A 55794-nucleotide genomic window follows, 5' to 3' on the forward strand; every position below is an offset into this window, starting at 1 on the left:
GCCGTCAGCAGCCGAACAGACCAGGATCGCGCCGTCCATCTGGGCAGCACCGGTGATCATGTTCTTGACGTAGTCAGCATGGCCCGGGCAATCGACGTGGGCGTAATGACGTTCGGTGGATTCGTATTCGACGTGCGCGGTCGAGATCGTGATGCCACGTGCCTTTTCTTCCGGCGCGGCGTCGATCGCGGAGTAGTCCTTGAACTCACCGCCAAAGCGCTCGGCACCGATCTTGGTCAGTGCGGCGGTCAGCGTGGTCTTGCCGTGGTCAACGTGACCGATGGTGCCGACATTGACGTGCGGCTTGGTGCGCTCGAACTTACCCTTGGCCATGGCTGCTTATCTCGAAATCGTCTGAATTGGTAGCACTTAGATGGTGCTCACGAAAGGAATCGAACCTTCGACCTCCTCCTTACCAAGGAGGTGCTCTACCGACTGAGCTACGTGAGCGAGTTTTGTATTATGGCACGAATTTGAATATATTCAAACTCATTCAATGGAGCGGGAGACGGGGATCGAACCCGCACCATCAGCTTGGAAGGCTGAGGTTCTACCATTGAACTACTCCCGCATCGGAAGCTCTTGCCACAACATGAAACTGGTGGAGGGAGGTGGATTCGAACCACCGAAGGCGTAAGCCAGCAGATTTACAGTCTGCCCCCGTTGGCCGCTTGGGTATCCCTCCTTACCACCCTGTCCCGTGGCGCCGAAGCGTTTTCGGTGTGGGGTGGAAGAGCCGTGAATTTTGGGGATAAACGGGGGTTCTGTCAACAACCTTTTTGAATTTTTTCACACGAATCTGCAATAGCCTTGCCGGGACAGGCTATTGGCCTGGCAACGGCAGGGTTTCGCTGGCGAAGATCGCCACGTGTGGCACGCCATCGACCCCAATCCAGCCGCGATACATGCCCTGGGTGTTGAACGGCGTCGCTGCGCGACCGTCGGCGGAGAGCACGATCGCCCCGCCATCGCCGCCGAGTGCGGGAATGCGTTCGTTGATCACGGCACGCCCGGCTTCCACCGGCCCCTGCTTGAGGTACTGCATGCGTGCGCAGATATCGTGCGCGGCCGCCGTGCGGATGTAGTACTCACCCCAGCCCGTGCCCGACACGGCGCATCCCGCATCGGCGTAGGTGCCCGCACCGATGATCGGTGAATCGCCGACGCGGCCGTAGCGTTTGTTGGTCATGCCACCCGTGGACGTGCCTGCGGCGAGTTTGCCGTCCTTGTCGAGTGCAACCGCGCCGACCGTGCCGAAGTGGCGCGCCGTTTCCAGATCCGCGTGCGCCTGCCCGCTGGCCTCTTCCTTCAGCGCTTTCTGCAGCTGCTGCCAGCGCTTGTCGGTGCGGAAGTAGGACGGATCCACCAGGGTGATGCCCTGGCTGGTGGCAAAGGCCTCGGCGCCCTGCCCGACCATCATCACGTGCGGGGAATGCTGCATCACCGCTTCGGCGAGCTGGATCGGGTTGCGCACACGCTGCACCCCGGCCACCGCGCCAGCCTTGAGCGTGGCGCCATCCATCAGTGACGCATCGAGTTCATTGCGGCCATCGTGGGTGAACACTGCACCCTTGCCTGCATTGAAGGTGGGATCGTCCTCAAGCACCGTGATCGCGGCGGTGACCGCGTCCAGCGCAGGCTTGCCGGCGGCCAGCGCGGCGTGGCCTCTCAACAAGGCCTGCTGCAAGGCAGCGCGCGCGGCCTTTTCCTCGGCTGGGGACAGATCCTTGCGCTCCACCCCTGCCCCGCCATGTATCACCAGTACAGGCTCGGCGGCGACAGCGGCCAGCGGGAGCGACAGGCACAGCGACAACACCACCACAGCAGAACGCGACATGGGCAGGCACTCTCAAGGGACGAGGCCTCATCATGGCACGCGCGGCGGGCCACCCACGCGCGCGGCCGTGCCCTCACAACACGCTCAACAGCATCCACGCATGGCGTGGATCTACCGGCGCAGCTGCAGGTGTCCCTTACGGATATCGGCCGTGACCTGGAAAGCGGCATCCTCCACTTGGAAGTCATCCAGATGGAGACGACTGGCCGCGCCCACCCCGGTCACCGGGATGGCGTGGAAATCCAGCGGTTGGCCGTCGCGCAGGCGATCGGCCGCGCGTTGCGGCATGACCAGCCAGGCATAGCCGCCAGCGCGGCTGAACACCCGGCCGGTGCCATCGGCCTCTACGCACAAGGCGGTGTCCTCATCCACCCCCAGGCCAACCATGTCCTGCAGCCCGCTGCGCTGGGCCGCCCGCGCCACGAACACGATCAGGCGGCCGAGCCGGTCGCGCTTCCCGAAATGGGTATCGGTGACCACGTTGGCCAGATACGGCATGGTCAGGAAATCGGTGTCCAGGGTGACCGCCGCGCCCATCGGATCGCGCAGGGCGCGGCGGGAGGTCACGCTGCCGCCGTCCAGGGCGCCGTAGCTGTAACCGCCCAGGATGGCCAGGCCGGCACTGGTGCCGGCGATCGGACGGCCTGCGCGGACGTGGGCGTTGAGCGCCTCGTTCACTGCCGTGCCCTTCCAGAAACGGATGTAGCGGGACTGGTCGCCGCCGGCGATGAAGATCGCATCGGCTGCAGCGATCACGCCCAGCACTGCCGGGTCGTCGGCGGCACGGCGGCTGTTGAACACCAGGGTCTGCACCGAGGCCACCCCGCCGATCTCCCGGTAAAGGCGGTCCTGAAGCTCATCGGCGCCGGAGGCGCGCAGGATCACCACACGGCCATGACCTGCACGATCCAACCACCATTGGAAGGCGGCCGGCACCCATTTGCCGCCGCCCATCAGCATCATTGCCGGCTCGGTGTGGCTGGCCCGCGGCGCGTCCAGGGCGCCGACCTCGTAATAGCGGTACCCGGGGTCATTCAGTGGCCGCGGATCCTGGGCATGGAGAGGGAGCGACGCCGCTGAGAGCAACAGCCACAGCAGAAGCGGGACCGGACGGAAACCCTTGTGCACATTGACCTCCCTGAACAAAAAGGGTGTGTAAGCGCTTTCACTCTTTGCCAGAGAAATTGGCAGTGGTCAACCCCGTAAAAAAGGCGTTAAATGCGCGCCGTCCATTCACGAAATGTGAATGGGGGACAGGCTTCCCCTGAGGCCGACACTTTCTTCTCGAGAATTCTCATGCGTAAACAGGCGATGGCGTGGTCGATCCAGCTGGCGTTGATGGGTGTGGCCGCAACTGCGGGTGCCCAGACGCCCGCCCCCGGGGTGCAGCAACTGGATACGGTGCAGGTCACCGGCTCGCGCATTCCGCGCGCGCAGGTGGAGGGGCCAGCCCCGGTCACCGTCATCACTGCCGAGCAGATCCAGGCCAGCGGCTTCACCAGCGTGCCGGACGTGCTGCGCTCGATGACCCAGAACGGCGGTGAGACCCAGAGCCAGCAGTCCTCCAGCGGCGCGGACTTCTCCCCCGGTGCGCAGCAGGTCGACCTGCGCGGCCTCGGCCCCAACCACACCCTGGTGCTGGTCAACGGCCGCCGCATCGCCGATTTCCCGATGCCCTTCCAGGGCCGCAGCAACTTCACCGACGTCTCCAACATCCCGATCGGGATGATCGAGCGCATCGAAGTGCTGACCGGCAGCGCCTCGGCGATCTATGGTTCTGACGCGATCGCCGGCGTGGTCAACTTCATCCTGAAGAAGCAGGTGGATGGCACCACGGTCGACATGCGCATGGGCACCACCAGCGAAGGCGGTGGTGAGTCCTTCGACATGAGCATCGCCAGTGGCTTCGACGCCGGCCGTTTCAGCGCGGTCTACAGCCTGGAGCTGCAGTCGCAGACCCCGCTGTGGGCCTATGAGCGTGGCCAGCAGGATTCCACGCTGGACGCGCCGACCGAGAGCGCCCGCGCCTTGCGCCGCGCCTACCTGCGCACCGACTACAACGACGACTACCTGGACCCGGGCCAGGCCACCTGCGATGCGCTGGCCGGCCAGAACAACGGCAGCACCCAGTACGCCGAGCGGGCGCGGTATGGCTTCTACTGCGGCAGCGACAAATCAATCGGTTACGGCACGATCCTGAGCAAGCGCCGCGGTGCCAACGGCTATGCCTCGCTGCGCTACGCCTTCGACAACGGCGCGGAATGGTTCGCCGATGTGCAGATGGGTTACCACGACCTGGCGCTGATGCGCGATGTCACCCAGTGGGGCCGCATGGCCGCCGACGGCAATGAGGACGGCTACTTCTACAACCAGGCCACCGACCAGGTGGAGTTCTGGCAGCGCCAGTTCTCCCCCGAGGAAATGGGCGGACTCAACAACGGCATGGTGCGCAGCACCCAGAAGACCTTCAGCGTGACCACCGGCTTCAAGGGCGCGCTCGGTGCGGACTGGGAATACGAGGCCTCGCTGAGCCACTCGCAGTACCAGTCCAGCATCCGCTGGCCGCAGATCATCGCCGCCAAGGCCAACGCGCTGTTCCTGGGCGAGCAGCTGGGCGAGTACACCGATGACGATGACAACGTGTTCCCGGTGTTCAATGCCGATCCAGCGCGGCTGTACCGGCCGCTGAGCCGCAGCGAGTACGATTCGATCGCCGCGCGCACCACCTATACGCCGAAGTCGCGCACGGAAACGGCCGCGTTGACCCTGACAAACGGCGAGTTGTTCGAGCTGCCGGGCGGCAAGGCCGGCTTTGCCGTGACGGCCGAGTTCGGCAATCAGTCCTATGCACTGAATCCGGACCCGCTGGCCACGCAGTACTACTACTACAGCTGGAAGGATTCGGACGGGCACGGCAGCCGCAACCGCTGGGCCACCGCCGCCGAACTGCGCCTGCCGCTGCATGACACCTTCAACGTCAGCCTGGCCGGCCGCTTCGACCAGTACCGTTATTCGGGCAACACGATCGGCAAGGCGACCTGGAGCGGCGGCCTGGAGTGGCGCCCGATCGATACGCTGCTGGTGCGCGGCTCCTACGGCACCGCGTTCCGCGCGCCGGACCTGCACTACGTGTATGCCGGCCCGGGCAATGATGAAACCAGCGCCAACGATTACTACACCTGCGCGGTGGACGGCGGCGATGACTGCTCGGATTACGAGGAGAACCTGATCCGTACCCGCGAGGGCAACCGCCAGCTGGATCCGGAGACCAGCACCTCGTGGAGCGCGGGCTTCGTGTGGTCGCCGGCAGCGGGCCTGGACCTGTCGGTGGACTGGTTCGACATCGACATGCGCGACCAGGTGCAGGACATGGATGTGAGCACCATCCTGCGCGACGAGGCGGCCTGCCGCCTGGGCGACGCGGACGCGGCGTCGCCGACCTGCGTGGATGCCATCAGCCGGGTTACCCGCACCAGCGACGGCCGCCTGTATGGCGTGCACGTGAGCCCGATCAACATCGCCCGCGAAACGACCCGCGGCATCGATGTGGGCCTGCGCTACCGCTTGAGCACCGGGATCGGTGACTTCATCCTCAGTGGCAACCACACCTGGGTGAAGACGCACGATTTCCAGCAGTTTGAAGGCGATGTGGTCGAGGACCAGTTCGCCATCAACAGCGGTTTCGACATTCCCCGCACCAAGACCAGTGCGAGCGTGACCTGGGAGAACGCGGCGTGGTCGGCGACGCTGTACGGTTCACGCCTGGGCAAGCTGCCGACCTACGACAGCTACGACCAGAGTTTCGATCCGGACAGCGGCGACAGCCCGTGGATCGGCGCGACCTACCGCTACAACGTTTCGCTGCAGTACCGCTTCGATGATCATTCGCGCCTGTCGCTGTCGGTGGTCAACATCGCCAACAAGCTGCCGCCGAAGGATGTGACGTATACGCCGTATCCGTACTACGACGTGTCCTGGTTCGACACCGTGGGCCGGACGATCAATCTGCAGTACACGCACAAGTTTGGCGGTACGGCGCTGTAAGCGCCGCTTCCGCTGGTCAGGTGGGATCAAGGACGGAGGCAGTGCCTCCGTCCTTTTTTTTGCTCTGCGGTCGCTGGTCGGCGTCACCCGTTGCCGGGTGCGCTGTCTTTGTTTTCCACATGCGGCGTGGAAAGCCATGGGGGTTTGGTGTGGACAAGTGCATGCAAGCCATGCAGCGCAGTGCTTTCAGGCTGTGGTGATTTTTTGTCCAGGCGTCCATCGCGGTTTTCCACACACACCGTGGAAAGCGATGGGGGTTTGCTGTGGACAACCCTGTGTGAGCGATGCACTGCAACGGTTTTCAGCGGTGGTCAGAAATTGTCCATCTCGCTTGCGGGCGGGTCAGATGGGTTGCCGGCCAGCGGCCGGCACTACCGCGCGCGGGTTTTCCACATGGTGCGTGGAGAGGCGTGGGGGTTTGTTGTGGACAAGTGAGGCGGAGGCATACCAGGCAAGTGTTTCGATGCCTGGTCATTTTTTATCCAGCCCATTTCTGGCGTGGAATGCACCCGCCACAAACGCAAACGCCCCGCTCAAGGCGGGGCGTTGCGGACCTCAACGTGCGACGGAATCAGACGTTGAAGCGGAAGTGCAGGATGTCGCCTTCCTGGACACGGTATTCCTTGCCTTCCAGGCGCAGACGGCCCGCTTCCTTGGCACCGGCTTCGCCCTTGTACTTGATGAAGTCGTCATACGCGATGGTTTCGGCGCGGATGAAGCCCTTCTCGAAGTCGGTGTGGATCACGGCAGCGGCCTGCGGGGCGGTGGCACCCTTGCGCACGGTCCAGGCGCGGACTTCCTTCACGCCAGCGGTGAAATAGGTCTGCAGACCCAGCAGCTGGTACGCGGCGTAGATCACGCGGTTCAAGCCCGGCTCGGACAGGCCCAGGTCGGCCAGGAAGGTATCGCGGTCTTCGTCGTCGAGCTGGGACAGCTCTTCTTCGATCGCGGCCGACACCGGCACCACCTGCGCGCCTTCCTCGGCGGCACGGGCGCGCACGGCGTCCAGGTGCGGGTTGTTCTCGAAGCCGTCTTCCAGCACGTTGGCGATGTACATCACCGGCTTGAGGGTCAGCAGGAACAGGTCACGGACCAGCGCCTTTTCTTCCTCGTCCAGGCCGGCCGTACGACCGGCCTTGCCGTCGGCCAGTGCGGCCTGCAGTTTGGCCAGCACCGGCTTGCGGGCCGCCGCTTCCTTGTCGCCACCCTTGGCAGCGCGCTCGGCGCGGTTCAGCGCCTTCTCGACGCTGTCCAGATCGGCCAGGGCCAGTTCGGTATCGATGGTGTCGATATCCGACAGCGGGTCGACCTTGTTGTTGACGTGGATGACGTCGGCATTCTCGAAGCAGCGCACCACGTGGGTGATCGCATCCACTTCGCGGATGTGGGCCAGGAACTTGTTGCCCAGGCCTTCACCACTGGCCGCGCCGGCGACGAGGCCGGCGATGTCGACGAACTCCACCGCGGTCGGGATGACCTTCTGCGGGTTGATGATGGCGGCCAGTTCGTTCAGGCGCGGATCCGGCACCGGCACGATGCCGACGTTCGGTTCGATCGTGCAGAACGGGAAGTTGGCCGCCGCGATGCCCGCCTTGGTCAGCGCATTGAACAGGGTCGATTTGCCGACGTTGGGCAGACCGACGATGCCGCATTTGATACCCATCTTTGACAACCTCTGGGGTGGTAGGTACCGACCGTTGGTCGGTACACCGTGGTTATTTCGGGGTGTGGAGGCGCTTCATCGCCTCACTGTAATCGCCGGATACCGCCAGCGGCAGCACGTCGATCGCATCTTCGATGGCATGACCGATCAGCACATCATCATCCTTGCTGGCACGCCCCAGCACCCACGGGACCACGCGGTCCTTGTGGCCGGGATGGCCGATGCCGATGCGCAGGCGGTGGAATCTGCCGTGGCCCAACAGACGGATGGTGTCGCGCAGGCCGTTCTGGCCGCCGTGGCCGCCATCGAACTTGAGCCGCGCCACGCCGGGCGGCAGATCCAGTTCGTCGTGCGCCAGCAGGGTTTCCTCCGGCTCGATCTTCCAGAAACGCTGTGCCGCGGTGACCGATTTGCCACTGAGGTTCATGAAGGTGGCAGGCTTGAGCAGCCATACCGGCTGGCCGGCGATGTCGACCTTGGCGGTCTCGCCGAACAACTTGCTGTCCACGCTCCAGCGCGCGCCGGCCTGTGCGACCAGGGCGTCAATGAAACGAAACCCGGCATTGTGCCGGGTCTGGGCGTGCTCGGGTCCGGGATTGCCCAGACCAACGATCAATCGCAATCCTGTCATTACTCTTCTTCGTCGGTACCAGCCCTGTGCCGGTACATACAGAAACGGCGCCTGCCCCGAAGGACAGGCGCCGCAATCACTTACTCTGCAGCCGGCGCTTCGTCGGCAGCTTCTTCCTTGCCGAGCTTGGCGGTGACGATCGCATCGTCATGGTCCTTGCCCTGGGCCAGGGCCGGGATCTCGACGCCCTTCGGCAGCTTGATGTCCGACAGGTAGATCACATCGCCAGCCTTCAGGTCGGCCAGGTCGACGTCGATCGATTCCGGCAGGTCCTTCGGCAGGCAGGTGACGGTCACTTCCTTCAGTTCGTGGGTGACCACGACGTCGGCAGCCTTGCCGGCAGCCGAGGTGTCTTCATTGATGAAGTGCAGCGGGACGTTGGCGGTCAGCGCTTCGTTCTCGTTCACGCGCAGGAAATCCAGATGGATGATCAGCTGCTTGAACGGGTGGCGCTGCATGTCACGCAGCAGCACCTTGGTGACCTGGCCGTCCAGGTTCAGGTCCAGGATGGACGAGTAGAACCACTCGTTCTGCTGTGCCAGCCAGATCTGGTTGTGGTCCAGGTTGATGTTGATCGGAGCGACGTCGCCGCCGTAGACGACGGCCGGGATCACGCCGGCGTGACGCAGGCGGCGGCTCGCACCCTTGCCCTGCACGTCACGAGCGGTGACCTTGATTTCATGATTCTTGGACATTGTTTTACTACCAGTTGATGCCTCGCCCTGCGGCGAAGCGGTGAGGAGACATCCGCGACCAGATGCCCCCGGAACCCGTCCGCCGTTGCCGGCGGTCGGAAAAATCAATCCACGTACAGCGAGCTGACCGACTCGCCGAAGGCGATGCGGCGCATCGTCTCGGCCAGCATTTCCGCCACGCTGAGCTGGCGGATCTTGCTGCACACCCGCGCCTCTTCACGCAGCGGGATGGTGTCGGTCACCACCAGCTCATCGAGCTGGGAGTTGTTGATGTTGTCCACCGCCGGGCCCGAGAGCACGGCGTGGGTGCAGTACGCGGCAACCTTGAGGGCGCCACGCGCCTTCAGGGCGGCAGCAGCCGCACACAGGGTGCCGGCGGTATCGACGATGTCATCGACCATCACGCAGGTCTTGCCCTCGACGTCACCGATGATGTTCATCACGGTGGAGACGTTGGCACGCGGGCGGCGCTTGTCGATGATCGCCAGATCGGCATCGTCCAGGCGCTTGGCGACGGCGCGCGCGCGCACCACACCGCCCACGTCCGGGGACACCACGATCAGGTTTTCCGTACCGTAGGCGCGCCAGATATCGGCGAGCAGCAGCGGCGAGGCGTACACATTGTCCACCGGCATGTCGAAGAAGCCCTGGATCTGATCGGCATGCAGATCCACCGTCAGTACCCGGTCAGCCCCGACAGCGCTGAACATCTTTGCGGCCACCTTGGCGGTGATCGGCACGCGCGAGGAGCGCATGCGGCGATCCTGGCGCGAGTAACCGAAATACGGCACCACGGCGGTGACACTGTTGACCGAGGCGCGCTTGAGCGCATCGATCAGGACCAGCAGTTCCATCAGGTTCTCGGCGCTGGGTGCGCACGTCGGCTGGATGACGAAGACGTCCTGCTTACGGACGTTTTCCTCGATCTCGACCTGCACTTCACCATCGGAGAAGCGCGACACCAATGCCTTGCCAGGCCGCACCCCCAGTTCCTTGCAGATGCTCTGCGCAAGGCGCTTGTTGGCGTTGCCGGAAAATACCAGCAGGTTGGGGTGTTCTTGCATCATGACGGTCTCGGGCGGGAGCGATTGGCGGAGAACTGGGCCGCCGGCACCCGAGGGTGTCTGCGGTGACAACACTGCGGCGTATTCACCGCGCCCGCGCAGACATGCGCATGGAGTCGCGGCAGATATCCGCTAGTGGCAGGGGCGGGAGGATTCGAACCTCCGAATGCCAGGATCAAAACCTGGTGCCTTGGGCCTCTTGGCGACGCCCCTGCATCAAAATCAGTAACGCTCGAGTACATCAAGCAGTGGCGAGCGCTCCACGCCCGCAGCCACCCATGCCCGCAGTTCCTTCGGCAATTGCGCCAGGCCCTGCTCTGCAGCAGCGCGCGTGGCGAACTCGACGAAACAACCGCTTCCCGACCCGGTGAGTCGTGCCCGGCCGATACTGCTCAACGCTGCGAGCACTGCCTCTACGGCAGGTTCGCGACGGCGCAGGACCGGCTCGAACGCATTCCCGAGCAAAGACCCGGAAGCGAAGTCCGCTATTTTCGCCACTGGGGCATCCCGCGTCAAATCCGGTGATGCGAAAAGTGCGGGCGTCGGCACGTGAACGCCCGGGTGGACCAGTACGAACCACGCCGGTGGCAGGGCGATCGGGGTGAGCAGTTCACCCACGCCTTCGGCCCAGGCGTTGTGCCCGCGCACGAAGACCGGCACGTCCGCACCGAGCTGCAGGCCCAGCGCGGCCAGCGCATCCACGTCCAAGCCGGCGCGCCACAGGCGGTTGAGCGCGACCAGTACGGTGGCGGCATCAGACGAACCGCCCCCGAAGCCACCACCCGCCGGGACGACTTTTTGGATGCCGATGTCGACACCTTGAGAGACGTTCGCCGCATTTTTCAACAGGTGTGCCGCGCGAATGGCCAGATCATCGGACTCGGCAACGCCGGCCACGGAGATGCCTTCACGCCTGATCCCGCCATCGTCGCGCACGCGCAGATGGATCCGATCGCCCCAGTCGAGCAGGCGGAACACGGTCTGGAGCTGATGGTAGCCATCCGGACGGCGGCCGGTGATGTGCAGAAACAGGTTCAGCTTGGCCGGGGCCGGCCAGGTCGACCCGCCGTCGAACGCATCCAGCGTACTCATGGGCCGGCCAGCACCCAGCTGTCGACCACCAGGCGGACCTTCGCGTCACCATTGACCGCTTCAATCCGGCGCGGGAGCACCGGACGACCGACGTCGGCCGGGTACCAATCCAGGTACTGGATCTCCCAGCCCATCTGCTGGAGGCGACGCGGGCGCCCCTCGCCGTCGCGCTCGATCAACTCGGCCGGGGCAGCATCGGCGACCAGACCGCGCACCCAGTCCGGCAGCTGGTTGACGGGGATGTCCCAGCCGGTGGCCTCCAGCAGGACCTGCTGGGCATCCTCGCCTTCGCGCGTGCCGCCTTCCAGGCCTTCCAGACGGCCGCCCTCGTGATGGCTGTCGCCGGTCAGCTTCCAGCTTTGCCGGGTGACCGGCGCGCTGAGCTCGACCACATAGCCGGCCGCCTGCTGCTGCCAGTCGATGCGGCCGCTGCCGCCATTGCGGCCTTTGCTGATCGCCACCCGACCCTGGAAGGACCAGGCCGGCTGCGCACGCACGGCCGCAACGCGCTCTGCCTCTGCCTGTTGCGCAGCGGCCGATACCGCGGTGACCACGGTCGGGGCGGACGGCGCTTTGCGCTCATCCAGCGACACACAGGCGGAGAGCGACAACGCCACGGCCGCGGCGAACGCGGCCTTCAGGGATAACAGATTCATACGCCGTATTTCTCGATCACGCGCTGCAGGGCGCGGTTGTCCGGGTCGAGCTTGCGGGCCTCTTCAAAGAAGTGGCGCGCCTCGTCCTTCTTGTTCAACACCCACAACACCTCGCCCACATGCGCGGCGATCTCCGCATCCTTGGCCAGGGTCCACGCGCGACGCAGCTGCACCAGTGCTTCTTCGTTGCGGCCCAGGCGATACAGCACCCAGCCGTAACTGTCGACGATGGCGGCGTTGTCCGGCTCGGCCACGCGCGCGCGGTCGATCAGCTCCAAGGCTTCCTGATAGCGCTGCGTGCGGTCGGCCAGGGTGTAGCCGAGCGCGTTGAGCGCGGCGATGTTTTCCGGATCGGTGACCAGCACCTTGCGCAGGTCGGCCTCGGCGCGCGGGATGTCGTCGCGGCGCTCCCAGGCCAGCGCGCGGGCATACAGCAGCGCGTTTTCATCCGGGTAGGCGGCCAGGCCACGGGCCAGCGCGTCCAGTTCGCCGGCATCGTCGTTGCCTCGCTGGCGCAGCTCTGCCTCCAACAGGTAGGCATCACGGCGGGCATCGTCATCGACGGTCGCATCGGACTGGATCGCGTGCACTTCGGCCAGCGCCTTGTCGGTGCGGCCCAGTTCGTTCTGTGCATTGGCCGCCCGCAGGCGCGACTCATCGCGCTCCGGGCCACCGGGCACGCTGTGGTACCAGTTGACCGCTTCCTCGTAGCGCTTGAGGTACTCGGCGATCTTGCCCAGCAGCAGGCGCTGGGCCGGATCCGGCTTGGTCGCCTTCCGGGAGAGTTCGGTATACAGGGCCAGCAGGCCGGGATCGTCTTTCTGCTTGGCCAGCAGCGAGGCCCGCATGCCATAGGTCTGCACATCCTGCGGGCCGACCGCCAACACGCGCTCGGCCGCGGCGGGCTGACCCATCAGGTCGTAGGAGATGGCCACCGCGTTGCGCAACTCGGGGTCCTGCGTCGTCTTGGGCTCCACGCCCTTCAACAGGGCCAGCGCCTCGTCGGTCTTGCCGGCCTGGTTGAGCTGGCTGGCATGCAGCAGGGCCACGCGCGGCTCATCCGGGAAGCGTTTGACCACCTCATCGACCATGCGCCGGGCCAGCTCGGGCTGTTCCATGCGCATCGCCAGGCGGCCGAACTCCTGCCAGACCTCCAGCCGGTCAGGGATGGCATTGGCATCCACCAGCTCGCCCAGCACTTGGGCGGGGACCTTGGGATCACTGCCACCGCTGATCAGGGCGCCGATCGCGAACTTCCACGCGGTCGGATCAGGATCCTTGAGCAGCGCCTGCAGCTCGGTGCGGGCGGCCTTCACCTTGTTCTGGCGCATGTCCAGCGCGGCGGTGCTGCTGCGCATGGCCAGTGAGCGCGGCGCACGCTGCTCCCACAGGGCCAGCGCGCGGGCGGCGCGCTTGTCATCGTTGGCCAGCATGGCGATCCGGGAGGCGCGCTCGGCCAGGCCGGCATCGCCTTCACTGGCCTCGGCCGCTTCCAGGTACCAGCGTGCGGCGTCGCCCAGTTTGCCTGCCTGCAGGGCGAATTCGCCCGCCATGACCGGGGCCAGGGGGACCGCCTCGGCCGCGCTGCTCTTGGCCTTCGCCGGGGCTGCCGGGGGGGCGGCCAGGGCGTTGGCGGTGAACAAAGACAGCAGCAGAACGCTGGAGATGCGAATCAATGCGGGCATCGGGGGCATCTGAGCCTTAAAATGACGACTTGAATGGCCAGCAGCTTATCGCAAGCAACTGAACAATGACCCTGTGGGTGCTCGGACTGAATCACCAGACCGCGCCAGTGGAACTGCGCGAACGCGCCTCCTTTGGCGGCGACGCCCTGCCCCAGGCATTGGCGTCGCTGCGCGATACCCCACAGGTGGCCGAGGCGGTCCTGCTCTCCACCTGCAACCGCACCGAGCTGTACGCGGTGGCCGAATCCGGTGATGCACTGGCGCAGTGGCTGGAGTCGCACGCTGGCACCTTGCATGGGTACCTCTACCAGCACGCCGACGCCGATGCGGTCCGCCACCTGTTCCGGGTCGCCACCGGACTGGACTCGATGGTGCTGGGCGAGCCGCAGATCCTGGGCCAGGTGAAAGATGCCTGGGCTCTCGCGCGCGATCACGGCCTGCTCGGCCAGCGCCTGGACCGGTTGTTCCAGCAGACCTTCTCGGTGGCCAAGCGCGCCCGCACCGATACCCGCGTGGGCGCCAATCCGGTCTCGGTGGCCTCCACCGCGGTGCGCCTGGCGCAGAACTCGTTCGCGCGACTGGAAGATTCCACCGTGCTGCTGGTCGGCGCCGGCGAAACCATCGAGCTGGCCGCGCGCCACCTCAGCGAGGGGCGCGTGCGCCGGTTGTTGATCGCCAACCGCACCCTTGCCCATGCGCAGGAGCTGGCCAGCCGCCACGGCGGTGTGGCCTTGCCGCTGAGCGAACTGGACCGTCATCTGGGTGAGGCCGACGTGGTGTTCTCGGCCACGGCAGCGCGTGAGCCGGTGATCACCCGTGCCCACGTGGCTGCCGCGCTGAAGAGCCGCAAACACAAACCGATGCTGCTGTTCGATCTGGCCGTGCCGCGTGATATCGAGGCCGGCGTGGGCGAACTGGCCGACGCCTTCCTGTACACCGTGGATGACCTGGAGCGCGCGGTCGAAGACAACCGCCGCAGCCGCCGGGAAGCCGCGGCCGAGGCCGAAGCGATCATCGAGCTGCAGGTTGCCCGCTTCGTGGAGACCCTGCAGGCCAGCGTGCACCAGGCGCCGCTGCGGCAGCTGCGCGCCTATGGCGAAGCAACCCGCGTGGAGATGCTGGAGAAGGCCCGCCAGCAGCTGGCCCACGGCAAATCACCCGAGGAAGTGCTCGAGCTGCTCGCGCACGGCCTGACCAACCGCCTGCTGCACCCGCCCACCGCCGCCCTGCGCGCGGCTGCGCTCAGCGGCGATACTGAACTCACCCGCGCCGCCGAGCGCCTGTTCCCGGCCAAGCCGGGGTACCAGCACCCTGCCGTGCGTACCGATGTAGCGAAGAACGATGACGCCGACCCTGCGCCGTAAGCTGGAAGCGCTGGCCGAGCGCCGCGAAGAACTTGAACGCCTGTTGTCCGACCCCGCCGTGGTGGGTGACAACGACCGGTTCCGCGCGCTGTCGCGCGAGTTCTCGCAGCTGGAGCCGGTCGCCAACGCACTGGCTGACGAAGCCCGTGCCAAGGCCGACCTCGCCGCCGCCGAAGCGATGCGCGAAGACCCGGACCTGCGCGAGCTGGCCGACGAGGAAATCACCGCCGCGCAGCAGCGCCTGCAGCAGCTGGACGAGGAACTGGCTCTGCTGCTGGTGCCGCGCGATCCGCGCGATGACGGCAACCTGTTCCTGGAAGTGCGCGCCGGCACCGGCGGTGACGAGGCGGCGATCTTCGCCGGCGATCTGTTCCGCATGTATGCCCGCTATGCCGAGCGCCAGGGCTGGAAAGTCGAAATCGAATCGGACAACCCCGGCGAACACGGCGGCTACAAGGAAGTCGTGGCGCGCGTGGTCGGCCGTGGCGCGTTCTCGCGGCTGAAGTTCGAATCGGGCACGCACCGCGTGCAGCGCGTGCCGGCGACCGAATCGCAGGGCCGCATCCATACCTCCGCCGCGACGGTGGCGATCATTCCCGAGGCGGACGACGTCGAGGACGTGGTGATCAACCCGGCCGACCTGCGCGTGGACACCTACCGCTCCTCCGGCGCGGGCGGCCAGCACGTCAACAAGACCGAATCGGCCATCCGCATCACCCACCTGCCCACTGGCGTGGTGGTGGAATGCCAGACCGAGCGCAGCCAGCACGCCAACCGCGACAAGGCAATGAAACGCCTCAAGGCGCAGCTGCTGGATACCGAGCGCAGCAAGCAGGCCGCCGCCCAGGCCGAAAGCCGCCGCCTTCAGGTCGGCAGTGGCGACCGCAGCCAGCGCATCCGCACCTACAGCTTCCCGCAGGGCCGGATCACCGACCACCGCGTGGAAGGCCTGACCCTGTATGACCTGCCCAACATCCTGACCGGCGATCTCGATGCGCTGGTGAGCCGCCTGACCCACGAACACCAGGCCGACGAGCTGGCCCGACTCGCGGAAGGCAGCTGAGCATGATCGCCGCGGGGCGGCCGCGATGAGTGGCGATCCACAGCGTCTGCAGCTGCGTCAGGCCGTGCAGCGGCAACCGGCCGATTTCATTGCGTGGGTGATGCTGGCGGATGCCGAGCTGGAAGCCGGCGATGTGCGCGCTGGCGAACAGGCCGCCACGCGCGCGCTGCAGCTGCGCGGCGACCATCCCGAGGCGCTGGCCCGGCTGGGGCGCGCGCGCTGGATGCAGGGCCGCCATGGCGAAGCCGCCACGCTGCTGCGCCAGGCGGCGGACCGCGCCCCACACCATCCCGGCATCACCCTGTGGCTCGGCCACGCACTGGAAGATGCCGGTCAGCCCGAAGCGGCCGCCGATGCGTATCGCCATGCGCACCGTCTGCTGCCGGGCGAACCCTACATCACCGCGCAGCTGCTCAACTGGCAGCGCCGCCTGTGCGACTGGCGCGATCTGGAGCGGCTGTCGGCGCAGGTCCGCCAGGCCGTCGCGCAGGGCCAGGCCGTGGTCGAGCCGTTCGCCTTCCTCAGCGAAGACAGCAGCGCCGCCGAGCAGCTGGCCTGTGCGCGGCAGCGTGCGGCGACGCTGGCCGAGGGCATCCCGCGGTTGCCGCCGGCCACGGTGCGCGCGCACGGCACGCTCAAGGTCGGTTTCCTTTCCAACGGCTTCGGCGCGCATCCGACCGGCCTGCTGACCGTCGCGCTGTTCGAGCAGCTGCGCGCGCTGGGCATGCTGGAACTGCATCTGTTCGCGCTCAACGCCGATGACGGCAGCAGCATCCGTGCGCGCCTGCAGCAGGCGGCGACCACACTGCACGATGTCAGCGCGCATCCACATCAGGTGATCGCACGCCGCATCCGCGATGCAGGCATCGATGTGCTGTTCGATCTGCGCGGCTGGGGCGGCGGCGGCACCCCGCAGGTACTGGCGATGCGCCCGGCCCCGGTGCAGGTCAACTGGCTGGCCTACCCGGGCACCTCCGGCGCGCCCTGGATCGATCATGTGCTGGCCGATGCCTTCGTGCTGCCCGAGGCGCTGGCACCGGCCTTCAGTGAGAACGCGCGGCGTCTGCCGCGCGCGTTCCAGCCCTCGGACAACACGCGTGCGCTGGAACCGGTGCCTTCGCGGGAGGACTGCGGCCTGCCTGCGCAGGGCGTGGTGCTGTGCTGCTTCAACAACAGCTACAAGCTCAACCCGCGCAGCATGCAGCGGCTGTTCGCGGTGCTGCAGGGCGTACCCGGCAGCGTGCTGTGGCTGCTGTCCGGCCCGGGCAATGCCGATGCGCGGCTGCGCAGCGCGGCACGCCAGGCACAGCTGGATCCGGCGCGCCTGGTGTTCATGCCGCGCCTGCCCCACCCGGAGTACCTGGCGCGTTATCAGCACGCCGATCTGTTCTTGGACACGCACCCGTACAACGCCCACACCACCGCCTCCGATGCACTGTGGGCCGGTTGCCCGGTGCTGACCTGCCCCGGCGCGACGTTCGCCTCGCGCGTGGCGGGCAGCCTCAACCATCATCTGGGCATGCACGACTTCAACGTGCCCGATGACGCGGCGTTCGTGGCCACCGCCGTTCGGCTCGGCAACGATCCGGCCGCGCTGCAGGCGGCGCGTGCCACGCTGGTACACCGGCGCCAGGACAGCGGCCTGTTCGACATGGCCGATTTCGCGCGCGACATCACCGAAGTGATCCATTCGCTGGCACGCGAACGTGGCTGGCAGGGCCCACACACCGCCTGAGCATCGGCTGCGCTAGGCTCGGGCTTCCCTGTGAATCACCGAGGTACGCCGATGGGCAAGCTCAAGCGCAAGGAGTACCAGGCCCTGCTGGAACCCATGCAACTGGAACTGGCGGCCATGGCGCGCTGGGTGCAGCACACCGGGCAACGCGTGCTGGTGCTGTTCGAAGGCCGCGATACTGCGGGCAAGGGCGGTGCGATTCAGGCGATCGCCGAGCATCTCAATCCGCGCCAGTGCAAAGTCGTCGCGCTGCCCAAGCCGACCGATCGCGAAAGCACCCAGTGGTATTTCCAGCGGTATGTTTCGCACCTGCCCGCGGCCGGCGAGATCGTGCTGATGGACCGCAGCTGGTACAACCGCGCGGGTGTCGAGCATGTGATGGGCTACTGCACCGAGGCGCAGTACCGCAGCTTCCTGGCGCAGACGCCGGTGTTCGAGAAGCTGCTGATCGACGATGGCATCGTGCTGTTCAAGTACTGGCTCAGCGTGGACCAGGCACAACAGGAAAAGCGCTTCGCCGAGCGCCACCTCGATCCGCTCAAGGGCTGGAAGCTGTCGCCGGTGGACCTGGAATCACGCAGCAAGTACAGCGCCTATACCGAGAGCCGCGAAGCGATGCTGCGCGCGACGCATAACGAGGATGCCCCGTGGACGCTGGTGGACTTCAACGACCAGAAGCGCGGCCGGCTGGGCCTGATCCGCAACCTGCTGGACCGCCTGCCCGATACCCGCGTGGACGAGCCGGTGCTGGCGCTGCCGCCGTTGAAGGGCAAGCTGCACAAGGAGCACTTCGGCGTGCTGAAGCCGATCGAACCCTTCGTCACCACGTAGATCCACCGCGCGCAGCGGGGCAAAGGCGTGCCGGCCATCCACCGGCACGCCCGTCAGGCTCAGCCTTCCTTGATGCGCGCTTCGATGTCGTGCGCGGTGACCGGGCCGAGGAATTCCTTGGCGACCTTGCCGTCCGGCGCGATCAGGTAGGTCATCGGCAGGCCGCGCGGGATCGCGAAGTCTTCCGGCGGGTTGTAGGTATCCACGATCACGATCGGATAGGTGACCGGGCGCTTCTCCAGGAAGGCCTTCATCTCGGCCGGTTCGATGTCCTCGAAGGCCAGCCCGACCACTTCGATCTCATTGCGCATCGCGTGCAGCGCCGAAAGCTCGGGCATTTCCTTGCGGCACGGGGCGCACCAGGTGGCCCAGAAGTTCACCACCACCCACTTGCCGCGGTGCGCCGCCAGATCGTAGTCGGTGCCGTCCAGCGCCTTGGCTTTCAGCGTCGGCTGTTCGACGGTCTTGCGCTCGGTGGCGGGTACTGCCTCGGCCGGCGGTGCGGCGGGCTCGCTGATCGGGGCCGGGGCGGCGGGCGCGGTGGCCTCGCTCTGTGCGGCGGGCTTGTTGCAGGCGGCCAGCGTCAGCAGGCCCAGGGCCAGCAGCAGGGGCTTGGCGGTCATGGTTTGTCTCCGGGGGTCGAGTAGATGTCGCTGACGCGGCGTTTGAGCAGTTCGCGCAGCGGCAGGCGCAAGGTGTCCAGCGCGGCCACCGAGGCGGTGCCGAGGCTGTCGTCGCGATACGGCAGGTAGGCTTCCTTGATCGGGATCCGCATCTGCGTGGTCTCGTACAGGTCGGCCAGGGTGAGTTTGTCCAGGTCGCGCGCGAGCAGCCATTCGCCCTGCTCGTCGCGGCGCACCACGCGGATCGCTTCCAGATCGCAGAGCAGCGTCTGCAGCAGCGAGTCGGTCAGCATCGGCTCCAGCCGCAGGATTTCATCGTCATCCAGGCTGCGGCCATCTGCACGGGCCTGGTGGAAACGGCCGATCAGGCGCAGCAGACCATAGATTTCATACCCCACCGGCAGGCGCAGGTCGGCTGGCTGGTAGCGGAAGGCGGCGATCGAGGAGGCCAGCGAGGCCCCCAGCAGCACCGAGACCCAGCACAGGTAGATCCACAGCAGCAGGATCGGTACGAAGGCGACCGTGCCGTAGAGCTTCTGGTAGGACTGGAAGCTGCCCAGGTAAGCGCCCATGCCCCACTTCACCAACTCCAGCATGATCGCGGCCAGGATCGCGCCGGGAATGGCATGCCGCCATTTGACCGTGTGGTGCGGCACCACGCGGTAGACGAGCATGATGCAGAGGAACTCGATCAGGATCGGCGCGACCGTCAGCGAGACGTTGGCCAGCCAGCGGCCTTCGCTGGTGCCGAACAACGGCAGCGCGAACACCCGCGCCGAGACCGCCAGCGAGGCCGCAGCCAGCATCGCGCCGAGGGTGAGCACGGTCCAATACACCAGGAAGCGGGTCAGCTTCGGCCGGGTCGAACTCACCCGCCAGATCTGGTTGAAGGTTTCTTCCACGCTGTTGAGCGTGATCAGCAGCGATACCACCAGGGCGATGAAGCCGGCAGCAGTCAGTTGCCCGGCGCTGGCCGAGAATTGCCGCAGGTAGCCTTCTGCGGCGCGCGCGGCGTTGGGCACGAAGTTGGAGAACACGTAATCGCTGAGGGTGTCGCTCCAGCGATCGAACACCGGGAACGCCGAGAGCACCCCGAACACGACGATGGCCAGCGGCACCAGCGCGAACACCGTGGTGTAGGCCAGCGACGCGGCCGCCTGGAACAGGCGGTCATCCAGGAAGCGGCGCCACAGGAAGCGGCCGAAGCTGATCGTGCGCGCACGGTCCCGGACGCGTTCGATCCACAGGTTGATCGTATCGAGAGGTTCCATCGGCGCAAGGGTACCCGATGACGGGTGTGGGGCATGCACGCCCGCTCACAGTGACCGGCCTCGCCCTGAGCGGGCAGCGTTGCCATACTGGCTGCATTGGACGCAACGAGATGAAAGCGAAATGGCGGAGATCCTGGTGCTGTATTACAGCCGTGGCGGTTCAGTGGCACGGCTTGCCCGCCAGATTGCGCGCGGCATCGGCGAGGTGCCCGGCATGAGCGCGCGGCTGCGCACGGTGCCGCCGGTGGCGGCGGTGACGCAGACGGCGCTGCCACCGGTGCCCGAGGATGGCGCACCGTATGTCAGCGTGGCTGATCTGGCCGAATGCACGGGGCTGCTGCTGGGCAGCCCGACCCGGTTCGGCAACATGGCCGCGCCGGTGAAGCACTTCCTGGACGGGCTGGGCGCGGAGTGGGTCAACGGCACCCTGGCCGGCAAGCCGGCCGGCGTGTTCACATCGACCGCGTCGCTGCACGGCGGACAGGAGTCGACACTGCTGTCGATGCAGGTGCCGCTGCTGCACCACGGCTGCCTGATCGTCGGGATTCCCTTTACCGAGCCTGCGCTGAGCCACACCACCACCGGCGGCACGCCATACGGCGCCAGCCACGTGGCCGGCGCGGACGACAACCCGGTGCCGAGCGAGGATGAGAGCATCCTGGCCCGGGCGCTGGGGCGGCGGGTGGCCGATATCGCCCGGCGGCTGGCGTGAGCACGCGGGCGCAGGAGATCGTCCTGGCGCTGCTGCTGGTGGCGCTGGCAGTGCTGTTCGCGGTGTGGTTCGCGCAGGACAAACATTGGCTGGCCTCCCAGCTGGTGTTTACCCTGCCGCCGCTGCTGCTGGCACTGGGCGTGCTGCTGCGGCGGGGCAAGGCGATGTTCTGGGCCGGGGTGTTGGCGCTGTTCTGGTTCAGCCACGGGGTGATGAGCGCCTGGAGCCACCCGGACGTGGCGCTGTGGGGCTGGATCGAGCTGGGGCTGGCCCTGGCGGTGATCGAGGTCGCCAGCATGCCGGGGCTGCGCCGGCGCTTCGGGCGGAAGACGACGGCTGGCTGACCGCCCGGCGTCGCACGCCTGCATCGGGCGGGCGGCAGCCGTATCATCTACGGGTCGGCGCGGCGGTTCCGTGCCCTTCTGTCTGGTACCCAGGATGCTTGCAATGGAAGAACTACTGATCATCACCACCGGTGGCACGATCGACAAGATCTACTTCGACGACAAGTCGGATTATCAGATCGGTGATCCGCAGATCGGGATGATCCTGCGCGAGCTGGGCGTGACCTTCCGTTTCAATGTGATCCCGATCCTGCGCAAGGATTCGCTGCACATCACCGACGAGGACCGCGAGTTGATCCGGGCCACGATCGCCGCGCAGCCGACGCGGCATGTGCTGGTCACCCACGGCACCGACTCGATGGTGCAGACCGGCCAGGTGCTGAAGTCGATCACGGACAAGACGATCGTGATGACCGGTGCGCTGAGCCCGGCGCGCTTCCGCGGCTCGGATGCGGAGTTCAACATCGGGTGTGCGATCGGTGCGGTGCAGTCGCTGCCGAGCGGCGTGTACATCGCGATGAACGGCCGGATCTGGAATCCGGAACAGGTACGCAAGAACGTGGCTGCCAACCGCTTCGAAGCGGCGTGATTCCTGTTGATTGAACGAACGCCCCGGCATGCCGGGGCGTTCTGCGTTGGTGCGATGGGAAAGCGATCAGTACTGCGCGGTGAGGCTCAGCCCGGAGAAGGTCGAGTAGGCCTTGACCCGTACGTGCCAGGTGCCGGCCGCCGGCGACGCGATCGTGCAGGTCTCGTTGTTGCCGCTGAGGTAGGGGCGGCAGGTGTAGACAGTGTCGGTCGGGGCACTGCCGGAACGAACGTAGAGGTCGGCATCGCCGCTGCCACCGGCGATGGTGACCTTCAGCTGGCTGCTGCCCGACGGCACGGTCACGGTGTAGGCCAGGGAGGCACCGCTGGCGGCGCCAAGGCCGGTGACCGGGACGTTGTTCTGCAGCACGTTGCCAGTGCCAGGGTTCGGGTTGGTCCCACCCAGGGCCGCCGTCACGGCCGCATCGGCATCGACAATGCCCGCGCCGCAGCCGCCGGAGCAGGCGCCCGGCAACGGACGTGCGGTGCTCTTGAGCAGGCTTTCGATGGCCGCCGGGCTCAGCGCGGTCGGCGCGACGGACTGGACCAGCGCGACCACGCCGGCCACGTGCGGGGCTGCCATCGAGGTGCCGTTGTAGGAGGCATACGATGCGGTGCCCGGGACCGTGGTGCCGCTGTTGAGGGTGGAGAGGATGCCCTGGCCCGGCGCGGAGATGTCGATGCCGGCACCGTAGTTGGAGAAGCTGGCGCGGGCGCCGGCCGACGTGGTCGCGGCAACCGCGATCACGTTGGCGCAGTTGGCCGGCACCGAGGAGGAGACGTTGGTGTTGCTGTTGCCGGCCGCGACGACCACGGTGGTGCCGCGCGAGACGGCGCCGTTGATCGCGGTCTGGTAGGTGGTGGAGCAGGTGCCACCGCCGCCGAGGGACATGTTGATCACTTCGGCGGGGTTGGCATTGGCCGGGACGCCGCTGACGGTACCGCCGGAGGCCCACACGATCGCGTCGGCGATGTCGGAGGTGTAGCCGCCACACTTGCCGAGCACGCGCACCGGGACGACCTTGGCGTTGAACGCCGTGCCCGCCACGCCGGTGCTGTTGTTGGTCACCGCCGCGACGGTACCGGCCACGTGGGTGCCGTGCCAGCTGGAATTGGACGCAGGAATGCCGGAACCACACTCGTTGGCGGCGTACCAGTCGCCCTCGTCGTTGGGATTGTTGTCGCGGCCACCGCCGTCGCGCGCCATCGCCGCGTCACTGATGAAGTCATAGCCGGGCAGGAGGTTGGCGTTGAGATCGGGGTGGTTGGTGATGCCGGTGTCGATCACCGCCACCACCACGCCGCTGCCGGTGGCCTTGTCCCAGGCCGGGCGCACGTTGATCGAGGCGTTGCTCGTACCGAAGCCCCACTGTTCGGAGAAGCGGGTGTCGTTGGGCACCAGCGTGGCCTGCATGAGCTGATCGACCTCGACGTATTCCACGCCCGGATCTGCCGCCAGACGGCGCATCAGCAGCTCGGCTTCGGCGCGGTCCAAGGGCCGGTCGGCCTTGACCACGGTCGGGCCGATCGCCAGCTGGCGCAGCTTCTGCAGCCCCAGCGCGCGGCCTTGGGCCGCCGGCACCGCGGCGGCGGCGGCCTTCAGCGAACTGGCCAGCGCGGTCGGCGTTGCGACCTCGCTGCTGCCATCCTTGTACTTCACGATGAAACGCTGGTGGGTCGGCGCCGAAGACAGACCGCTCAGCTGCACATCGCCGGCAAAGGCCGGGGTGGCCAGCAGCAGGCTCGACATGACAGAGGCGCCCAGTACAACCCATGCACGGTGACGCAAACGGTGTTGCGAGACATGAGACATCGGATTTCCCTTTCAGACAGTGAATGCCGTCGTCGCGGCTGAGAATCCAGGTCCGATCCGGGGGCTGCTGGAAGCGATGGCGCGGATCGGGCCCGGTGATTGGATCGGTTCCCCTGAGATCAAACCGCCCGTTCCGACGCTAGTGGCTCACCGCACGATCAACAATGTTTCAGCTGCACTTCAGTGACATGAAATGTCGGATTTGAGACTTTCTGTGTCGAGGGTTTGTGAAAGTGAAGGCGTGGGGGAAGTTTTGAACGGTCGCATTGCGTCAACGAATGTCCGAAATGGCTGTCAATGTCCTCTCCGACAGGACAACACTTGCGCATCAATGGCTTGCGTCGTTGCCACCGCAGGACAGGCAACAAAAAACCCGCCTGTCACCAGGCGGGTTTGGAGGTCTCAACGCGGATCCGCCGGGATCAGGCGTCCAGGCGGACCAGCCAGCCATGACGGTCCGGCAGGCGGCCGTACTGGATGTCGGTCAGCTCCTTGCGCAGCGACATCGTCACTTCACCGGCCGGCGCATTGATGTCGCCCACCGAGAAGCCTTCGCCCTTGAGCTGGCCGATCGGGGTGACCACCGCAGCGGTGCCGCAGGCGAACGCTTCCACGATCTCGCCGGAGGTCACGCCGTCCTTCCACTCCTCGAGGGTGACCTTGCGCTCTTCGACCTTCATGCCGCGGTCGCGGGCCAGCTGCAGGATGCTTTCACGGGTGATGCCTTCCAGGATGCTGCCCGACAGCGACGGGGTCACCAGGGTGCCGTCCTTGTAGACCAGGAACACGTTCATGCCACCCAGTTCTTCCAGGTACTTGCCTTCCACCGGATCCAGGAACAGCACCTGCGAGCAGCCCTGCGCCTGCGCCTTCTGCTGCGGCAGCAGCGAGGCGGCGTAATTGCCACCGCACTTGGCCGCGCCGGTGCCGCCCTTGCCTGCGCGCGCGTATTCGGTGGACAGCCAGATCGACACCGGCGCCACACCCTTGGCGAAGTACGGGCCGGCCGGGCTGGCGATCACGTAGTAGCCGGCCTTGTGTGCGCCGCGCACGCCGAGGAAGGCTTCATCGCCGATCATGAAGGGACGGAAGTACAGGCTGGATTCGTCGGCCGACGGCACCCACGACGCGTCCACGGCGATCATCTGCTTGAGCGATTCGACGAAGATGTCCACCGGCAGTTCCGGCAGCGCCAGGCGCTGGGCCGAACGCTGCAGGCGGCGACCGTTGGCCTCCGGACGGAAGGTCCAGATCGAGCCATCGGCGTGGCGGTAGGCCTTGATGCCTTCGAAGATTTCCTGACCGTAATGCAGCACCGCGGCGGCCGGGTCCAGCTGCAGCGGGCCATACGGGCGCACCACGGCATCGTGCCAGCCGGTGTCCTTGTCCCAGCGCACTTCCACCATGTGGTCGGTGAAGTGCAGACCAAAACCGGGGGCGGCCAGGATGCGCTCACGCTCCTCGCTGCTGCGCGGCTGGGCGGAACGGGTGGTGTTGAAGCTCACGGAAGACTGGGACACCGGATATTTCCTGTTCTGGTTACGGGGAACGCCGTGACGCCGGCTGGCGATGGGCGGTTACAGCATGCCGGTTTCGAGCCGGGCGGCCTCGGACATCATGTGACGGCCCCACGGCGGGTCGAACACCAGCTCGACGTCGGCCTCGGCCACCGTCGGGATCATTTCCAGCTTGCTGCGCACGTCATCGACGAGGATCTCGCCCATGCCGCAGCCGGGGGCGGTCAGGGTCATCTTGATCTCGACCTCGCGCTGGCCGTCGTCCAGGTGCTTGAGGTCCACTTCATAGACCAGGCCCAGATCGACGATGTTGAAGGGGATTTCCGGATCGAAACAGGTGCGCAGCTGCTGCCACACCAGTTTTTCGACCTCCTCGTCGGAGGCATCGGCGGGCAGTTCCAGCGCCGGGGGCGCCTCCTTGCCGATGGCATCGCCATCCTTGCCGGCGATGCGGAACAGATTGCCTTCGACAAAGACGGTATAGCTGCCACCCAGGGCCTGGGTGATGTAGCCATAGCTGCCAGCGGGCAGCGTGACCGTTTCGCCCTGCGGGACCATGACGGCCTCGCAGTCGCGTTCGAAGTGGACGGGTTCACTGCTACGGGAGTACATGTGGATCGATATGGGGGTCGCGGCCAATTCCCGCAAGGCACCCATTTTAGCCCAGTGGCCGCCCACGCGCCGGTCACCCCGCAAGCCGGTATCCTGTGGGGACTTACAGGAAGATTGCATGTCGCCCACGTCCGTGCCTGTCCGGAGCCGCCACTGGCTCTGGCCCCCGATGTTGCTGCTTGGTGTTGTCACGGCCACGTTGGCCTGGTTGTTCATCGCCCTGCTCACCGGCCGCCAGGCCGGCTGGATGGCGGTACTGGCCGCATTGGACATCGCGTTCATGCTGCGCCTGGGCACCCTGCGCGCGGGGAAGACCCGGGTGGTGCTGACCCTGATGGCGACCCTGCTGGTTGCGCTGGCGGCCAACTGGGGCATCGCCTCGGCCTACCTTGGCGGCTCGATGGGCCTCAATCCGTGGGAATCAGCGTTGCGCATGGGGCCCTATCTGGCCGCCACCCTGATCGGCCTGGCCAACGGCGCGGCCCAATGGCTGTGGCTGGGCGTGGCGCTGGTCGTGGGTTGGTGGATAGCAAGGTGACGTCATCGCATTCGCGCCGCCGCTCCGTCGGTAATGCCAGCTAGCAGGCGGCTCTCCTGCGCGCTGTCAGAATGCAGCTGGAGGAGAGCCCCCTGAGTCAGGGGGCGGCGCCGAAGGCGCGGGGGTCTGGGTGCTGATGAGTCCGGGCCCGCGTTTTGCGCAGCAGAACGTGGGGCGTCAGCGCGCATGCGATGACGTTTACCCGCCGTCTAGCGCCTTCAGCTCGCTGACCAGCGCGCTCGCCGCACCGGCGCCATCGCCGTACAGCATGCGGGCGTTGTCGGCATAGAACAGCGCATTCTCGATGCCCGCAAAGCCGGTGCCCTTGCCGCGCTTGATCACCACCACGTTGCGCGCGTTGACCACGTCCAGGATCGGCATGCCGTAGATCGGGCTGGCCGGGTCGGTACGCGCCACCGGATTGACCACGTCGTTGGCGCCGATCACCAGCACCACGTCGGTGTTCGGAAATTCCGGGTTGATGTCGTCCATGTCGGCGATGAGGTCGTAGGGCACGCCCGCCTCGGCCAGCAGCACGTTCATGTGCCCCGGCATGCGCCCGGCCACCGGGTGGATCGCGAACTTCACCTTGATGCCGCGATCGATCAGGCGCTGCGCCAGCTCCCACACCTTGTGCTGCGCCTGGGCCACGGCCATGCCGTAGCCGGGCACGATCACCACGCGCTCGGCGAAGGCCAGCATCGCGGCCACGTCGCTGGCCTCGATGGGCTTCTGCGCGCCGCTGATTTCCTGCGCCACACCGCCGCCGCCAAAGTTGGAGAACAGCACGCCGCTGATCGGCCGGTTCATCGCCTTGGCCATCAAACGGGTCAGCAGGATGCCGGCTGCGCCGACCATCATGCCGGCGATGATCAGGGCCTCGTTGCCGAGCACGTAACCCTCGAAGGCCACCGCCAGGCCGGTGAATGCGTTGTACAGCGAGATCACCACCGGCATGTCCGCGCCACCGATCGGCAGCGTCATCAGTACGCCCAGCGCGAGTGCGACCACGAAGAAGCTGATGATCGCCACCGGACTCAGGGTGACCGCTGCCCAGATGCCCAGCACCACCATCGCCAGCGCGACCAGCAGGTTGAACACCTGTTGCCCCGGGAAGGTGACGCGGCGGTCGAGCCGACCGTCGAGTTTGGCCCAGGCGATGATCGAGCCGGACAGCGACACCGCGCCGATCGCCGAGCCGATCACCGCCAGCGCCAGCACGGTGGAGGACGGCTGGCGCGCGGCGAGGTCGGCCAGCGCCTGCTCGCTCCAGTGGGTGGTATCGCGGTTGGTCAGGAACGAGAAGCGCAGCAGCTCGACCGCACCGATCGCCGCCGCCGAGCCGCCGCCCATGCCGTTGTAGAGCGCCACCATCTGCGGCATGTCGGTGATCGCCACACGCTTGGCCGACCACCACGCCACGCCGGTGCCGATCGCCACCGCCGCGAGGATCAGCGGGATGTTGTGCAGGTCCGGCAGGAAGAACGTCGCCACCGTGGCGATCAGCATGCCCAGTCCGGCCCAGCGGATACCGCTGCGCGCGGTCATCGGCGAGGCCATGCGCTGCAGGCCGAGCAGGAACAGGGTCGCGGCGACCAGATAGCTCACCTGGACCAGCCACTGCAGCAGTTGCGCGGTGGTCACGTTCAAGGCGCCTTCTCCCCGGTGTCGCGCTTGGCGCTGGGCTTGAACATGTCGAGCATGCGCTCGGTCACCACGTAGCCGCCGGCCGCGTTGCCCGCACCGAGCACCACCGCGATGAAGCCGATGATCTTTTCCAGGGGGGTCTGCGCGTGCCCCAGCACCACCATCGCGCCGATCAGCACGATGCCGTGGATGAAGTTGGAGCCGGACATCAAAGGGGTATGCAGGATCACCGGCACCCGCGAAATGATCACGTGGCCGGCAATGGCGGCCAACATGAAGATATACAACGCCACGAACCCGTCGCTCATTGCAGTCACTCTCCCAGGCGGTCATCCCGTCCCCTGCATCATAACCATGCGCTGAACCAATCGGGCAGGCCGGTCAACCGCGCCCGCCCTGGGGCGTTCTCACGGTATCCCCCTGCCGGAACGCTACCCTGTGTTGGTGAGCTCTCCCCTACCGTCGACGGATGCCGACCTGCCCGCCCCTGCCGAGGTGGCGCTGCCGGTGTCGCTGGATGCGTTCCTGGCCGGCATCGGACCGCGCGCGTTCCGCTTCGCCGAGGCCGGCCTGCGCCAGCGCGACGACGCGCTGGATGCGGTGCAGGACAGCATGCTGAAGATGCTCGGCTACCGCGACAAACCCGCCGCCGAGTGGGCGCCGTTGTTCTGGAGCATCCTGCGCCGCCGCGTGGTGGATCTGCAGCGCCGCCGGGGCTTCCGCCTGACGTTCTGGCGCAGCAGCGACGAGGCCGGTGGCGACCATGACATCGACTGGGCCGACAGTGCACCCGGCCCGGCCCAGGCACACGAACAGCGCGACCAGTACGCACAACTGGTGCAGGCGCTGCGCGAGCTGCCCGCGCGCCAGCGCGAAGCGTTTACCCTGCGCGTGCTGCAGGACCTGGACGGCGCCACCACGGCCAAGGCCATGGGCTGCAGCGAAGGCGCGGTCAAAACCCATCTTTCGCGCGCCCGACAGGCGCTGCAGCAGTCTCTGGAGATCGCCCTGTGAACCGCCCCCTGCCCCCTTCGATGCAAGACGATGCCGCCCTGCGGCAGCTGCATGCGCAGGCGCTGGATACGCTCTCGCCGACCACGCTGGCGCGGCTGCGCAGCGCGCGTCATGCCGGCCCGTCGGCCAAGCGGCACACCCCGTCCTGGTGGATGGCCACGGCCTGTTCGGCGGTGGTCGCGCTAGCGTTGGGCTACAGTTTCCTCCTCGGCGACACGACCGCTCCGCCGGCACCGGTCGTGGCGAGCGCGGCCGATGACGGCAGCGATGTTCTCGACGAAAATCCCGATCTGTATGTGTGGCTGGGCAGCACCGACCTGGCAATGGAGTGAAGATGAAACTGCGACTGTCCCTGGGGCTGGTAGTGCTGACGCTGAGTGCGCCCGGCTGGGCCCAGACCGCCCCGCTGCCGGACTGGGACAAACTCAGCCCGCAGCAGCGCGAGGCGTTGATCGCGCCGGTGCGTGACCGTTGGAACGACGCGCCGGCGCCGCAACGCGAGCGCATGCTGCAGCACGGTCAGCGCTGGCTGACCATGACCCCGGAACAGCGCGCGCAGGCGCACCGGGGCCGCCACCGTTTCGAGAACATGACGCCGGAGCAACGTGAGCAGGCGCGCGCGCTGTTCGGCCAGATGCGCAGCATGACCCCGGAACAACGGCAGGACCTGCGTGATCGCTGGACACGGATGACCCCGGACGAGCGCAAGGCCTGGCTCAAAGCCAACCCCGCGCCGACACCGACACCGCCGAAGCGCTGAGCATTTAACGGAGCATTTAACGGGGACGGAGGGGATTATTAACTACCTCCGTCCCTGTTATTTCAGTCCCTGTTATTTCAGGCGGCGACCCAGCGGGTTTTCGCGAGCAGTTCGTCGTCCCAGTCGAAGGTGACAGCGCCGTCTTTCAGGAACAGCGCGACGAAGTTGTAGACGTTGCGGGCGTACATCTCGCTGGCGTGGACTGCGCCCTGGCTGGCCAGATTGAGCGGGCCGTCGATGAGCACACCGTCCAGATCCACCACCTCGCCTGGCTGGGTGGCTTCGCAGTTGCCGCCGGTTTCCGCGGCGAGATCGACGATCACGCTGCCAGGCTTCATGCCACGCGCCATCGCGGTGCTGACGATCTTCGGCGCCGGCCGCCCGGGAACGGCAGCAGTGCAGATCACCACGTCCACCGTGCGCAGATGCTCGCCAAGGCGACGCTGCTGCTCGGCACGTTCCTCATCGGTCAGCGGGCGCGCATAGCCGCCTTCGCCCACCGCGCTGACGCCCAGGTCCAGGAATTTGCCGCCCAGTGATTCGATCTGCTCGCGGGTTTCCGGGCGCACATCGAAGCCTTCCACCTGCGCGCCCAACCGGCGCGCGGTGGCGATCGCCTGCAGCCCGGCCACACCCGCACCCACCACCAATACCTTGGAGGGACGGATCGTGCCGGCAGCGGTGGTCAGCATCGGAAAGAAGCGCGGCGCGCGCTGGGCCGCGATCAGGGTGGCCTTGTAACCGGCCATGCCGGCCTGCGAACTGAGCACATCCATCGATTGCGCACGTGTTGTGCGCGGCAAGCGCTCCAGCGGGAAGGCCTGCAGGCCACGCGACTGGATCAGGCCGGCGCGCTCGGCGTCGGCCTGCGGATGCAGCATGCCGATCAGGCTGGCGCCGGATTTCAAGCGGGCAAGGCGGTCATTGGACGGCGGCTGCACGCACAGCACGATGTCGGCCTGGGCCAGGCGGGTATCATCGGCGGACTGTGCCCCCACGTCCTGATAGGCCGCATCGGGGAAGCCCGCAGCCAACCCGGCGCCGGGCTCGAAGGACACGCCCGCACCCAGCGCGACCAGCTTGCGCGCCGTTTCCGGCGTCATCGCCACGCGCCGTTCTCCCGGCGCATGTTCCTTTACCACCAACACCTCGACAGCCATGCCTGTCCCCGACGATCAGCGGATTGTGGGCTGATCGTAACCCGATCGTCAGGCCAAGGTGGCCCCCGGGGTCAATGCACGGTGGCGTTCTTGGTATCCAGGCGATCGATCACGCCCTGCATGGCACTGTCGAAGGCGCCGTCATCGATATGCGCGCGCAGACGCCCCAGGCGCACCATCACCGCCAGTTCTTCCGGCGAGGCCACGCAGAAGCGCACCCCGCGCCGGTTGACGAACAGCAGGCGCTGGGAAATCGGACTGACCCAGGACAGCTTGCCCGCCTGCACCTTGCCGTCCTTGTCGACGAAATCCAGCCAGCTGCCGATCTCCAGCCCGCGGAAGCGGTCGGCATCGGCATTGTCGAAATCGCTGACATCCACCTTGCTGCCCAGCTCCACCGACGCCGATTCCTGCGCCGGCGGCGAAGGCAACGCCACCTGCGGCAGTTCGGGCAGCGCGCGTTCCAGCTCGGGGCGCGATTCGGCGATGCCCTGCAGGGTGTCGTGCAGCGCATCGATGGCACTGGTGGCCGCATCGGCATGCACGCCGACACTGGCAAACACCTTGCGCAGCGCGGGATGCCAGGCCTGCAGCCACGGCTTGCCGACGATATGGCGGCGCGCCTCGGCCACTTCATCCAGGATGCCATCGGCCAGGCTCAGCGCCTCACCGACCGAAGCGCCGTCTTCGCCTTCGCGCAGCACGGTCAGGGTCAGATGGTGCTGCCACGGCTGGCGCAGGAATTCACCGATCGCCTGCGGCAAGGTGGTATCGCCGATGCGACGGTCCAGTTCGGTGCTGGCGCGCTGGCGCGCCATTTCGAGCTTTTCCTGGCCGCGCTGGGTTTCGGCGGCACGCCGCTCGGCGATCTCGATACGGCGGCGGTGCTGGGTCAGGAACTCGCGGAATTCTTCTTCCAGGGTGAGGAAGATCGCCAGGTTTTCGTTGAACTCGGCCACCAGACGCTCGATGATTTCCTCGACCTTGCCCATCAGCACGCGCTCGGCCTGGCTCTCGCCGGTGTTGCCTTCGCAGGCCTCGGCCAGCGAGTTGAGCAGCTTGCGCGCCGGGTGGGTTTTCTGCACGAACATGCGGCGGTCGAGCATGGCGACCTTGACGAAGGGCACCACCAGCCGGCCGATCAGCTCGCGCGAGCGGCCCTCCAGGTCGCGCTCATCGAGCATCACATCGAACAGCATACCGACCAGATCGATCGCGTCTTCGTCCTGCGGGTCCAGCCGCGCCTGCGCGGGATCCACCCCGAGCCGGGTCGCGCCGGACAGCACTTCACTCTTCAACCGCTGCGCCAGCGATTCGCCGTCCTCGCCGATCGCCGCGCGCAGGGTAGCGCTCGGCGTGGCCTGCAGCAGCGACAGCACCGACATCATCTCGCGCTGGCTCAGCGGGCGCTGCTGGCCCACCGCAACGCTGGCCGCCGAGGTGGCGTCCTCGCGCACATGGCGGGTCTGCTGCAGCAGTTCGTGCAGCGCATCGAGCAGCATGCCTTGATTGCCACCGAGGCTCTCGCCCGCATCGCCGGACAGCTCCTGATGACCGGCTTGGGCACCCTGCAGGCGGCCGCGGCTCTCGGCCCAGCGGTCGGCGAAGCGGCGGGCCCAGGCCGGTGCCTGACCCTCCTCGCTGCCGCCCCCTACGGTGTCCGGATCGAATCCATCGAACGCGGCATCGCGGTCCGGGCGCGGCGGCGGCGAGGGCGCGCGCGGCGGTGGCCGGCGCGCGGCCATCTGCGGCATCACACCCGCAGCGGCCAGTTGTTCATCCAGATAGTCGTAACGCTTGCCGATCGGCTGCTGGAGGTCGCGCTCACACAGCTTGATCAGCACCAGCCGCACTTCCGGGGCCAGTTCACAATCGGCGAAGGCTTCGTGGATGGCCACGCCGATATGCTCGGGGCTGATCGGATTGGTATCGGCGTTGAACTCCAGCCCCCCGGCGATCACACCCAGGCGGCGGTCCAGCCGCGAGAGCACCGGCTTGAAGTCACGCAGCAGCACGGTGGCGAAGTTGCGCACCGCCAGCCGGGACTCCAGCACGTGTTCAGGGACCAGGCTGAGACCATCTTCGATCTGACCGGCCAGCGTGGCTTCGGCCGACAGCGGGTCGCCCCGCTCCAGCCCGTCCCAGCCTTGCTCCAGGTGAGCACGGAACCCGGCCACGATGTCGTCCCGGCGGCGGCGCAGCTCGCGCATGCCATCCAGGAACAGCAACTGCGACGCGCCGGCGGTACCGGCACGGTCGAACAGCACGTCATCAAAGCGCGCCAGCACCGTCGAGAACGACTCGACCAGCCCTGGCAGCACGGCCTCACGGGCCATCTTCAACAACGCCGGGTCACGGCCCGGGTGCCCCCCTACATTGGGCGTGGCGATCATGCGAGAAGGCTCCCCACCTTCACAGGTACTGAGTGCAACATGGATACAACGAACGCCGGCGCACCCCATGCGCCCACGTTCGGAGGATAGGCCGGCCGACCGGTCAGAGACAGTGAAACAGTCGACACTTTAGACCTCATTACCGGTGACCCGGCAGGCCTTGTATCGTAAGCGCAGCAGGGCGTGGAAGCGAGTACAGCCACGTGAAGGAAGTCCGCTGATTAGGTGATGTTCATCACGCTTTGTCGCAAATTGCACCGAGATCGCCCAAGGCCGTGTCACAAACACGGACGACTATAATCGGGGCATCGTGAAGCCTGATTGAGAACCCATGTCCGTCCCCCCCGCTCTGCATGCCCTGGACGCCCGTCGTTCGGTCCCCGCCAAGCAACTGGGCGAACCCGGCCCGGATCCGGACACCCTGTCGCGGATGCTCACCTCGGCGGTGCGCGTACCCGACCACGGCAAGCTGGTGCCCTACCGCTTCCTGCGGATCACCGGTGATGCACGTCACAGTCTGGGTGCGTTCCTGGCCGAGCGCGCCGTCCAACGCGACCCCCAGGTGTCCGCCGCCCAGCTGGACAAGGACCGCCAGCGTTTCTCCCATGCCCCGCTGATCATCACCGTCATCGCCAGCCCGCGGCCCAGCCCCAAGGTGCCCGAGGCCGAACAGCTGATGACCGCCGGCTGCGTCTGCTTTGCCCTGCTGCAGGCCGCGCAGGCATTCGGCTTCGGCGCGCAGTGGCTGACCGCCTGGATGGCCTTCGACCCGGCCGTGCATGCCCACCTGGGCCTGGCCGAGGGCGAGCAGATCGCAGGCTTCATCCACATCGGCACGCCGAAGACCGAGGTACCCGAACGCGAGCGCCCGGACCCTGCCGCGCTGCTGCAGGACTGGGAGGGCTGAGATGTCCGCCCTCGCTGCCGGCCCCGGCATGGCATCACCGCCGCTGCGCGCGCCGTTGTACCTGGTCGATGCCAGCCTGTATGTGTTCCGCGCGTGGCATTCGATGCCCGATGAGTTCCAGGATCAGCAGGGCTGGCCGACCAATGCCGTGCACGGCTTTGCGCGGTTCCTGCTCGACCTGCTCGAGCGCGAGCGCCCGGCCAACATCGCCATCGCCTTCGATGAAGCTCTGGACAGCTGTTTCCGGCACCGGATCTACGCCGCCTACAAGGCCAACCGCGACCCCGCGCCCGATGCGTTGCGCCGCCAGTTCGCGCACTGCAAGGCGCTGTGCACCGCGCTTGGTCTGCCGGTGCTGGCCCACCACGAATACGAGGCCGACGACCTGATCGGCAGTGCCCTGCATGCGCGCCGCGACGCCGGCATGAGGGGGGTGATCATCTCCGCCGACAAGGACCTCTCGCAGCTGCTGTTCGAACACGACGAGCAGTGGGATTACGCGCGCAACCAGCGCTGGGGCATGGCCGGGGTCAAAGCCCGCCACGGCGTGCATGCGCACCAGATCGCCGACTATCTGGCGCTGTGCGGCGATGCGGTCGACAACATTCCCGGCGTGACCGGCGTGGGTGCCAAATCCGCTGCGGTGCTGCTGGCCCATTTCGGCAGCCTGGACGTGCTGTACGAGCGTCTGGACGAAGTGCCCTTCCTGCGGCTGCGCGGAGCGGCGCAGATGGCGGTGCGGCTGCGTGAACAGCGCGAGCACGCGCTGCTGTGGCGCCAGCTGACCACCATCGCACTGGATGCGCCGCTGGGCGGCGCTGCCGTCGATTTCAGCCGTGGCGTCGCCGATGCGCAGATGCTGCAGGGGCTGTGCGATGCACTGCGGTTCGGGCCGTTGACCCGGCGCCGCCTGTTTACCGCCGCCGGCCTGTCCGATTCTTCTTCCGTTGCCAGTGAGTTCGCATGAGCCCCGATACGCAAGCCCCGAAGGTCGTGTTTGAAGGCAAGTACCAGCGCATGGTCGTGCGCGGCACGTGGGAGTACAGCGAGCGCACCCACGCCGGCGGTCTGGCCGCGATCATCATCGCAGTCACCCCGCACGACACGGTGCTGTTCGTCGAACAGTTCCGCGTCCCGCTGCAGGCCAGGACCATCGAGATGCCGGCCGGCCTGGTCGGCGACATCGATGCCGGCGAGTCGATCGAGATCTCGGCCGTGCGCGAGCTGGAGGAAGAAACCGGCTGGACGGCCGATCACGCCGAGGTGCTGATGATCGGCCCGACCTCCTCCGGTGCCAGCAGCGAAAAAATCGCCTTCGTACGTGCCACCGGCCTGCGCAAGATCGGTGAGGGCGGTGGCGATGCCAGCGAAGACATCACCGTGCACGAGATTCCGCGCGCGCGCGCCGCCGCGTGGCTGGTCGAGAAAATGGGCGAGGGTTACGAGCTGGACGCCAAGCTGTGGGCTGGCCTGTGGATGATCGAACACCATCTGGACGGCACCCCGCGTGGCTGATGCGTTTGCCCATCCGCACACCGGTGCGTCACTGCTCGGGCCGGACGACCCGGCGCCGTTCACCGTGCATCAGGCACAGGGCCGCTCGTCGTATCTGCTGATCGCCGACCATGCCGGCCAGCAGGTGCCGGCGGCGTTGGCCGAACTCGGCCTGCCGCAGCGCGAACGGGACCGACACATCGGCTGGGACATCGGCATCGCCGGGGTCACGGTTGAACTGGCGCGCCTGCTCGATGCGTGGGCGATCACGCAGACGTACTCGCGGCTGGTGATCGACTGCAACCGGCCGCTGGCCTCGCCCACGCTGATGCCGGCGATCAGCGACCTCACCGTGATTCCCGGCAACCAGAACCTGTCAGAACGGCAGCGCCAGCAGCGCATCGACGCGATCCACGCGCCCTACCATGCACGCATCGATGCCGAGCTGGACGCGCGCCAAGTGCAGGCCCGGCCGACGTTGCTGGTGATGATGCACAGCTTCACGCCGGTGATGAACGACGCCGCGCGGCCCTGGCATGCCGGCGTGCTGTACCACCGCGATACGCGCTTTGCGCGTGCCCTGCTGCAGGCGCTCCGCGAAGAAGGGGACCTGGTGGTGGGCGACAACCAGCCCTACGCGGTCAGCAGCACGAGCGACTATGCCGTGCCGGTGCATGGCGAAGGCCGCGGGCTGGTGCACGTGGAACTGGAGATCCGCCAGGACCTGATTGCCGATGCCGCCGGGCAGCAGGCCTGGGCGCAGCGCCTGGCACGCATCTTCACCGCGCTGCAGCCGCAGCTGGAGGCACTGCCGCGCCCGTGATGCATGCGGTGAGCGTGCGATAGCAGCTGGTTCGCCAGACGGGTCAACAGGTCCCGATTGCTGCGGCCTCCGTCGATGGGCTCAACGGCCCGGACGCAGCCACAGGGCCACGCCCACACCCAGCAGCGCGAACACGGCCGCACCGTACTGCGCATGGATCATGCCCTGCAGCGCCGCCTCACTGCTGGCACCGGCACTGCCGCGACCGGCGTTGGCCAGCATCACCAGCAGCGCCAGGCCCAGCGCGCCGCCGATCTGCTGCGCGGTGGCCGCCATGCCCGAGGCCACGCCCTGCTGCGTGGCGGGCACGCCCTGCCCGGCCACGATCCACATCGCCGTCCAGGTAATGCCCTGGCCGAGGCTGAGCACCACGATGCCCGGCAGCAGCGCCCAGTAGGTGGCGCCATAGGGCAGCGCGACGGCGACTGCGGCGATGCCGATCGCACCGGCCAGCATGCCCACCGTCAGCACCTGGCGCGGCGAACGCTGCGCGAGCATGCGTTCGGCGATGCGGATGCCGAACGTGCACACCAGTGTCGGCGGCAGGAACGCCAGGCCGGCCTGCAATGCACTCCAGCCGTAGCCATCCTGGTAGTACAGCGCCAGGAAGTAGTACTGCACACCGTAGCTGCTCATGAACAGCATCGTCAGCAGCATCGCCGCGCGCAGGCTGCGCAGGCGCAGCAGCGAGAACTGCATCAGCGGGTCGCGGCTGCGGCGTTCGATCTGCACGAACGCGGCCAGCATCACCGCCGAGACGACCAGGCAGATCAGCGTGCGCGGCGCCGACCAGCCCCATTCCGGGCCTTGGACCAAGGTGGTGACCAGCAGGCTGCCGCCGAGGGTGACCGTCACGCAGCCGGCCAGATCGAACGAGCGGCCCGCCAGCGGCGCAGGATCGCGCGGCAGCCACCAGCCGCCGAGCAGCGCGCAGCCGCCGGCAAATGGCACGATCACCAGCAGGACCGAGGCCCACCCGAAGCTCTGGGTCAGCACGCCACCGAGCAGCGTGCCCAAGGCCAGGCCGCCGGCGCTGGCCATCGACCAGATCGCCAGCGCGCGATTGCGCGGCGCGCCTTCGGCGTAGATCGTGTTGATCAGCGCCAGCGTGGCCGGGAACAGCAACGCCGCGCCGATGCCCTGCACGGCCCGGGCCGCGATCAGCAGCCACGCGCTGTTGCTGAACCCACCGACCAGGGAGGCCAGCGCGAACAACGCCATGCCCAGCCGGTAGACCCGGCGGCGGCCCAGCAGATCGGCCGCGCGGCCGCCCAGCAGCAGGCAACCACCGAACGCCACCGTGTAGCCACTGACGATCCACTGCAGCTGCTGGGCATTGATGTGCAGCTGCGCGCCCATCTCGTGCAGGGCGACAAAGATGATCGTGGAATCCAGTGCGATGATCAGCTGGGCAGTGGCCAGCAAGGCCAGGGCGAGGCGCGGGAACGCCGGCGCCGGTGCGCCAACGGGGGTCAGGGGGGAGGTCATGCCGACTCGGTGGAACGTAAGGAGGTGGGCAGTCTCATTGATGACGCTGCATAAATAAACCCGGATACTTCGATATCTGTCATGCATATCCGCATGAATCGGAGGAGCGATGGACCTCAACGCCGTGCGCATGCTGGTGCAGGTGGCCGACGCGCGCAGCTTCACCGTTGCCGCCGGCCAGCTGGGGATCAGCCAATCCGGGCTGTCGAGGGCGATCAGCCGCCTGGAGAGCGCACTCGGCGTGCGCCTGCTCCACCGCAACACCCGCAACGTGAGCCTGACCCCGGATGGGCGTCAGTTCGTCGAGCACTGCGCGCCGCTGCTGAGCGGGCTGGACGATGCCGAGCGGCGGCTGGGTGATCGCCCCTCCACGCCGTCGGGCGTGTTGAAGCTGACGGCGCCGTCGATGTTCGGGCGCAAGGTCCTGGTGCCGCTGACCGGGCAGTTGATGGCCACGCACCCACAGTTGCAGTTCGAGCTGGTGCTCAACGACCGGCTGGTCGATCTGGTCGAAGAAGGCTTCGACGCGGCGCTGCGCACCGGGCCGATCAGCGACGTGCGCATGGTGGCGCGCCCCCTGCGGCCATTGAACTGGGTCACGGTCGCTTCCCCGGCCTACATCGCGCAGCACGGGGAGCCGGCCACAGTGGATGCGCTGCACGACCATGCCTGCCTGGCGGTGCGCAATCTGCGCAGCGGGCGGTTGGTGGATTGGCAGTTCCGAGAGGCCCAGGGCCGGTTGCGTGAGTTCACCCCGCCGGCGCGGATGGTGTTCGACAGCGGCGACCCACTGGTGGAAGGCGCGCTGGCCGGGATCGGCATCGTGCAGGTGATGGATTTCGCGGTGGCCGATGCACTGGCCGAGGGGCGGCTGCAGCGGGTGCTGCAGCCCTTCGAGGGCCGCAGCCGGGTGCTGTCGCTGGTGTATCCACCCTCGCGGCAGGCCTCACCGAAGCTGCAGGTGTTGGCCGAGGCGTTGTTGGCGGGGAACTGGTGACCTGCCGATCACGACCAACGGTCGTGATCGGCACACCCCCATCAACCCGCGAAGCGATCCGTCGCCCGCACCAGCGCGTCGACGTTCTCCGCTTCGAACGCGGAGTGACCCGAGGCCGGGCTGATCTCCAGCGTCGATTTCGGCCACGCCTTGTGCAGCTCCCACGCGCTCTGCAGCGGGCAGACCACGTCGTAGCGGCCGTGCACGATCACGCCGGGGATATCGGCGATGCGGTGCGCGTCGCGCAGCAGCTGTTCTTCCACCTCGAAGAAACCACCGTTGACGAAGTAGTGGTTCTCGATGCGGGCGAAGGCCAGCGCGAACTGCGGATCCTGGTGGCTGTTCACGAAGTCGTCGTCCACGTGCAGGAAGCTGGTCGCGCCTTCCCACACGCTCCATGCCTTGGCTGCGGCCAGGCGGGTGGCTTCGTCGTCACTGGTCAGGCGGCGGTGGAAGGCCGAGATCAGGTCATGGCGCTCCACCGCCGGGATCGGCTTGAGGTAGTGCTCCCACGCATCCGGGAACAGGCGGTTGGCGCCTTCCTGGTAGAACCACTCCAGCTCCCAGCGGCGCAGCATGAAGATGCCGCGCAGCACCAGTTCGGTCACGCGCTGCGGGTGGGTCTGCGCGTAGGCCAGCGCCAGGGTCGAGCCCCAGCTGCCGCCGAAGACCTGCCAACGATCCACCTTGAGGTGCTCGCGCAGTTTCTCGATGTCTGCGACCAGATCCCAGGTGGTGTTGTCGACCAGGTCCGCATGCGGCGTGGAACGGCCGGCGCCGCGCTGATCGAACAGGATGATCCGGTACTTGGCCGGGTCATGGAACTGGCGCATTTTGTCGCTGCAACCGCCGCCCGGGCCACCGTGCAGCATCACCACCGGCTTGCCGTCGGGATTGCCGCACTGCTCGAAGTACAGCGTGTGGCGGTCATCGACCTTCAGGGTGCCGACGTCGTAAGGGGTGATGGCGGGATACAGCGTACGCATGACAGAAGCTCCATGTGGAATGACAGTCGCCGCATCGCGCTGCGCGGCGGACAGGTCATTCTAGCCTCGGGCTCGACGCAGGACCGGCACGCGATTACGCGGGCAGACAGCCCAGGCTCACCCGGTCACGCTGTTCCAGATCGCGTTCGGTGGCGACCGACTGGAAACCGGCCTGCTGCAGCAGCGCGCGGATCGCATCGCCCTGGTCCCATCCGTGTTCGATCAGCAGCCAGCCGCCGGGTAGCAGGTGCGCTGCCGCACCGTCGATGATCATCCGGATGTCATCCAGCCCATCGTGGCCGGAGGCCAGTGCGGTGGCCGGTTCGAAGCGCAGGTCGCCCTGGGCCAGGTGCGGGTCGTCGCTGGCGATGTACGGTGGATTGGTGGCGATCAGATCGAAGCACTCACCGGCCAGCGGTGCGTACCACGCGCCCTGCCGGAAGCGGACGTTGCCCAGCGCATGACGCTGCGCGTTGCGCGCGGCGACCGCCAGGGCCGCCTCGCTGAGGTCGGTCGCGATTACCTGCGCCTGCGGGCGCTCGCTGGCCAAGGCCAGCGCAATCGCGCCACTGCCGGTGCCGAGGTCGGCCACTCGCAGCGCAGCGCCCTCGGGCAATCGCGCCACCGCGAGCTCGACCAGCAGCTCGGTTTCCGGGCGCGGGATCAGGGTGGCCGGGCTGACCTCCAGATCCAGCGTCCAGAACCCGCGGCGGCCCAGCAGGTACGCCACCGGCTCACCGGCCAGGCGTTTGGCCAGCAGCGCCTCGAAGGCCGCCATGTGGGCCGGTTCGACCGGATCGGTGGCATGTGCGAACAACCAGCTGCGCTCCCGTTCCAGCACATGCAGCAGCAACAGCTCGGCCTCGTGCCGGCCTTCCACGCCGGGCAGGCGGGTGGCGGCATCGGCGAGCAGGTGGCGGACGTCTGGCGGGGCGGCGGTCATGGAGGATCAGAGCGGCAGCGGGGCGCGCAGTGTAGTCCACGGCAGCGCGGAGGCTGCTCGCCAGGTCACGCCATCCGCGACCCGGGCTGCGATTGAATCCAGGCATCGCCGGACCAATATGGATTTGCACCGGCTATCGATTTCGGCCGGAAATCCCGGGCGTTTGCCGCCGTCCCCGCCGCGACCGTTCAGGTTGTCAGCCCAACGCATATGCGCAGGCTATTGCCCCGGGGAGCGCGTTGTACCGGAAAGTCATTGCGCTGCAACGGTTGTGACTGATCAGCCCATCAGCATCCATTTTAGGATCAGTGCATTTTGATAGCCTACGTCTATCGCATAGATGCAATCAATGGATTGTCCTTATGGGAATAGAGCCGCTAACCTGTGTTGGTCGCTTCACCCACCCCTTCACCAAGAGGAACAACGATGTCGCTCATCAACACCCAGATCCAGCCGTTCGAAGCCAACGCCTACCAGAACGGCGAGTTCATCAAGGTCTCCGACAGCACCCTGAAGGGTCACTGGTCCGTGCTGATCTTCATGCCGGCCGCGTTCACCTTCAACTGCCCGACCGAGATTGAAGACGCCGCCGATCATTACGCCGAGTTCCAGAAGGCCGGTGCCGAGGTCTACATCGTCACCACCGACACGCACTTCTCGCACAAGGTGTGGCACGAAACCTCGCCGGCCGTCGGCAAGGCCCAGTTCCCGCTGGTCGGCGATCCGACCCACCAGCTGACCAACGCCTTCGGCGTGCACATTCCGGAAGAAGGCCTGGCCCTGCGCGGCACCTTCATCATCAACCCGGAAGGCGTGATCAAGACCCTGGAGATCCATTCCAACGAGATCGCCCGTGACGTCTCCGAGACCCTGCGCAAGCTGAAGGCTGCCCAGTTCACCGCCGCCAACCCGAACCAGGTGTGCCCGGCCAAGTGGAAGGAAGGCGAAAAGACCCTGACCCCGTCGCTGGACCTGGTCGGCAAGATCTAAGCCGCATCTCATCCCCATCCCCGCCCGCCGGGGATGGGGGTGAACCCAAGCCGGTGCCCACGCGCCGGTTTCGGTTCACCCCCATGTCGCGCAGATGCACCCGCGGGGTGCGTCGACGCTGCCCCCTTGCCTGATTCAAGGAGTTTTTCGATGTTGGATGCCAACCTCCAGTCCCAGCTGAAGACCTATCTGGAACGTGTCACCCGTCCGATCCAGATCACGGCGCACGTGGATGACGGCGCCAAGTCGCAGGAGATGCTCGAGCTGCTGAACACGCTGACCACGCTCTCCACGCAGATCCGCCTGGACGTGCGTCGCGACAGCGACGAGCGCACGCCGTCGTTCGCGCTGACCACGCCGGGCCAGGACATCCATCTGGTGTTCGCGGGCCTGCCGATGGGCCATGAGTTCACCTCGCTGGTGCTGGCCCTGCTGCAGGTCGGCGGCCATCCGTCCAAGGCCACCGCCGAGCTGATCGAGCAGGTGCGCAATCTCGAAGGCGACTACCGCTTCGAAACCTACTTCTCGCTGTCCTGCCAGAACTGCCCGGACGTGGTCCAGGCACTGAACCTGGCTGCGGTGCTGAACCCGCGCATCCAGCACGTGGCGATCGATGGCGGGCTGTTCCCGGCCGAGGTCGAAGCGCGCCAGATCATGTCCGTGCCGACCGTGTACCTCAACGGTGAGGTGTTCGATCAGGGCCGCATGACGCTGGAGCAGATCGTGGCCAAGCTGGATACCGGTGCGTCCAAGCGCGATGCCGAAAAGCTCAGCACCAAGGCGCCGTTCGACGTGCTGGTGGTGGGCGGTGGTCCGGCCGGTGCGGCCGCGGCGATCTATGCCGCACGCAAGGGCATCCGCACCGGTGTCGCCGCTGAACGTTTCGGTGGCCAGGTGCTGGATACGATGGCGATCGAGAACTTCATCTCCGTCAAGGAGACCGAAGGCCCGAAGCTCGCCGCCGCACTGGAACAGCATGTGCGCGAGTACGAGGTGGACATCATGAACCTGCAGCGCGCCACTGCGCTGGTGCCGGCCGGCGATGATGGCCTGGTCGAGATCAAGCTGGAGAACGGCGCGTCGCTGAAGTCGCGTTCGGTGATCCTGTCCACCGGTGCACGCTGGCGCCAGATGAACGTGCCCGGCGAAGATCAGTACCGCAACAAAGGCGTGGCGTACTGCCCGCATTGCGACGGTCCGTTGTTCAAGGGCAAGCGTGTCGCGGTGATCGGCGGTGGCAACTCTGGCGTGGAAGCAGCGATCGATCTGGCGGGCCTTGTGACGCATGTGACCCTTCTGGAATTTGATGACAAACTGCGGGCCGATGAAGTACTGCAGAAGAAGCTGCGCAGTCTGGGCAACGTCACCATCATCACCAGCGCCCTGACCCAGGAAGTGCTGGGCGATGGCCAGAAGGTGACGGGCCTGGTCTACCAGGACCGTATCGGTGGCGATTCGCACCGGGTGGAACTGGAAGGCATCTTCGTGCAGATCGGTCTTCTGCCCAATACCGAGTGGTTGAAGGACACGGTGGCGCTGTCACCGCGTGGCGAGATCCTGATCGATGACCGCGGCCAGACCAGCGTGCCGGGTGTCTTCGCCGCAGGCGATTGCACAACCGTTCCGTACAAGCAGATCGTCATCGCGATGGGCGCCGGTTCCACTGCGGCACTGAGCGCCTTTGATCACCTGATCCGCACCTCCGTTCCCAAGAGCAGCGGCGCTGTCGCCGAAGCTGCCTGAAACGTTTCGGTTCCCGGTTCGCCGGGAACCTTGTCTGTCTGCTGGGTAGCCACGCCATCACCCGGTCCATTGCCGTGAGAGGTCCAAGGAAATGAACCTACGTGATTTGAAGTATCTGGTGGCGCTGGCCGACCACCGCCATTTCGGCAAGGCGGCTGCCGCCTGCTTCGTCAGCCAACCCACGCTGTCCACCCAGATCCGCAAGCTCGAGGATGAACTGGGGTTGCCGCTGGTGGAACGCGCACCGCGCAAAGTCATGCTGACCCCGGCCGGGGTGGAAGCGGCGGCGCGTGCGCGCACCATCGTGGCCGAGGTGGAGCAGATGAAGGAAGCCGCGCGGCGCAGCCGCGATCCGGAAGCCGGTACGGTGCGGCTGGGGATCTTCCCCACGCTCGGCCCGTACCTGCTGCCGCATGTGATCCCCAACATCCGCGAGCGTTTCCCGCAGCTGGAGCTGCTGCTGGTCGAGGAAAAGAGCGACGAGCTGCTGGCGCGCCTGCGCGAAGGCAAGCTGGATGCGGCGCTGTTGGCGCTGCCGCTGGATGATGACCAGCTGCATGCGGAATTCCTGTTCGAGGAGCCCTTCCTGCTGGCCGTGTCCGGGCAGCACCCGCTGGCGCGCCGCCAGCATCTGGATGTGCAGGAGCTGTCCTCGCAGAAGCTGCTGCTGCTGGAGGACGGGCACTGCCTGCGCGACCAGGCGTTGGCGGTCTGCCGGTTGTTCGGCGCCAATGAAAAATCGGAGTTCCGCGCGACCAGCCTGGAGACGCTGCGGCAGATGGTGGCCGCCGATGTGGGCATCACCCTGCTGCCCACGCTCTCGGTCAAGCCGCCGGTGCCACGATCGGAGAACATCCGGCTGCTGGATTTCAGCGGCGATGACCGTCCCAGCCGCCGCATCGCGATGGTCTGGCGCCGCAGTTCCGCGATGACCGGCTTCCTGGAGCAGCTGGCCCAGCAGTTCAAACGGCTGCCGCAGGGCCTGTTCGCGCTGGAGACCACCGATGTCCCGGGTGCCGGTGAGACACGCAGCGCCCGCGCTGTCTGAGCCGGGCTGAACCGTCCGGCGTGACCGATACGCCGGACGGGTCGCATCCGTCCACGATTGTCAGCACAATAGAACGAGGCGGTGCCAGCAGGCGCCGCCTTTTTACATGGGTCTTCCACACACGCAAGGAGCTACACCATGTCCACTTCCAGCGGACTGCCCCCCTCGATCATCGTTTCAAGCCACGACATGGACCGCCTGGATGCCATGCTCGAATCCCCCGCCGTGGCGCAGACACCTGCCGCGCTCGCCCTGGCCCAGGAACTCAACCGCGCGACCGTTGTGGCGCCGGAAGCGATGCCCGAGGGCACCGTCATGATGCATTCGCGCGTGGAGTGCGAAGATGAGCTTCAGAATGAAAAACACGTGCTGACGCTGGTCTATCCGCGCGAAGCCGATGTTGAACAGGGCAAGGTCTCCATCCTTGCGCCGGTGGGCACTGCCCTGCTGGGCCTGTCGGTCGGCCAGACCATGGATTGGGACGCTCCGGGTGGACGCAAGCTGCGCCTGCGCGTGACCGCCGTCCACCATCAGTCCCACGCCTGATCCCTGCCTGCTGCGTCGCCGCGCAGGCTCCACCGTTCGTCCCAGGAGTTGCAATGAGCACCGTTTCGCTGTCCAAACTCTCCCAGTTGCGTGATCTGTCCGTGGTGGTTGCCGATACCGGCGATTACGAGGCGATCAAGCGCTTGAAGCCGGTCGACTGCACGACCAATCCCACCCTGGTGAAGAAGGCGCTGGATCTGCCGGTGTATGCCGACCTGATCGAGAGCGCGCTGGCCTGGGGCCGCGAGCAGACCGGTGAGCGCGAGACCATCGTGCACGCGGTGGCCGATCGCCTGACCGTGGGCGTGGGCACCCTGCTCAGCACGCTGGTGCCGGGCCGTGTCTCGACCGAGGTCGATGCGGACCAGGCCCACGATACGGCGGCGACGGTGGCCAAGGCACGCCAGTTCATCGCGATGTACGAGGCGGCCGGTGTACCGCGCAGCAAGGTGCTGATCAAGATCGCCGCGACCTGGGAAGGCGTGGAAGCGGCGCGTCAGCTGCAGGCCGAGGGGATCGACTGCAACCTGACGCTGATCTTCAATCCGACCCAGGCGCTGGCCTGCAGCGAGGCCGGTGCGTTCCTGATTTCGCCGTTCGTGGGCCGCATTCTGGATTGGTACGTGGCCAACGGGCAGGCGCCGGCCACCATCGATGAAGACCCGGGTGTGGTGTTCGTGCGCGGTGTGTATGCCGAGTTCAAGCGCCGCGGTTCGCCCACGGTGGTGATGGGCGCCTCGTTCCGTTCGACGGCGCAGATCGAGGCGCTGGCGGGCTGCGATCGTCTGACGATTTCGCCGGATCTGCTGGAGAAGCTGGACGCCGATCAGGGCGAGCTGCCGCGCAAACTGGTGGCCGGTGCGGCGGAATCCGTGCAGGTGACGCCGATCGATGGGGCGCGGTTTGCGGCCGATCTGGCGGCTGATCCGATGGCGACGGAGAAGCTGGCGAGCGGCATCGATGCGTTCGCGAAGGATCTGGAGGCGTTGCGGCAGACGATCCGCGAGCGGTTGTAAGCGCTGGCGGTTGGATGGCTGCACGACAAATGGCCCCGCTCATGCGGGGTCTTTTGTTTGGAACTGTAAGAGCCGACCGTTGGTCGGCTCTCTGCGTTGTCAGGCATCCACGCCGATGGGGCAGCTGACACCGGTGCCGCCGATGCCGCAGTAGCCGTTGGGGTTCTTGGCGAGGTACTGCTGGTGGTAGTCCTCGGCGTAGTAGTACTCGGGCGCGGGGAAGGCGAGCTCGGTGGTGATGGCGCCGTAGCCGCTGTCGTTGAGGCGCTGCTGGTAGGCGTCGCGGCTGGTCAGGGCGGCATCGTGCTGGGCCTGGGTGGTGGCGTGGATCGCGGAGCGGTACTGGGTGCCGGTGTCGTTGCCCTGGCGCATGCCCTGGGTGGGGTCGTGGCTTTCCCAGAAGACCTGGAGGAGGCGCTCGAGGGGGACGATGGCCGGGTCGTAGACGACCTCGACGATTTCGGTGTGCCCGGTCAGGCCGGAGCAGACTTCTTCGTAGGTGGGGTTCGGGGTGACGCCGCCGGCGTAGCCGACCGAGGTCGAGTAGACGCCGGGGATGGTCCAGAATTTGCGCTCGGCGCCCCAGAAGCAGCCCATGGCGAAGCGGATGCGCGCCAAGCCGGTGAAGCTGTCCTTGAGCGGGTGGCTGTTGACGAAATGCTGGTTGTGCAGCAACGGCAGGGGCTGCTCGCGGCCGGGCAACGCTTCTTCCGGGCGCGGCAGGCGCTGCTTGAAGGCGCCGATGCCCAACAGACCGTTTCCAATACCCAACATGGCGTTCTCCTAGGCCGGCAACAGGCCGGCGCTTTCGTCTCCGTCCAATATGGGGTCGTCCGGGGCCGCGCCCAAGTCCAGTCGGGCGACGATGTCTTCCGCCTCGGGACGGGCCAGATCCGGCACGCAGACGCGCAGGACGCCGAACAGCGGGAGCTCGCCCATGCCGCCCAGCAGCGATTCCCCGAAGACGAACGCGGGGATGCCGGCGTCCTCCAGGGCGTGTTTGACCAGATGGGCGTCGAACAGGTTGTCTGCCTGGTAGATCACGTGCATGGGGCGGCTCCGGAGGGCATGGGCCCAGCATACGCCCGGGGGCTGAAGGCATGCCGACCCACGCGGCCGGGCAAGCCCACCCCCGACAGGCTAAACTGTTGGTCTTTCTGCCTTTTAACTGCGACCGCGCATCATGTCCGAGCCTACCGCCGCCCCCACCGACGCCCTTCCGGAAGCCCAGGAAAAACGGGATTTCATCCGTCAGATCGTCCGCGAGGACCTGGCCGCCGGCAAGCATGCCGCGATCAAGACGCGCTTCCCGCCCGAGCCGAACGGCTACCTGCACATCGGCCATGCCAAGTCGATCTGCCTGAACTTCGGTATCGCCGGTGAATTCAACGGTGTGTGCAACCTGCGTTTCGACGACACCAACCCGGCCAAGGAAGACCCGGAGTACGTGGCCGCGATCCAGGACGATGTGCGCTGGCTGGGCTTTGAGTGGAACGAGCTGCGGCATGCCTCGGATTACTTCGATGCCTATTACCTGGCCGCGCAGAAGCTGATCACCGATGGCAAGGCGTATGTGTGTGACCTGTCGGCCGAGGAAGTGCGCGCCTACCGCGGCACCTTGACCGAGCCGGGCCGTCCGTCGCCGTTCCGCGAGCGCAGCGTCGAAGAAAACCTGGACCTGTTCGCGCGCATGCGCGCCGGCGAGTTCCCGGATGGTGCGCGCACCGTGCGCGCCAAGATCGACATGGCCAGCGGCAACATCAACCTGCGCGACCCGGCCCTGTACCGGATCAAGCATGTCGAACATCAGAACACCGGCAACGCGTGGCCGATCTACCCGATGTACGACTTCGCGCATGCGCTGGGCGATTCCATCGAGGGCATCACCCACTCGCTGTGCACGCTGGAGTTCGAAGACCACCGCCCGCTGTACGACTGGTGCGTGGACAACGTCGATTTCGCCCACAACGCCGCGCTGACCCAGCCGCTGGTCGATCGCGGTCTGCCGCGTGAAGCCGCCAAGCCGCGCCAGATCGAATTCTCGCGGTTGAACATCAACTACACGGTGATGAGCAAGCGCAAGCTGATGGCGCTGGTGACCGAGCAGCTGGTGGATGGCTGGGAAGACCCGCGCATGCCGACCCTGCAGGGCCTGCGTCGCCGCGGCTACACCCCGGCCGCGATGCGCCTGTTCGCCGAGCGCGTGGGCATCAGCAAGCAGAACTCGCTGATCGACTTCAGCGTGCTGGAAGGCGCGCTGCGCGAAGACCTCGACAGTGCTGCCGCGCGCCGCATGGCGGTGGTCGATCCGGTCAAGCTGGTGCTGACCAACCTGCCGGAGGGTCACGCAGAGACCCTGACCTTCGCCAACCATCCCAAGGACGAAGCATTCGGGACCCGCGAGGTGCCGTTCGCACGTGAGCTGTGGATCGAGCGCGAGGATTTCGCCGAGGTCCCGCCGAAGGGCTGGAAGCGCCTCGTACCGGGCGGCGAAGTGCGCCTGCGCGGCGCTGGCATCATCCGCTGCGATGAGGTGATCAAGGACGCCGACGGCACCATCACCGAGCTGCGCGGCTGGCTGGATCCGGAATCGCGCCCGGGCATGGAAGGCGCCAACCGCAAGGTCAAGGGCACCATCCACTGGGTCAGCGCCGTGCATGCGGTGCCGGCCGAGATCCGCCTGTACGACCGTCTGTTCTTGGTGGCCAACCCGGACGACGAATCCGAGGGCAAGACCTACCGCGATTACCTCAATCCGGACTCGCGCCGCACCGTTACCGGCTATGTCGAGCCGGCCGCGGCCACTGCCGCCCCGGAGCAGTCGTTCCAGTTCGAGCGGACCGGCTACTTCGTGGCCGACCGCCGCGATCACACCGCGGCCAAGCCGGTGTTCAACCGCAGCGTGACCCTGCGCGATACCTGGTCGGCGTAAGCTGCTCCCGGCCGGTGCCTGGCACCGGCCCCTGCATTCCCCTGCGCGGCCCTGCAATGACAGGGCCTGCGCTCACGATCCCCCTGCGACCGGCGCAGCCCTGCGCCGGCGTGCGCGTGGCCGCGTTCAGCGCGGGCACGGCATCCCTGGGCGCGGCCCGATACACTGCCGCTGCTCCATCTTTGAAGAGGTTCATGTCCCGATGCTGTACGCGCAAGTCCATCTCACCCTGCCCGCCTGGATCCACGACCAGATCGATCTGGGCCGTGTCTATCCCGAGGATGCCGACAAGGTCGCGCTGGCGATCGAACTGTCGCGCCTGAATGTCGAGGCGCAGACCGGCGGCCCCTTCGGCGCCGTGGTGTTTGGGCCGGACCACCGCGTGATCGCCGCTGGCGTGAACCGTGTGGTCCCGCATACGACCTCGCTGGCGCATGCCGAAAACATGGCCTACATGCTGGCCCAGCAGCGCCTGCAGACGCCACGACTGAACGATGTGTTGTCGCCGATCACCCTGGCGACCTCCTCGCAGCCGTGCTGCCAGTGCTACGGCGCCACCGTCTGGGCGGGCATCGATCGTTTGCTGATCGGTGCCAGCTCGCAGGATGTGGAAGAACTGACCCCGTTCGATGAAGGCCCGCTGCCGGCGGACTGGATCGGCGAACTCAACAAGCGTGGTATCGAGGTCGTGCGCGACATCGAGCGCGACGCAGCGCGCGCGGTCCTGCGCCAGTATGGAGAAACCAACGGTGCGCATTACTGATTTCCGCGCTTCAGGCGCACGTTCGTGAGCGGCCTGCTGTGCCTGTGCAGGCAAGGCTTCGAACCGGAACTGGCCGCTGAGCTGTCCGAACGCGCCGCCTATGCCAACGTGGCCGGCTATGCGCGTACCCAGCGCAACGACGGCTACGTGGTGTTCGTCACCGAGGAAGGCGCCGCGCTGTCCAAGGCCCTGTCCTGGCGCTCGCTGATCTTCGCCCGTCAGAAGCTGCAGGTGCTGGCCGAGCTGCCGCAGCTCGATGCCGCCGACCGCATCACCCCGATCATTGCCGCGCTTCAGGGCCAGCAGCGTTTCGGCGACATGTGGGTCGAGCATCCGGACTCGGACGAAGGCAAGCCGCTGGCCGGCCTGGCCCGCGCATTCGGCAATGCGCTGCGCCCGGCGCTGCGCAAGGCCGGCCTGCTGACCGACAAGCCCAACACCGGCCTGCCGCGTCTGCACATCGTGTTCGTCGATGGTCGCCATGCGTTTGTGTGCGTGGCCGATACCCGCGACAGCGCGCCGTGGCCGCTGGGCATTCCGCGCCTGAAGCTGCTGCCCGATGCGCCTTCGCGCTCGGCACTGAAGCTGGATGAAGCCCTGCTCACCCTGATGACGCCGGAAGAACGCGAACTGTTGGTCAAGCCAGGCATGCGCGCGGCCGATCTGGGCGCTGCTCCGGGCGGTTGGACCTGGGTGTTGACGCGCCAGCACGTGAAAGTGATCAGCGTGGACAACGGCCCCCTGCGCGAGCACGTACTGGAAACCGGTCTGGTGGAACATCTGCGCGCCGACGGCTTCCACTGGCAGCCGGAGACGCCGCTGGACTGGATGGTCTGCGACATGGTGGAACAGCCGCGCCGCGTGGCCGAGCGCATGGCGACCTGGTTCCGCGAGGGCTGGTGCAAGCACGCGATCTTCAACCTCAAGCTGCCGATGAAAAAGCGCTGGGATGAAACCCGCCTGTGCCTGGAGCTGTTCCAGGAACAGGCCGGCAAACCGCTGCACCTGCGCGCCAAGCAGCTGTATCACGACCGCGAAGAAATCACGGTGCTGGCCTCGCCGCTGCGCTGACCCAGGCACAGCACCGGTCGCGCCGGGCCATGCCCGGCGCCCCCACGTCATGTACGGAGTTTCCATGCGACGCCGATCCCGCCTCACCCTGCTGCTGTCCCTGCTGCCCACGCTCGCGCTGGCCCAGGTCCACACCCCATCGCCGGCCGTCAGCGAGCCGTTGCGCGAGGTGCCGGTGAGCGTGCGCGCGCAGCCGTTGTCGCAAGGCGAGGTGACCCATCAGGTGACGCTGGCCGCACCCGCCGGCGAAGCCGCCGTGACGGTGCGTTCGGTGCAGCCGGTAAGCGTGGTCGGCCAGTACCGCATCGCGTTCGCTGCGCTGGATGTCGACGGCGATGGCTTCATCAGCCGCGCCGAGGCGCAGGCCAATCCGACGCTGGCCGATGAATTCAACGCGCTGGACGTGAAGCGACGTGGCAAGCTGGACCGCGCCGACCTGGCCGGCTGGCTGATCGACTGAGCCCGGGCTTACAAGCCGGCCGCGCGCTTCCAGAACATCGATACCAGCGGCGGCAGCTTGCCCGCGCAGCCCAGCGCGCGGCCCCGCGCCAAGGTCAGGTGCATTTCATCGTTGGAGAACACCGTGTTGATCGCATCGAAGCTGTACGCAGCGATGGTGTTTTCACTGCGGCGTTCACGCGCCCAGCGCTGCAGGCGGTGCGGTGACATCCAGTCCTGGCGGCGCTGCTGTGCGGCCAGCACCATCGTCCGCAATGCGGCGACATCGCGCAGGCCGAGATTGACGCCCTGCCCGGCCAGCGGATGCACCACGTGCGCCGCATCGCCGAGCGCGAGCACGCGGCCGGCGACATAGCCGGTGGCGAGCTGCCGACGCAGCGGGAAGGCCGCGCGCCTGGAGGCCAGTGTCATCGCGCCCAGGCGGCCGGCGAACGCGTTGGTGAGTTCGCGGCCGAACGCCGCATCCTCCAGTGCCAGCACACGCTCGGCCTCGGCATCGGGCAGCGTCCATACGATGGAACTGCGCTGTGCGCTGATCGGCAGTACCGCCAGCGGGCCGGTCACCAGGAAGCGCTGCCACGCAGTGGCTTCATTGTTCTTTTCGGTATCCACGTAGGCAACCACGCCACGCTGGGCGTAGTCGTGCCGGCTGACCTCCAGCCCCGCCAAGCGGCGCAGCGTGGATTCGGCACCGTCGGCGGCGATCGCCAGCGAGGCCTCGAGCCGACGGCCGTCATCCAGGCGCAGGCGCACGCCGTTGGCGTCCTGCTCCAGCGCTTCCACCCGCGCCGGGCAGCACAGCTGCACACCCGCAGCCGGCAGTGCCGCCCACAAGCGGTCCACCAGCAGATCGTTCTCCACGATCCAGCCCAGTTGTTCACGGCCAAGCGTATCGGCATCAAAGCGCAGTTCATCGCCGCCGGCCGCATCCCAGACCCGCATGCGGCGGTAGGCACAGGCACGCGCGGCGGTCACCGCCGGCCACACGCCCAGCGTTGCAAGCAACTGCGCGTTGTCCGGCGCGAAGGCATACACGCGCAGATCCGGTTGCTGCGGCTGCCAGGCAGCCGGTTCTCGACCTTCGACCAGCGTCACCGACAGCCCGGCATCGGCCAGTGCCAGCGCGCAGGCCGCGCCGACCACGCCGCCACCGACCACCACCACATCCTGCGGGCGCCGGCTCACAGGCCGCCTCCGCGGCACAGCGCGGGTACCTGGCCGCGGAAGCCCATCGCGCCACCGACCAGCATCGACTGCATCGGCGTCGCGTGGGCGGCCAGCAGGCCAAGCGAGCGCAGCGGGCGCATCAGCGGCGCCGGGTTGCTGGTCAGCCGCGCCAGCCCGCCAGAGAAGGCGATGGTCTGCTCGCGATCTTCGATTCGACGTGCCACGTGTTGCTGCAGCAGCGCATCGCTGCCGGCGTCGTCAGCCTCGGCAACCAGCTCGGCCAGCGTCAGCGCATCGCGCAGGCCCAGGTTGAAGCCCTGCGCACCCAGCGGGTGAATCGTCTGCGCGGCATTGCCGAGCAGCACCGCGCGTTCGCCAACCAGCGCCCGTGACAGCACCTGGATCAAGGGGTATGCGCTGCGTGGCCCACTCTCCAGCAGCCGGCCCGCACGCCAGCCGATCGCGCCCTGCAGACGGCTGACCCACGCCGCATCGTCCAGCGCCATCACGGCCTCGGCCTGGTCACGGGCAACGCCGTGCACCGCGCCGAAGTGACGGTCGCCACGCGGCAGCAACGCGGTCGGGCCGGTGTCGGTGAAGCGCTCGTAGGCAGTGCCATCCGGCGCCCGGGCGGCACGCACGCGCGAGACGAACAGGGTCTGCTCGAAATCATGTTCGTCCACCTCGATGCCCAGGGCCTCGCGCACACCGCTGCGGGTACCGTCGGCCCCCACCACCAGGCGCGCCAACAGGCAACGCTCGCCACCTTCATCGGCGATGAAGACCTGGCGATAGCCGTCCACCGTCTCGCCGAGGCGCACGAACCGGGCCGGGCGATAGCGGGTCAGGTGGGTCAGCGTGTCCAGCCGGGCCTCCAGCGCCTGGCCGAAGTCGCGGGCCACCACCACCTGCCCGAACCACGGGCGCTGGTACTGCGCGGCCTCCATCTGTACCCGGCCGAAATCGCCGGCGCGGCTGACATGGATACGGGTGATCGCGCCGGGCGCACCGGTCAGCTTCTGCATCACGCCCAGCGCGGTCAGCGCATTGACCGTCGCGGCGGCGAAGCTGAGGTTGCGCTGGTCGAACACCGCCGGCAGCGTGCCCAGCGGCGAGGCCTCGACCAGGCCGACATCACGACCGGCACGGTCCAGGGCGATGGCCAGGCTGGCACCGACCAGCCCGCCGCCTACGATCACTACATCATGTCGTTCACTCATGCCCGCCATGATAAGGGTTCGCCCGTTCCGGCGGCGTGCGGCGGGCTGCCGCAGCAGGCGCTAGAATGAATGCCTGCCCTCACCCGTCACCGCCATGACCTCCACTGCCCAACGCGCCTTCGTCCTGTCCGTGCTCGTGCTGTTGATGGCGGCCACGCGGGTCAACCATTTCGCGGCGATTCCGGATGCGTCCTGGGCGGTGTTCTTCATCGGCGGCTTCTACCTGCGCCAGTGGACCCGCTGGGCCTTCCCGTTGCTGATGGCGCTAGCGGTGCTGGTCGACTGGATCGTGATCCGCCACAGCGGGCTGGACTTCTGGCAGCACTACTGCGTCTCCCCGGGCTACTGGATGCTGCTGCCGGCGTACTTCGCCATGTGGAGCGGCGGCATGCTGCTGCGCGGCGGCTACCACGGTGCCACCTGGGTGGCGCTGGGCAAGGGCGCCCTGCTGCTGGTCGCCGCCGTCGCGGTCTGCCATCTGTTCGCACAGGGTGGCTTCTACTGGACCAGCGACAGCGTGGCCGCCCCGACCGTCGACGGTTGGGCGAAGAACTATGGCGACTGGTTCCTGCCGTACCTGCGCACCGCCGCGGTCTATGTCGGCCTGGCCGCGGCGCTGCAGCTGGCGACCGAGCAGGTCGGCAAGCTGCTGCAGGCGCGCCGCGACGTGCTGCACTGAGCGCGGCCGGGCTCGCCGATGGGCAACCGCCTTTCCCGCATCTATACGCGCACCGGTGACGATGGCAGCACCGGCCTGGGCGATGGCAGCCGCGTGGCCAAGGATGACGCCCGGGTAGCCGCCTACGGTACGGTGGATGAAGCCAACTCGGCGCTGGGCGTACTGCTGGCCGTCGGGCTTCCGGACGATGTGCGCGCGCTGCTGACGGTGATCCAGCACCAGCTGTTCGATCTGGGCGGCGAGCTGTGCATCCCGGGCCATGACGCGATCCACGCCGCCGACATCGACGCGCTGGAACAGCAGCTGGACCACTACAATGCCGATCTGCCGGTGCTCAAGGAGTTCATCCTGCCGGCCGGTGGCGAAGCGGCCGCGCGCTGCCACCTGGCCCGCACCATCGTGCGCCGCGCCGAACGCGAGACGGTCACGCTGGCGCGCCGGGAAACGGTCCGCCCGGAAACGCTGCACTATCTCAACCGCCTGTCGGACCTGCTGTTCGTGCTCGCGCGCGTGCTGGCCCGCGCCGACGGCCACGGCGAGGTGCTCTGGCGCCACGAGCGCCGCCACGCCTGAGCGGCCCTGCCGCCCCACCGGATACCCTGCCCGCATGCTGGTTTTCACCCACCCCGCCTGTCTGCAACACGATCCCGGCCGCGGCCATCCCGAATGCCCGGCTCGCCTGCAGGGGGTGCTGGATGCGCTCAAGACGGCCTATCCGGACCAGCTGGACTGGCGCGAGGCCCCGCCGGCCAAGCTCGGCGAGCTAGCCCGTGTACACGACAGCGAGCTGATCGATCTGGTGCTCACGCCGCAGACCGAGCCGCTGCGCCTGATCGACATGGACACCATGACCTCGCCCGGCTCGGCCAGCGCGGCCCTGCACGCGGCCGGTGCCGGGGTGGCGGCCGTCGATGCGGTGATGCTCGGCAGTGACCCGGTCGCCTTCTGCGCCGTGCGCCCGCCCGGCCACCACGCCAGCGCCAGCACGGCGATGGGCTTCTGCCTGTTCAACAACATCGCCATCGCGGCCGCCTACGCCCGCGACCGTTATGGGCTGGAACGGATCGCCATCGTCGATTTCGACGTCCACCACGGCAACGGCACCCAGGACATATTCATCGCCGATCCCCGCGTGGCCTACTACAGCACCCACCAGGCCGGGCTGTTCCC

General features: G+C 67.1%; 55 protein-coding genes and 4 tRNA genes (1 of these 59 only partly in view). 29 read left to right on the forward strand and 30 right to left on the reverse strand.

Annotated features, from left to right (window positions below; translation table 11 throughout):
* The 6 genes from ABE464_RS11250 to ABE464_RS11275 form a co-directional block, all read right to left on the reverse strand.
* Nucleotides 1-333 (reverse strand): GTP-binding protein (locus ABE464_RS11250; protein ID WP_346472022.1); only part of this gene is annotated, 333 nt, incomplete at its 3' end.
* A gap of 41 nt (nt 334-374) precedes the next feature.
* A tRNA-Thr gene (locus ABE464_RS11255) sits at nt 375-450 on the reverse strand.
* 47 nt (nt 451-497) lie between these two features.
* Nucleotides 498-571: transfer RNA gene (locus ABE464_RS11260), tRNA-Gly, on the reverse strand.
* Between the two features lie 28 nt (nt 572-599).
* Nucleotides 600-685 (reverse strand) — tRNA-Tyr (locus tag ABE464_RS11265).
* Between the two features lie 138 nt (nt 686-823).
* Entirely contained in the window at nt 824-1837 is a 1014-nt protein-coding gene (locus tag ABE464_RS11270) for an isoaspartyl peptidase/L-asparaginase (RefSeq protein ID WP_346472023.1), read from the reverse strand.
* A gap of 111 nt (nt 1838-1948) precedes the next feature.
* On the reverse strand, nt 1949-2926 hold the full coding sequence (locus ABE464_RS11275) for a cyanophycinase (RefSeq protein ID WP_346472220.1): 978 nt from the start codon (nt 2924-2926) through the stop codon (nt 1949-1951).
* 207 nt (nt 2927-3133) lie between these two features.
* Between ABE464_RS11275 and ABE464_RS11280 the strand changes: the two genes are divergently transcribed.
* Complete coding sequence (locus ABE464_RS11280) at nt 3134-5881, forward strand: TonB-dependent receptor (protein WP_346472024.1); 2748 nt, start codon at nt 3134-3136, stop codon at nt 5879-5881.
* Nucleotides 5882-6452: 571 nt separating this feature from the next.
* Here ABE464_RS11280 and ychF read toward each other — a convergent pair.
* The 8 genes from ychF to ABE464_RS11320 form a co-directional block, all read right to left on the reverse strand.
* Nucleotides 6453-7544, reverse strand: coding sequence for a redox-regulated ATPase YchF (gene ychF / locus ABE464_RS11285; RefSeq protein ID WP_088434937.1), 1092 nt, complete (start codon nt 7542-7544; stop codon nt 6453-6455).
* Nucleotides 7545-7596: 52 nt separating this feature from the next.
* Nucleotides 7597-8175 (reverse strand): aminoacyl-tRNA hydrolase, encoded by a 579-nt coding sequence (gene pth / locus ABE464_RS11290; protein ID WP_346472025.1) that lies wholly within the window; start codon nt 8173-8175, stop codon nt 7597-7599.
* An 80-nt stretch (nt 8176-8255) separates the two neighbouring features.
* Complete coding sequence (locus tag ABE464_RS11295) at nt 8256-8870, reverse strand: 50S ribosomal protein L25/general stress protein Ctc (RefSeq protein WP_346472026.1); 615 nt, start codon at nt 8868-8870, stop codon at nt 8256-8258.
* Nucleotides 8871-8974: 104 nt separating this feature from the next.
* Complete coding sequence (locus ABE464_RS11300) at nt 8975-9934, reverse strand: ribose-phosphate diphosphokinase (RefSeq protein ID WP_026070235.1); 960 nt, start codon at nt 9932-9934, stop codon at nt 8975-8977.
* 136 nt (nt 9935-10070) lie between these two features.
* Nucleotides 10071-10147, reverse strand: a tRNA-Gln gene (locus tag ABE464_RS11305).
* 9 nt (nt 10148-10156) lie between these two features.
* Nucleotides 10157-11026 (reverse strand): 4-(cytidine 5'-diphospho)-2-C-methyl-D-erythritol kinase, encoded by an 870-nt coding sequence (gene ispE / locus ABE464_RS11310; protein ID WP_346472027.1) that lies wholly within the window; start codon nt 11024-11026, stop codon nt 10157-10159.
* On the reverse strand, nt 11023-11682 hold the full coding sequence (gene lolB / locus ABE464_RS11315) for a lipoprotein insertase outer membrane protein LolB (protein ID WP_346472028.1): 660 nt from the start codon (nt 11680-11682) through the stop codon (nt 11023-11025). The genes ispE and lolB overlap by 4 nt, the downstream gene beginning before the upstream one ends.
* On the reverse strand, nt 11679-13367 hold the full coding sequence (locus ABE464_RS11320; protein ID WP_346472029.1) for a tetratricopeptide repeat protein: 1689 nt from the start codon (nt 13365-13367) through the stop codon (nt 11679-11681). Before ABE464_RS11320 ends, lolB begins: the two co-directional genes overlap by 4 nt.
* A gap of 65 nt (nt 13368-13432) precedes the next feature.
* Here ABE464_RS11320 and hemA point away from each other — a divergent pair, with 65 nt between their 5' ends.
* Genes hemA through ppk2 form a run of 4 tightly spaced genes read left to right on the forward strand, consistent with a single transcriptional unit; the run spans nt 13433 to nt 18360 of the window.
* Nucleotides 13433-14731 (forward strand): glutamyl-tRNA reductase, encoded by a 1299-nt coding sequence (gene hemA / locus ABE464_RS11325; RefSeq protein ID WP_346472030.1) that lies wholly within the window; start codon nt 13433-13435, stop codon nt 14729-14731.
* Nucleotides 14709-15794 carry a peptide chain release factor 1 gene (gene prfA / locus ABE464_RS11330; protein ID WP_346472031.1) on the forward strand — a complete coding sequence of 362 codons (1086 nt, stop codon included), beginning with the start codon at nt 14709-14711 and terminating at the stop codon, nt 15792-15794. The genes hemA and prfA overlap by 23 nt, the downstream gene beginning before the upstream one ends.
* Before the next feature lie 25 nt (nt 15795-15819).
* The gene (locus tag ABE464_RS11335; protein ID WP_346472032.1) at nt 15820-17529 is read left to right on the forward strand and encodes a tetratricopeptide repeat protein; all 1710 of its coding nucleotides are present in this window, start codon (nt 15820-15822) and stop codon (nt 17527-17529) included.
* Between the two features lie 51 nt (nt 17530-17580).
* Nucleotides 17581-18360, forward strand: a complete 780-nt coding sequence (ppk2, locus tag ABE464_RS11340; protein WP_346472033.1) for a polyphosphate kinase 2 — start codon at nt 17581-17583, stop codon at nt 18358-18360.
* A gap of 59 nt (nt 18361-18419) precedes the next feature.
* Here the strand turns inward: ppk2 and ABE464_RS11345 are convergent, their stop codons facing one another.
* The gene (locus tag ABE464_RS11345; protein WP_346472034.1) at nt 18420-18983 is read right to left on the reverse strand and encodes a TlpA disulfide reductase family protein; all 564 of its coding nucleotides are present in this window, start codon (nt 18981-18983) and stop codon (nt 18420-18422) included.
* A complete protein-coding gene (locus ABE464_RS11350; protein WP_046271981.1) occupies nt 18980-20254 on the reverse strand; it encodes a YihY family inner membrane protein in 1275 nt (424 codons plus the stop codon). Before ABE464_RS11350 ends, ABE464_RS11345 begins: the two co-directional genes overlap by 4 nt.
* A gap of 121 nt (nt 20255-20375) precedes the next feature.
* Between ABE464_RS11350 and wrbA the strand changes: the two genes are divergently transcribed.
* From wrbA to ABE464_RS11365, 3 genes are all read left to right on the forward strand, one after another.
* Nucleotides 20376-20966: an NAD(P)H:quinone oxidoreductase gene (gene wrbA / locus ABE464_RS11355; protein WP_019186096.1), complete on the forward strand. Its 591-nt coding sequence runs from the start codon at nt 20376-20378 to the stop codon at nt 20964-20966.
* Nucleotides 20963-21310, forward strand: a complete 348-nt coding sequence (locus ABE464_RS11360) for a DUF2069 domain-containing protein (protein WP_346472035.1) — start codon at nt 20963-20965, stop codon at nt 21308-21310. The genes wrbA and ABE464_RS11360 overlap by 4 nt, the downstream gene beginning before the upstream one ends.
* 103 nt (nt 21311-21413) lie before the next feature.
* Entirely contained in the window at nt 21414-21899 is a 486-nt protein-coding gene (locus ABE464_RS11365) for an asparaginase domain-containing protein (protein WP_026070231.1), read from the forward strand.
* Nucleotides 21900-21965: 66 nt separating this feature from the next.
* Here ABE464_RS11365 and ABE464_RS11370 read toward each other — a convergent pair whose 3' ends face one another.
* From ABE464_RS11370 to sufT, 3 genes are all read right to left on the reverse strand, one after another.
* Nucleotides 21966-23711 carry a S8 family peptidase gene (locus tag ABE464_RS11370; protein WP_346472036.1) on the reverse strand — a complete coding sequence of 582 codons (1746 nt, stop codon included), beginning with the start codon at nt 23709-23711 and terminating at the stop codon, nt 21966-21968.
* Between the two features lie 422 nt (nt 23712-24133).
* Nucleotides 24134-25231: a branched-chain amino acid aminotransferase gene (locus tag ABE464_RS11375; protein WP_346472037.1), complete on the reverse strand. Its 1098-nt coding sequence runs from the start codon at nt 25229-25231 to the stop codon at nt 24134-24136.
* Between the two features lie 57 nt (nt 25232-25288).
* A complete protein-coding gene (gene sufT / locus ABE464_RS11380; protein ID WP_313212203.1) occupies nt 25289-25840 on the reverse strand; it encodes a putative Fe-S cluster assembly protein SufT in 552 nt (183 codons plus the stop codon).
* A gap of 118 nt (nt 25841-25958) precedes the next feature.
* On the opposite strand from sufT, the gene ABE464_RS11385 reads away from it, so the two are divergent.
* The gene (locus ABE464_RS11385; protein ID WP_346472038.1) at nt 25959-26378 is read left to right on the forward strand and encodes a hypothetical protein; all 420 of its coding nucleotides are present in this window, start codon (nt 25959-25961) and stop codon (nt 26376-26378) included.
* A gap of 198 nt (nt 26379-26576) precedes the next feature.
* Here ABE464_RS11385 and ABE464_RS11390 read toward each other — a convergent pair whose 3' ends face one another.
* Together ABE464_RS11390 and ABE464_RS11395 are read right to left on the reverse strand one after the other, a co-directional pair.
* Nucleotides 26577-28028 (reverse strand): NAD(P)(+) transhydrogenase (Re/Si-specific) subunit beta, encoded by a 1452-nt coding sequence (locus ABE464_RS11390; RefSeq protein ID WP_346472039.1) that lies wholly within the window; start codon nt 28026-28028, stop codon nt 26577-26579.
* Complete coding sequence (locus ABE464_RS11395) at nt 28025-28333, reverse strand: NAD(P) transhydrogenase subunit alpha (protein ID WP_123728423.1); 309 nt, start codon at nt 28331-28333, stop codon at nt 28025-28027. Before ABE464_RS11395 ends, ABE464_RS11390 begins: the two co-directional genes overlap by 4 nt.
* A gap of 130 nt (nt 28334-28463) precedes the next feature.
* Here ABE464_RS11395 and ABE464_RS11400 point away from each other — a divergent pair, with 130 nt between their 5' ends.
* From ABE464_RS11400 to ABE464_RS11410, 3 genes are read left to right on the forward strand one after another with little or no spacing between them, the layout of a single operon-like run.
* The gene (locus tag ABE464_RS11400) at nt 28464-29039 is read left to right on the forward strand and encodes an RNA polymerase sigma factor (RefSeq protein ID WP_346472040.1); all 576 of its coding nucleotides are present in this window, start codon (nt 28464-28466) and stop codon (nt 29037-29039) included.
* Nucleotides 29036-29371, forward strand: coding sequence for a hypothetical protein (locus tag ABE464_RS11405; protein ID WP_346472041.1), 336 nt, complete (start codon nt 29036-29038; stop codon nt 29369-29371). Before ABE464_RS11400 ends, ABE464_RS11405 begins: the two co-directional genes overlap by 4 nt.
* A 2-nt stretch (nt 29372-29373) precedes the next feature.
* Nucleotides 29374-29799 carry a DUF3106 domain-containing protein gene (locus tag ABE464_RS11410; RefSeq protein WP_346472042.1) on the forward strand — a complete coding sequence of 142 codons (426 nt, stop codon included), beginning with the start codon at nt 29374-29376 and terminating at the stop codon, nt 29797-29799.
* Nucleotides 29800-29876: 77 nt separating this feature from the next.
* On the opposite strand, the gene ABE464_RS11415 is transcribed toward ABE464_RS11410, so the two are convergent.
* Nucleotides 29877-30959, reverse strand: coding sequence for an NAD(P) transhydrogenase subunit alpha (locus tag ABE464_RS11415; RefSeq protein WP_346472043.1), 1083 nt, complete (start codon nt 30957-30959; stop codon nt 29877-29879).
* A gap of 71 nt (nt 30960-31030) precedes the next feature.
* Entirely contained in the window at nt 31031-33352 is a 2322-nt protein-coding gene (locus ABE464_RS11420; RefSeq protein ID WP_346472044.1) for a DUF1631 domain-containing protein, read from the reverse strand.
* A gap of 331 nt (nt 33353-33683) precedes the next feature.
* On the opposite strand from ABE464_RS11420, the gene ABE464_RS11425 reads away from it, so the two are divergent.
* The 4 genes from ABE464_RS11425 to ABE464_RS11440 are packed head-to-tail and all read left to right on the forward strand — an operon-like array spanning nt 33684 to nt 36576.
* Nucleotides 33684-34259 (forward strand): nitroreductase, encoded by a 576-nt coding sequence (locus ABE464_RS11425; RefSeq protein WP_346472045.1) that lies wholly within the window; start codon nt 33684-33686, stop codon nt 34257-34259.
* A 28-nt stretch (nt 34260-34287) separates the two neighbouring features.
* Nucleotides 34288-35226, forward strand: coding sequence for a 5'-3' exonuclease H3TH domain-containing protein (locus tag ABE464_RS11430; protein ID WP_346472221.1), 939 nt, complete (start codon nt 34288-34290; stop codon nt 35224-35226).
* Entirely contained in the window at nt 35223-35774 is a 552-nt protein-coding gene (locus ABE464_RS11435; RefSeq protein ID WP_346472046.1) for an NUDIX hydrolase, read from the forward strand. The genes ABE464_RS11430 and ABE464_RS11435 overlap by 4 nt, the downstream gene beginning before the upstream one ends.
* Nucleotides 35767-36576 (forward strand): N-formylglutamate amidohydrolase, encoded by an 810-nt coding sequence (locus tag ABE464_RS11440; protein ID WP_346472047.1) that lies wholly within the window; start codon nt 35767-35769, stop codon nt 36574-36576. The genes ABE464_RS11435 and ABE464_RS11440 overlap by 8 nt, the downstream gene beginning before the upstream one ends.
* Nucleotides 36577-36657: 81 nt before the next feature.
* Here ABE464_RS11440 and ABE464_RS11445 read toward each other — a convergent pair whose 3' ends face one another.
* Nucleotides 36658-38064: an MFS transporter gene (locus tag ABE464_RS11445; RefSeq protein WP_346472048.1), complete on the reverse strand. Its 1407-nt coding sequence runs from the start codon at nt 38062-38064 to the stop codon at nt 36658-36660.
* A 109-nt stretch (nt 38065-38173) separates the two neighbouring features.
* Here ABE464_RS11445 and ABE464_RS11450 point away from each other — a divergent pair, with 109 nt between their 5' ends.
* Nucleotides 38174-39061 carry a LysR family transcriptional regulator gene (locus tag ABE464_RS11450; protein ID WP_346472049.1) on the forward strand — a complete coding sequence of 296 codons (888 nt, stop codon included), beginning with the start codon at nt 38174-38176 and terminating at the stop codon, nt 39059-39061.
* Nucleotides 39062-39102: 41 nt separating this feature from the next.
* Here ABE464_RS11450 and pip read toward each other — a convergent pair whose 3' ends face one another.
* Both pip and prmC read right to left on the reverse strand, forming a co-directional pair.
* Nucleotides 39103-40047 (reverse strand): prolyl aminopeptidase, encoded by a 945-nt coding sequence (pip, locus tag ABE464_RS11455; RefSeq protein ID WP_346472050.1) that lies wholly within the window; start codon nt 40045-40047, stop codon nt 39103-39105.
* A 94-nt stretch (nt 40048-40141) separates the two neighbouring features.
* Nucleotides 40142-40990: a peptide chain release factor N(5)-glutamine methyltransferase gene (gene prmC, locus ABE464_RS11460; RefSeq protein WP_346472051.1), complete on the reverse strand. Its 849-nt coding sequence runs from the start codon at nt 40988-40990 to the stop codon at nt 40142-40144.
* A gap of 426 nt (nt 40991-41416) precedes the next feature.
* On the opposite strand from prmC, the gene ahpC reads away from it, so the two are divergent.
* The 5 genes from ahpC to ABE464_RS11485 all read left to right on the forward strand — a co-directional run bounded on the left by ahpC (nt 41417) and on the right by ABE464_RS11485 (nt 46333).
* A complete protein-coding gene (gene ahpC, locus ABE464_RS11465) occupies nt 41417-41980 on the forward strand; it encodes an alkyl hydroperoxide reductase subunit C (protein WP_121044636.1) in 564 nt (187 codons plus the stop codon).
* A gap of 150 nt (nt 41981-42130) precedes the next feature.
* On the forward strand, nt 42131-43723 hold the full coding sequence (ahpF, locus tag ABE464_RS11470) for an alkyl hydroperoxide reductase subunit F (RefSeq protein WP_346472052.1): 1593 nt from the start codon (nt 42131-42133) through the stop codon (nt 43721-43723).
* 91 nt (nt 43724-43814) lie between these two features.
* A complete protein-coding gene (gene oxyR / locus ABE464_RS11475; protein WP_346472053.1) occupies nt 43815-44771 on the forward strand; it encodes a DNA-binding transcriptional regulator OxyR in 957 nt (318 codons plus the stop codon).
* A 138-nt stretch (nt 44772-44909) separates the two neighbouring features.
* On the forward strand, nt 44910-45317 hold the full coding sequence (rnk, locus tag ABE464_RS11480) for a nucleoside diphosphate kinase regulator (protein ID WP_346472054.1): 408 nt from the start codon (nt 44910-44912) through the stop codon (nt 45315-45317).
* Nucleotides 45318-45370: 53 nt separating this feature from the next.
* Nucleotides 45371-46333: a transaldolase gene (locus ABE464_RS11485; RefSeq protein ID WP_346472055.1), complete on the forward strand. Its 963-nt coding sequence runs from the start codon at nt 45371-45373 to the stop codon at nt 46331-46333.
* A 99-nt stretch (nt 46334-46432) separates the two neighbouring features.
* Here the strand turns inward: ABE464_RS11485 and msrA are convergent, their stop codons facing one another.
* Together msrA and ABE464_RS11495 are read right to left on the reverse strand one after the other, a co-directional pair.
* Nucleotides 46433-47086 (reverse strand): peptide-methionine (S)-S-oxide reductase MsrA, encoded by a 654-nt coding sequence (msrA, locus tag ABE464_RS11490; RefSeq protein WP_346472222.1) that lies wholly within the window; start codon nt 47084-47086, stop codon nt 46433-46435.
* A gap of 30 nt (nt 47087-47116) precedes the next feature.
* Nucleotides 47117-47383 (reverse strand): DUF2007 domain-containing protein, encoded by a 267-nt coding sequence (locus ABE464_RS11495; protein WP_346472056.1) that lies wholly within the window; start codon nt 47381-47383, stop codon nt 47117-47119.
* Between the two features lie 133 nt (nt 47384-47516).
* Between ABE464_RS11495 and ABE464_RS11500 the strand changes: the two genes are divergently transcribed.
* The 4 genes from ABE464_RS11500 (at nt 47517) to ABE464_RS11515 (ending at nt 51559) form a co-directional block, all read left to right on the forward strand.
* On the forward strand, nt 47517-49265 hold the full coding sequence (locus ABE464_RS11500) for a glutamine--tRNA ligase/YqeY domain fusion protein (protein WP_346472057.1): 1749 nt from the start codon (nt 47517-47519) through the stop codon (nt 49263-49265).
* Nucleotides 49266-49467: 202 nt separating this feature from the next.
* A complete protein-coding gene (locus ABE464_RS11505) occupies nt 49468-50028 on the forward strand; it encodes a nucleoside deaminase (RefSeq protein WP_346472058.1) in 561 nt (186 codons plus the stop codon).
* A gap of 24 nt (nt 50029-50052) precedes the next feature.
* Nucleotides 50053-51099: a 23S rRNA (cytidine(2498)-2'-O)-methyltransferase RlmM gene (rlmM, locus tag ABE464_RS11510; RefSeq protein ID WP_121042813.1), complete on the forward strand. Its 1047-nt coding sequence runs from the start codon at nt 50053-50055 to the stop codon at nt 51097-51099.
* Between the two features lie 64 nt (nt 51100-51163).
* The gene (locus ABE464_RS11515) at nt 51164-51559 is read left to right on the forward strand and encodes an EF-hand domain-containing protein (protein ID WP_346472059.1); all 396 of its coding nucleotides are present in this window, start codon (nt 51164-51166) and stop codon (nt 51557-51559) included.
* A gap of 8 nt (nt 51560-51567) precedes the next feature.
* Here the strand turns inward: ABE464_RS11515 and ABE464_RS11520 are convergent, their stop codons facing one another.
* Together ABE464_RS11520 and ubiH are read right to left on the reverse strand one after the other, a co-directional pair.
* Nucleotides 51568-52743, reverse strand: coding sequence for a UbiH/UbiF family hydroxylase (locus ABE464_RS11520; RefSeq protein WP_346472060.1), 1176 nt, complete (start codon nt 52741-52743; stop codon nt 51568-51570).
* The gene (gene ubiH / locus ABE464_RS11525; RefSeq protein ID WP_346472061.1) at nt 52740-53945 is read right to left on the reverse strand and encodes a 2-octaprenyl-6-methoxyphenyl hydroxylase; all 1206 of its coding nucleotides are present in this window, start codon (nt 53943-53945) and stop codon (nt 52740-52742) included. Before ubiH ends, ABE464_RS11520 begins: the two co-directional genes overlap by 4 nt.
* Nucleotides 53946-54039: 94 nt before the next feature.
* Here ubiH and ABE464_RS11530 point away from each other — a divergent pair, with 94 nt between their 5' ends.
* The 3 genes in view from ABE464_RS11530 to ABE464_RS11540 are tightly spaced (at most 34 nt apart) and all read left to right on the forward strand, a layout consistent with a single transcriptional unit that may run on beyond the window.
* Complete coding sequence (locus ABE464_RS11530) at nt 54040-54624, forward strand: hypothetical protein (RefSeq protein ID WP_346472062.1); 585 nt, start codon at nt 54040-54042, stop codon at nt 54622-54624.
* 18 nt (nt 54625-54642) lie between these two features.
* Nucleotides 54643-55197 (forward strand): cob(I)yrinic acid a,c-diamide adenosyltransferase, encoded by a 555-nt coding sequence (locus ABE464_RS11535; protein WP_346472063.1) that lies wholly within the window; start codon nt 54643-54645, stop codon nt 55195-55197.
* Nucleotides 55198-55231: 34 nt separating this feature from the next.
* Nucleotides 55232-55794 carry the 5' portion of a histone deacetylase family protein gene (locus ABE464_RS11540; protein WP_346472064.1) on the forward strand. 349 nt of this gene lie beyond the right edge of the window, so 563 of the gene's 912 nt are visible here — the first part of the coding sequence; its start codon is at nt 55232-55234; its stop codon lies beyond the right edge, outside the window.

Source organism: Stenotrophomonas sp. TWI587 (assembly GCF_039674145.1).
In the GTDB taxonomy this organism is placed as follows: domain Bacteria; phylum Pseudomonadota; class Gammaproteobacteria; order Xanthomonadales; family Xanthomonadaceae; genus Stenotrophomonas; species Stenotrophomonas maltophilia_AY.

What these genes read in the sequence shown, in the direction of transcription:
- ABE464_RS11445 (WP_346472048.1), bottom strand. Translation starts at nt 38,064, where the DNA reads ATGACCTCCCCCCTGACCCCCGTTGGCGCACCGGCGCCGGCGTTCCCG.
- prfA (WP_346472031.1), top strand. Translation starts at nt 14,709, where the DNA reads ATGACGCCGACCCTGCGCCGTAAGCTGGAAGCGCTGGCCGAGCGCCGC.
- ABE464_RS11280 (WP_346472024.1), top strand. Translation starts at nt 3,134, where the DNA reads ATGCGTAAACAGGCGATGGCGTGGTCGATCCAGCTGGCGTTGATGGGT.
- ABE464_RS11450 (WP_346472049.1), top strand. Translation starts at nt 38,174, where the DNA reads ATGGACCTCAACGCCGTGCGCATGCTGGTGCAGGTGGCCGACGCGCGC.
- ABE464_RS11500 (WP_346472057.1), top strand. Translation starts at nt 47,517, where the DNA reads ATGTCCGAGCCTACCGCCGCCCCCACCGACGCCCTTCCGGAAGCCCAG.
- ahpC (WP_121044636.1), top strand. Translation starts at nt 41,417, where the DNA reads ATGTCGCTCATCAACACCCAGATCCAGCCGTTCGAAGCCAACGCCTAC.
- ABE464_RS11350 (WP_046271981.1), bottom strand. Translation starts at nt 20,254, where the DNA reads ATGGAACCTCTCGATACGATCAACCTGTGGATCGAACGCGTCCGGGAC.
- ABE464_RS11430 (WP_346472221.1), top strand. Translation starts at nt 34,288, where the DNA reads ATGGCATCACCGCCGCTGCGCGCGCCGTTGTACCTGGTCGATGCCAGC.
- prmC (WP_346472051.1), bottom strand. Translation starts at nt 40,990, where the DNA reads ATGACCGCCGCCCCGCCAGACGTCCGCCACCTGCTCGCCGATGCCGCC.
- ABE464_RS11370 (WP_346472036.1), bottom strand. Translation starts at nt 23,711, where the DNA reads ATGTCTCATGTCTCGCAACACCGTTTGCGTCACCGTGCATGGGTTGTA.
- hemA (WP_346472030.1), top strand. Translation starts at nt 13,433, where the DNA reads ATGACCCTGTGGGTGCTCGGACTGAATCACCAGACCGCGCCAGTGGAA.
- ABE464_RS11385 (WP_346472038.1), top strand. Translation starts at nt 25,959, where the DNA reads ATGTCGCCCACGTCCGTGCCTGTCCGGAGCCGCCACTGGCTCTGGCCC.
- ABE464_RS11335 (WP_346472032.1), top strand. Translation starts at nt 15,820, where the DNA reads ATGAGTGGCGATCCACAGCGTCTGCAGCTGCGTCAGGCCGTGCAGCGG.
- pip (WP_346472050.1), bottom strand. Translation starts at nt 40,047, where the DNA reads ATGCGTACGCTGTATCCCGCCATCACCCCTTACGACGTCGGCACCCTG.
- ABE464_RS11395 (WP_123728423.1), bottom strand. Translation starts at nt 28,333, where the DNA reads ATGAGCGACGGGTTCGTGGCGTTGTATATCTTCATGTTGGCCGCCATT.
- wrbA (WP_019186096.1), top strand. Translation starts at nt 20,376, where the DNA reads ATGGCGGAGATCCTGGTGCTGTATTACAGCCGTGGCGGTTCAGTGGCA.
- ABE464_RS11270 (WP_346472023.1), bottom strand. Translation starts at nt 1,837, where the DNA reads ATGTCGCGTTCTGCTGTGGTGGTGTTGTCGCTGTGCCTGTCGCTCCCG.
- oxyR (WP_346472053.1), top strand. Translation starts at nt 43,815, where the DNA reads ATGAACCTACGTGATTTGAAGTATCTGGTGGCGCTGGCCGACCACCGC.
- ubiH (WP_346472061.1), bottom strand. Translation starts at nt 53,945, where the DNA reads ATGAGTGAACGACATGATGTAGTGATCGTAGGCGGCGGGCTGGTCGGT.
- ABE464_RS11420 (WP_346472044.1), bottom strand. Translation starts at nt 33,352, where the DNA reads ATGATCGCCACGCCCAATGTAGGGGGGCACCCGGGCCGTGACCCGGCG.
- ychF (WP_088434937.1), bottom strand. Translation starts at nt 7,544, where the DNA reads ATGGGTATCAAATGCGGCATCGTCGGTCTGCCCAACGTCGGCAAATCG.
- ispE (WP_346472027.1), bottom strand. Translation starts at nt 11,026, where the DNA reads ATGAGTACGCTGGATGCGTTCGACGGCGGGTCGACCTGGCCGGCCCCG.
- ABE464_RS11295 (WP_346472026.1), bottom strand. Translation starts at nt 8,870, where the DNA reads ATGTCCAAGAATCATGAAATCAAGGTCACCGCTCGTGACGTGCAGGGC.
- ABE464_RS11530 (WP_346472062.1), top strand. Translation starts at nt 54,040, where the DNA reads ATGACCTCCACTGCCCAACGCGCCTTCGTCCTGTCCGTGCTCGTGCTG.
- ABE464_RS11485 (WP_346472055.1), top strand. Translation starts at nt 45,371, where the DNA reads ATGAGCACCGTTTCGCTGTCCAAACTCTCCCAGTTGCGTGATCTGTCC.
- ABE464_RS11505 (WP_346472058.1), top strand. Translation starts at nt 49,468, where the DNA reads ATGCTGTACGCGCAAGTCCATCTCACCCTGCCCGCCTGGATCCACGAC.
- ABE464_RS11435 (WP_346472046.1), top strand. Translation starts at nt 35,223, where the DNA reads ATGAGCCCCGATACGCAAGCCCCGAAGGTCGTGTTTGAAGGCAAGTAC.
- sufT (WP_313212203.1), bottom strand. Translation starts at nt 25,840, where the DNA reads ATGTACTCCCGTAGCAGTGAACCCGTCCACTTCGAACGCGACTGCGAG.
- lolB (WP_346472028.1), bottom strand. Translation starts at nt 11,682, where the DNA reads ATGAATCTGTTATCCCTGAAGGCCGCGTTCGCCGCGGCCGTGGCGTTG.
- ABE464_RS11365 (WP_026070231.1), top strand. Translation starts at nt 21,414, where the DNA reads ATGGAAGAACTACTGATCATCACCACCGGTGGCACGATCGACAAGATC.
- ahpF (WP_346472052.1), top strand. Translation starts at nt 42,131, where the DNA reads ATGTTGGATGCCAACCTCCAGTCCCAGCTGAAGACCTATCTGGAACGT.
- ABE464_RS11425 (WP_346472045.1), top strand. Translation starts at nt 33,684, where the DNA reads ATGTCCGTCCCCCCCGCTCTGCATGCCCTGGACGCCCGTCGTTCGGTC.
- ABE464_RS11535 (WP_346472063.1), top strand. Translation starts at nt 54,643, where the DNA reads ATGGGCAACCGCCTTTCCCGCATCTATACGCGCACCGGTGACGATGGC.
- ABE464_RS11345 (WP_346472034.1), bottom strand. Translation starts at nt 18,983, where the DNA reads ATGACCGCCAAGCCCCTGCTGCTGGCCCTGGGCCTGCTGACGCTGGCC.
- ABE464_RS11320 (WP_346472029.1), bottom strand. Translation starts at nt 13,367, where the DNA reads ATGCCCGCATTGATTCGCATCTCCAGCGTTCTGCTGCTGTCTTTGTTC.
- ABE464_RS11410 (WP_346472042.1), top strand. Translation starts at nt 29,374, where the DNA reads ATGAAACTGCGACTGTCCCTGGGGCTGGTAGTGCTGACGCTGAGTGCG.
- rnk (WP_346472054.1), top strand. Translation starts at nt 44,910, where the DNA reads ATGTCCACTTCCAGCGGACTGCCCCCCTCGATCATCGTTTCAAGCCAC.
- ABE464_RS11300 (WP_026070235.1), bottom strand. Translation starts at nt 9,934, where the DNA reads ATGCAAGAACACCCCAACCTGCTGGTATTTTCCGGCAACGCCAACAAG.
- ABE464_RS11495 (WP_346472056.1), bottom strand. Translation starts at nt 47,383, where the DNA reads ATGCACGTGATCTACCAGGCAGACAACCTGTTCGACGCCCATCTGGTC.
- ppk2 (WP_346472033.1), top strand. Translation starts at nt 17,581, where the DNA reads ATGGGCAAGCTCAAGCGCAAGGAGTACCAGGCCCTGCTGGAACCCATG.
- ABE464_RS11415 (WP_346472043.1), bottom strand. Translation starts at nt 30,959, where the DNA reads ATGGCTGTCGAGGTGTTGGTGGTAAAGGAACATGCGCCGGGAGAACGG.
- pth (WP_346472025.1), bottom strand. Translation starts at nt 8,175, where the DNA reads ATGACAGGATTGCGATTGATCGTTGGTCTGGGCAATCCCGGACCCGAG.
- ABE464_RS11515 (WP_346472059.1), top strand. Translation starts at nt 51,164, where the DNA reads ATGCGACGCCGATCCCGCCTCACCCTGCTGCTGTCCCTGCTGCCCACG.